This window comes from Thiomonas sp., from assembly GCF_054608695.1.
Map to the genome: position 1 here is coordinate 1 of NZ_JBTRXV010000029.1, position 44,144 is coordinate 44,144.

Annotated in this window: 41 protein-coding genes, 1 tRNA gene and 1 pseudogene; 11 read left to right on the forward strand and 32 right to left on the reverse strand. The window is 65.2% G+C overall.

What is annotated here, in order from left to right:
- Positions 1-433: 433 nt before the first annotated feature.
- Positions 434-2,032 carry an isochorismatase family protein gene (locus ACYCUK_RS11200; protein WP_461594849.1) on the reverse strand — a complete coding sequence of 533 codons (1,599 nt, stop codon included), beginning with the start codon at positions 2,030-2,032 and terminating at the stop codon, positions 434-436.
- Between the two features lie 192 nt (positions 2,033-2,224).
- On the opposite strand from ACYCUK_RS11200, the gene ACYCUK_RS11205 reads away from it, so the two are divergent.
- Both ACYCUK_RS11205 and ACYCUK_RS11210 read left to right on the forward strand, forming a co-directional pair.
- Positions 2,225-2,470, forward strand: coding sequence for a hypothetical protein (locus ACYCUK_RS11205; protein WP_461594850.1), 246 nt, complete (start codon positions 2,225-2,227; stop codon positions 2,468-2,470).
- An 11-nt stretch (positions 2,471-2,481) separates the two neighbouring features.
- Complete coding sequence (locus ACYCUK_RS11210) at positions 2,482-2,664, forward strand: hypothetical protein (RefSeq protein WP_461594851.1); 183 nt, start codon at positions 2,482-2,484, stop codon at positions 2,662-2,664.
- A gap of 7 nt (positions 2,665-2,671) precedes the next feature.
- Here the strand turns inward: ACYCUK_RS11210 and trhA are convergent, their stop codons facing one another.
- The 3 genes from trhA to ACYCUK_RS11225 are packed head-to-tail and all read right to left on the reverse strand — an operon-like array spanning position 2,672 to position 4,518.
- Complete coding sequence (gene trhA, locus ACYCUK_RS11215; RefSeq protein ID WP_461594852.1) at positions 2,672-3,334, reverse strand: PAQR family membrane homeostasis protein TrhA; 663 nt, start codon at positions 3,332-3,334, stop codon at positions 2,672-2,674.
- Positions 3,335-3,391: 57 nt separating this feature from the next.
- A complete protein-coding gene (locus ACYCUK_RS11220; protein WP_461594853.1) occupies positions 3,392-3,709 on the reverse strand; it encodes an antibiotic biosynthesis monooxygenase family protein in 318 nt (105 codons plus the stop codon).
- A gap of 29 nt (positions 3,710-3,738) precedes the next feature.
- Entirely contained in the window at positions 3,739-4,518 is a 780-nt protein-coding gene (locus ACYCUK_RS11225; RefSeq protein WP_461594854.1) for an SDR family oxidoreductase, read from the reverse strand.
- A gap of 181 nt (positions 4,519-4,699) precedes the next feature.
- Between ACYCUK_RS11225 and ACYCUK_RS11230 the strand changes: the two genes are divergently transcribed.
- Positions 4,700-5,401, forward strand: coding sequence for an SDR family NAD(P)-dependent oxidoreductase (locus ACYCUK_RS11230; RefSeq protein ID WP_461594855.1), 702 nt, complete (start codon positions 4,700-4,702; stop codon positions 5,399-5,401).
- A 74-nt stretch (positions 5,402-5,475) separates the two neighbouring features.
- A complete protein-coding gene (locus ACYCUK_RS11235) occupies positions 5,476-5,979 on the forward strand; it encodes a GNAT family N-acetyltransferase (protein ID WP_461594856.1) in 504 nt (167 codons plus the stop codon).
- Positions 5,980-6,045: 66 nt separating this feature from the next.
- Here the strand turns inward: ACYCUK_RS11235 and ACYCUK_RS11240 are convergent, their stop codons facing one another.
- The 3 genes from ACYCUK_RS11240 to aptA form a co-directional block, all read right to left on the reverse strand.
- The gene (locus ACYCUK_RS11240; protein WP_461594857.1) at positions 6,046-6,753 is read right to left on the reverse strand and encodes a UPF0149 family protein; all 708 of its coding nucleotides are present in this window, start codon (positions 6,751-6,753) and stop codon (positions 6,046-6,048) included.
- A gap of 120 nt (positions 6,754-6,873) precedes the next feature.
- Entirely contained in the window at positions 6,874-7,383 is a 510-nt protein-coding gene (locus ACYCUK_RS11245; protein WP_461594858.1) for a DUF1269 domain-containing protein, read from the reverse strand.
- Between the two features lie 154 nt (positions 7,384-7,537).
- Complete coding sequence (aptA, locus tag ACYCUK_RS11250; RefSeq protein ID WP_461594859.1) at positions 7,538-8,902, reverse strand: omega-aminotransferase AptA; 1,365 nt, start codon at positions 8,900-8,902, stop codon at positions 7,538-7,540.
- A 158-nt stretch (positions 8,903-9,060) separates the two neighbouring features.
- On the opposite strand from aptA, the gene ACYCUK_RS11255 reads away from it, so the two are divergent.
- The 6 genes from ACYCUK_RS11255 to ntrC all read left to right on the forward strand — a co-directional run bounded on the left by ACYCUK_RS11255 (position 9,061) and on the right by ntrC (position 15,954).
- A complete protein-coding gene (locus ACYCUK_RS11255) occupies positions 9,061-9,861 on the forward strand; it encodes an EI24 domain-containing protein (protein WP_461594860.1) in 801 nt (266 codons plus the stop codon).
- Positions 9,862-9,957: 96 nt separating this feature from the next.
- Complete coding sequence (locus ACYCUK_RS11260) at positions 9,958-10,743, forward strand: competence/damage-inducible protein A (RefSeq protein WP_461594861.1); 786 nt, start codon at positions 9,958-9,960, stop codon at positions 10,741-10,743.
- A 224-nt stretch (positions 10,744-10,967) separates the two neighbouring features.
- The gene (gene glnA / locus ACYCUK_RS11265) at positions 10,968-12,383 is read left to right on the forward strand and encodes a type I glutamate--ammonia ligase (protein ID WP_112487218.1); all 1,416 of its coding nucleotides are present in this window, start codon (positions 10,968-10,970) and stop codon (positions 12,381-12,383) included.
- 227 nt (positions 12,384-12,610) lie between these two features.
- Positions 12,611-13,153: a hypothetical protein gene (locus tag ACYCUK_RS11270; RefSeq protein WP_461594862.1), complete on the forward strand. Its 543-nt coding sequence runs from the start codon at positions 12,611-12,613 to the stop codon at positions 13,151-13,153.
- A gap of 85 nt (positions 13,154-13,238) precedes the next feature.
- The gene (gene glnL / locus ACYCUK_RS11275) at positions 13,239-14,309 is read left to right on the forward strand and encodes a nitrogen regulation protein NR(II) (protein ID WP_461594863.1); all 1,071 of its coding nucleotides are present in this window, start codon (positions 13,239-13,241) and stop codon (positions 14,307-14,309) included.
- A 55-nt stretch (positions 14,310-14,364) separates the two neighbouring features.
- Positions 14,365-15,954, forward strand: a complete 1,590-nt coding sequence (ntrC, locus tag ACYCUK_RS11280; RefSeq protein WP_461594864.1) for a nitrogen regulation protein NR(I) — start codon at positions 14,365-14,367, stop codon at positions 15,952-15,954.
- 33 nt (positions 15,955-15,987) lie between these two features.
- Here the strand turns inward: ntrC and ACYCUK_RS11285 are convergent, their stop codons facing one another.
- From ACYCUK_RS11285 to ACYCUK_RS11300, 4 genes are all read right to left on the reverse strand, one after another.
- Positions 15,988-16,764 carry an exodeoxyribonuclease III gene (locus ACYCUK_RS11285; RefSeq protein WP_461594865.1) on the reverse strand — a complete coding sequence of 259 codons (777 nt, stop codon included), beginning with the start codon at positions 16,762-16,764 and terminating at the stop codon, positions 15,988-15,990.
- A complete protein-coding gene (gene murI, locus ACYCUK_RS11290; RefSeq protein WP_461594866.1) occupies positions 16,761-17,861 on the reverse strand; it encodes a glutamate racemase in 1,101 nt (366 codons plus the stop codon). The genes ACYCUK_RS11285 and murI overlap by 4 nt, the downstream gene beginning before the upstream one ends.
- Before the next feature lie 2 nt (positions 17,862-17,863).
- On the reverse strand, positions 17,864-19,393 hold the full coding sequence (locus ACYCUK_RS11295; RefSeq protein WP_461594867.1) for a fumarate hydratase: 1,530 nt from the start codon (positions 19,391-19,393) through the stop codon (positions 17,864-17,866).
- Between the two features lie 75 nt (positions 19,394-19,468).
- Positions 19,469-20,128, reverse strand: coding sequence for a YqhA family protein (locus ACYCUK_RS11300; RefSeq protein ID WP_112487212.1), 660 nt, complete (start codon positions 20,126-20,128; stop codon positions 19,469-19,471).
- A gap of 215 nt (positions 20,129-20,343) precedes the next feature.
- Here ACYCUK_RS11300 and acs point away from each other — a divergent pair, with 215 nt between their 5' ends.
- On the forward strand, positions 20,344-22,326 hold the full coding sequence (gene acs / locus ACYCUK_RS11305; protein WP_461594868.1) for an acetate--CoA ligase: 1,983 nt from the start codon (positions 20,344-20,346) through the stop codon (positions 22,324-22,326).
- Positions 22,327-22,494: 168 nt separating this feature from the next.
- Here the strand turns inward: acs and ACYCUK_RS11310 are convergent, their stop codons facing one another.
- The 21 genes and pseudogenes from ACYCUK_RS11310 to ACYCUK_RS11410 form a co-directional block, all read right to left on the reverse strand.
- Positions 22,495-22,959 (reverse strand): CBS domain-containing protein, encoded by a 465-nt coding sequence (locus tag ACYCUK_RS11310; protein WP_461594869.1) that lies wholly within the window; start codon positions 22,957-22,959, stop codon positions 22,495-22,497.
- Positions 22,960-23,056: 97 nt separating this feature from the next.
- Entirely contained in the window at positions 23,057-23,722 is a 666-nt protein-coding gene (locus ACYCUK_RS11315) for a dienelactone hydrolase family protein (RefSeq protein ID WP_461594870.1), read from the reverse strand.
- A 21-nt stretch (positions 23,723-23,743) separates the two neighbouring features.
- Complete coding sequence (locus ACYCUK_RS11320) at positions 23,744-25,063, reverse strand: erythromycin esterase family protein (protein ID WP_461594871.1); 1,320 nt, start codon at positions 25,061-25,063, stop codon at positions 23,744-23,746.
- Positions 25,060-25,713, reverse strand: coding sequence for a phosphoribosyltransferase (locus ACYCUK_RS11325; protein ID WP_461594872.1), 654 nt, complete (start codon positions 25,711-25,713; stop codon positions 25,060-25,062). Before ACYCUK_RS11325 ends, ACYCUK_RS11320 begins: the two co-directional genes overlap by 4 nt.
- A gap of 128 nt (positions 25,714-25,841) precedes the next feature.
- Positions 25,842-26,444 (reverse strand): YcbK family protein, encoded by a 603-nt coding sequence (locus tag ACYCUK_RS11330; protein WP_461594873.1) that lies wholly within the window; start codon positions 26,442-26,444, stop codon positions 25,842-25,844.
- Positions 26,445-26,458: 14 nt separating this feature from the next.
- The gene (locus ACYCUK_RS11335; protein WP_461594874.1) at positions 26,459-27,502 is read right to left on the reverse strand and encodes a L,D-transpeptidase family protein; all 1,044 of its coding nucleotides are present in this window, start codon (positions 27,500-27,502) and stop codon (positions 26,459-26,461) included.
- The gene (locus ACYCUK_RS11340) at positions 27,502-28,401 is read right to left on the reverse strand and encodes a polysaccharide deacetylase family protein (protein WP_461594875.1); all 900 of its coding nucleotides are present in this window, start codon (positions 28,399-28,401) and stop codon (positions 27,502-27,504) included. The genes ACYCUK_RS11335 and ACYCUK_RS11340 overlap by 1 nt, the downstream gene beginning before the upstream one ends.
- 31 nt (positions 28,402-28,432) lie before the next feature.
- Positions 28,433-29,488, reverse strand: coding sequence for a bifunctional UDP-4-keto-pentose/UDP-xylose synthase (locus tag ACYCUK_RS11345; protein ID WP_461594876.1), 1,056 nt, complete (start codon positions 29,486-29,488; stop codon positions 28,433-28,435).
- A complete protein-coding gene (locus ACYCUK_RS11350; RefSeq protein WP_461594877.1) occupies positions 29,485-30,414 on the reverse strand; it encodes a formyltransferase in 930 nt (309 codons plus the stop codon). The genes ACYCUK_RS11345 and ACYCUK_RS11350 overlap by 4 nt, the downstream gene beginning before the upstream one ends.
- 7 nt (positions 30,415-30,421) lie before the next feature.
- Complete coding sequence (locus ACYCUK_RS11355; RefSeq protein ID WP_461594878.1) at positions 30,422-31,447, reverse strand: glycosyltransferase; 1,026 nt, start codon at positions 31,445-31,447, stop codon at positions 30,422-30,424.
- A complete protein-coding gene (locus ACYCUK_RS11360; protein ID WP_461594879.1) occupies positions 31,444-32,580 on the reverse strand; it encodes a DegT/DnrJ/EryC1/StrS family aminotransferase in 1,137 nt (378 codons plus the stop codon). Before ACYCUK_RS11360 ends, ACYCUK_RS11355 begins: the two co-directional genes overlap by 4 nt.
- 11 nt (positions 32,581-32,591) lie before the next feature.
- Positions 32,592-32,963: an EamA family transporter gene (locus ACYCUK_RS11365; RefSeq protein WP_461594880.1), complete on the reverse strand. Its 372-nt coding sequence runs from the start codon at positions 32,961-32,963 to the stop codon at positions 32,592-32,594.
- Complete coding sequence (locus ACYCUK_RS11370) at positions 32,960-34,750, reverse strand: phospholipid carrier-dependent glycosyltransferase (RefSeq protein ID WP_461594881.1); 1,791 nt, start codon at positions 34,748-34,750, stop codon at positions 32,960-32,962. The genes ACYCUK_RS11365 and ACYCUK_RS11370 overlap by 4 nt, the downstream gene beginning before the upstream one ends.
- Before the next feature lie 108 nt (positions 34,751-34,858).
- Positions 34,859-34,934, reverse strand: a tRNA-Thr gene (locus ACYCUK_RS11375).
- A gap of 81 nt (positions 34,935-35,015) precedes the next feature.
- Complete coding sequence (locus ACYCUK_RS11380) at positions 35,016-36,029, reverse strand: class 1 fructose-bisphosphatase (RefSeq protein WP_461594882.1); 1,014 nt, start codon at positions 36,027-36,029, stop codon at positions 35,016-35,018.
- Between the two features lie 49 nt (positions 36,030-36,078).
- Complete coding sequence (pepN, locus tag ACYCUK_RS11385) at positions 36,079-38,727, reverse strand: aminopeptidase N (protein ID WP_461594883.1); 2,649 nt, start codon at positions 38,725-38,727, stop codon at positions 36,079-36,081.
- Between the two features lie 64 nt (positions 38,728-38,791).
- A protein-coding gene (prfB, locus tag ACYCUK_RS11390) for a peptide chain release factor 2 (RefSeq protein ID WP_461594884.1) occupies positions 38,792-39,896 on the reverse strand; the annotation gives its coding sequence in 2 pieces (ribosomal slippage) (positions 38,792-39,814 and positions 39,816-39,896; 1,104 coding nt in all).
- Between the two features lie 64 nt (positions 39,897-39,960).
- Complete coding sequence (gene dnaJ, locus ACYCUK_RS11395; protein WP_461594885.1) at positions 39,961-41,085, reverse strand: molecular chaperone DnaJ; 1,125 nt, start codon at positions 41,083-41,085, stop codon at positions 39,961-39,963.
- 100 nt (positions 41,086-41,185) lie between these two features.
- On the reverse strand, positions 41,186-43,117 hold the full coding sequence (dnaK, locus tag ACYCUK_RS11400; RefSeq protein ID WP_461594886.1) for a molecular chaperone DnaK: 1,932 nt from the start codon (positions 43,115-43,117) through the stop codon (positions 41,186-41,188).
- A gap of 109 nt (positions 43,118-43,226) precedes the next feature.
- Positions 43,227-43,799, reverse strand: a complete 573-nt coding sequence (gene grpE / locus ACYCUK_RS11405; RefSeq protein WP_461594887.1) for a nucleotide exchange factor GrpE — start codon at positions 43,797-43,799, stop codon at positions 43,227-43,229.
- Positions 43,800-43,877: 78 nt separating this feature from the next.
- Positions 43,878-44,144: pseudogene (locus tag ACYCUK_RS11410) on the reverse strand (hypothetical protein); the annotation flags it as partial.

A 44,144-nucleotide genomic window follows, 5' to 3' on the forward strand; every position in this document is an offset into this window, starting at 1 on the left:
CGCTCGGGCAAGATCATGCGCCGCCTGTTGCGCACCCTGGCCAAGGGCGAAGCCATCACCCAGGACACCTCGACGCTGGAGAACCCGGCGATCCTGGAGCAGCTGGCGCGCAATCACTGAAAATGATCTGGCCGGGATGCCGGTGAATGTGAGGCCGGTGGGTAGCCCGAGTTCGACTACTCACGGCCTATGGCCTATAAGCGACGCCTCCGTATCCGTGACAGAGACACGACCATGAGGTCACGACGGTTGGCTATGGTGGGAGAAAAAGTGGCGGAAAATGCGCTCACCCATCCCACAATGCGCTCAGCGCACATCCGTAAGCTGTTGATGTTTCAGTGGAAGGTGTGGGTGCGCAGTGCGCACATCGCGCTCGAAATCCGGTGTACGGTTCTTCCGTACCGTGGGTTCGAATCCCACCCTTTCCGCCAAGTCATGAAATCAAGCCGTCTCGTGCGGCTTGATTCTGGCCCGTAAGTTGTTGAATGAACGGCAATTTATGGGGTTTCTCGTCTCGCAGGGCTCCAGTGCGTTTCACAGAGCCTCGGCTTTGACGTGTATAGCGGGCTGTATGGCATTGGGCACTGTCTTCACAACTCGCGTCGTGGCTGTACGCGAACCCTAATCTCCATTCCAGAAAGGTTGCACATACCGTCGTGAGAGTTGGTCCGCCGATTCGCATGACGATGTTCAGCGCGGTGGTGGCCATCGGGAGGTCTTCCCGCACGACAGAGGCATACGCAGCCGAGATCGAAGGAACGCCGACGGCGCTCAGGCCCATGCCTCGGATGAACAGGGCGCATGCGAGTATGGCGATGACAAGCCCGTGACTCGCCAGATAGATCAAGGGCAAGGTTCCTGCGAGTGCCAACGCTGCTCCTCCGGCCGATACCTTGCGTATGCCGAACCGCTTGGTCAACGCTCCCATGAATGGATAGCCGCTCGTGTGACCCACTGAATCGCCGCAAGGCTGCTGTGCAACCTTACGGCGAGACTTGAAAGGGAAACATTGACAACTGTGGCGTCCAGTCTCGCCCAAACGCGGGAAGACTTTGGTGAGGCTATGGGTGTGAGCGTCAAGGCTCAGGTCCGTCATGGCGTCGATGGCGAGCGTGACGTGAAACCCGCACTCATAGGCCTGGCGTGTCGTGGATTCGACCCCGCTGCTGGTCGAGATGCCTGCGAGCACAACCTGCGTGACCCCCATGCCTCGAAGATGCTCCTCGAGGGCCGTCTTCGTGAACGCCCCGGGCGTGTACTTCGTGATCGTGTGATCGGTCGGCTGCTGGTTCAACTCGGGGATGAGATCCGTCCATCCCGCGGGGAAATCCAGGCTGCGTCGAGCCTGCTCCGTTCGCCCCGGCGCCATCATGCCGCCACATTCACCAGCACGACCGGCAGCTTGTGGCTGCGGAATGCGTCCGCCAGCGCGCTGGCGTTCTACACCACAGCTGCGATTGGATGCACAGCGGGAAGCGACACGATGCCCTTCTGCAAATCGATGAGGATCAGAGCTGTCCTGGAATCGAGGGGGCTGAGTGCCATGGTGCTCTTCTTGAAAGGGCCGGGTTAGAAGCCGGCGAGGCGTTTCAGTAATTCCACCGCGGCCGCGAGCTGCTCTTGCTCGCGCGGCGCGAGTTGCGCCTGCAGGGCACGAAACAGCCAGTCCTCCCGCGCCGCTCGACTGGTCTTGAGGATCCTCCCGACAGGCGGGGGCCAGGGAGAAGATGGTTTGCCGGCCATCGGTCTGGTCGGGCTCACCGCCCACCAGACCCGCCGCCTCCAGGCTGGAAACCGTGACCCGCATGGACTGCGGGCGGACGCTCTCGGCTCTCGCCAGCATGGACACCGTTGCGGGCCCATCACGCTCCAACCGATGGAGGGCTGATTTCTGCGCCGAGGTGAAATCCCCGGGATCCCCGGGATGCGCCTGCTCTCGCAGCCGTCGGTTCAGTTTGCCAATCGAAACACGGAACTCACCCGCCAGAGCTGACAGTCGTGAAACCTCTGATGTGCCTGAATGCTTGACCATGCACAAACTGCATCACATATGCAGTTGAACTGTACAGTTTTACTGCTTAATTTTTACTGTGCATGTGCGGCGGCGTGCTGAGCGCCAGCGGCCAGGCGACCGCCTCAATGGTTGAGGCCTGTGCCTGCTGGAACGTGCGGCATGGCCGTCGCTTGCGTACAGTTGCGCAAACGAACTTTTTCCACCTGACACATGATCATCCGACCTCGCCTGCACTGGTTTCGCATGCTCTTCATCCTGCATGGCTCCGTGCTTCCCAAGATCTGGATGCAATTGCTCATCATCACGGCCATGGCATCAGCCATCACGATGAGCGGAGGCGGCATCCTGGGTTGGAAGGTCGGCCTAACTTTTGTGCCGTTCACGCTCATCGGCATTGCCTTGGCCATCTTCCTGGGTTTTCGAAACAGCGCCAGCTATGAGCGCTACTGGGATTGATTGTGACGTTCGTGGCCTACACCTTCTTGGCGCTGGATTCACTGAACGAGGAATTGGAAGAGCCCTTCGGCGTGCTGCCCAATGATCTGCCACTGGAGCACCTATCGATGGGCATTGAAATCACGCTGCGGGAAATGCTGGGGGAGACGCACCTGCCACAGCAATTGCCTCCGAAAAACTATGTGCTGACGTGAGTGCCGATTACGCCGCGTACAGCAGCACCGCGAAGAAATGGAACACGGTACCGGCGAGCACGAACAGGTGCCAGACGAAATGCGTGTAGGGCACTTTGTCGTCGAGCACGAAAAACACCACGCCAAGCGTGTAGGACACGCCACCCGCCAGCAGCAGCGCCAGGCCTGGGGTGGGCATGTGGAGCCAGAGCGGGCGTATGGCGATCAGCACCACCCAGCCCATGGCCAGGTAGAGGAATGTGGAAAGACGGGGATAACGCGTGCCACCCATGACTTTGAAAAACAGGCCTGCCAGGGCGAGGGCCCAGATCAGGCCGAACAGGGTCCAGCCCCAGGCGCCGTGCAGCACGCCCAGGGTGAAGGGTGTGTAGGTGCCGGCAATGAACAGGTAGATGGCGACATGATCGACGACCTGCAACACGCCTTTGACGCGTTGGTGGGGCAGGGCGTGGTAAAGCGTGGAGACGAGGTAGAGCAGGATGGCGCTGCTGCCGAAGATGATGTCGCCGACGAGGGTGGCCGCACTTCCTTGCTCGGCGGAATGAACGACGAGGATGGGAAGCGCAGCGATGGCCAGCGCCAAGCCCAGGCCGTGGCTCAGGCTGTTGGCGATCTCCTCGCCGAGGGTTTGGGCACGCGAGACCGCAGGAATCGAGTGATTTTGTGCCATGCAATAAATGATAGGTTCATCACCCTCAAATTGCCATGGGCCGCTGGATGATGGCGATCAGTGGCCCGCAGTTTCGGCCGACTTGGCGAGCAGGGTGTAGTGCTCGACCTGCGGCGCCGCGGCGAAGAACGGGCCGACGATGCCACGCCACGCAGCGAAGGCTTCCGACTGGCGAAAGCCCAACACGTGGTCTTCCAGCGTGGCCCAGAAAATCATCAGCAGGTAGCGCTCGGGGCTCTCCACCCCCTTGTTGATCTTGTAGCCGCAAAAACCCTTGGCATGGGCAATGACGGTTTCGACGCCGCGCACGATGGCGGCGTCGAATTCGGCCTGGCGGCCTGGCTGGATGCGGATGTCGGCAAGTTCGAGAATCATGGGGGCTTTCCTTGGGTTGGAGCGAACGGTCAGCGTTCCTGGTCGGTCGGCCGCATCAGGATTTCGTTGATGTTCACATGCGCTGGCTGGCCGGCGCAGAACACGATGGTGCGGGCGATGTCCGCGCTTTGCAACTGGCGCATGCCATCCGCCCAGGCGTTGAGGGCGGCTTGCGTCGGACCGTGGGCGATGTGCTCGCGCAACTCGGTTTCCACCACGCCGGGCTCGATCACCGTCACGCGGATATTGTCCTTGTAGGTTTCGCGCCGCAGCGACTCGCTGAAGCCCACCACGCCCCATTTCGTCGCCGAGTAGCCGCCCGCGTTCGGGTTGGCCTGGCGCCCTGCGGTGGAGGCGATGTTGATGATGTGTCCATCCTTGCGTGCGCGCATGCCGGGCAGCGCCGCTTGGCAGGTCGCGATGAGGCCCAGCACGTTGAGCTGCGTCATGTGTTGCCAGCGTGCCAGATCGGCCGTGTCGATCGGCTCCAGATACATCACTCCGGCGTTGTTCACCAGGAGGTCGAGCCGGCCGAAGTGGGCCTCGGTGTCGCGCACGACTTGTTGCGCGGCTTGCAGGTCCGCGAGATCGGCGGGCAGCACCAGCACCTCGGCGGCCAGGGCGCGGAGCTTGGCGGCAAGCGCCTCGAGCCGGTCGGCGCGGCGGGCGCAGATGGCAATGCGCGCACCGGCCTGCGCCAACAGCAGGGCGGTGGCTTCGCCGATACCGGACGAGGCGCCGGTGACCAGGGCGACGCGGCCGGAAACGCCGGCCGGGGCCAGATTGGGGGGAATGGATTGCGCAGACATGCTGAACTCCGTGTCGGATGAAAGTAGCCCTTGATTGTCGATCGATACGCCGCGGGCTGCAGGCGGCGTGCGCTGAACCTTGGCTCGCCAGGCATGTCCCCATGCACCTGTGCGGCTCGCCGATGCATCGGCTAAAGTCAAAGACCCTCACAAACCGAGCGCACACCGCGTTGCCCCGACCATGCATGCGAAACCAAGTGCCCTGATCGTGGGTGCTGGCGATGGCCTCAGCGCCTCGCTGGCCCGCGTCCTCAGCCGCGACGGCGGTTATCGCGTGGCCTTGGCCGCACGCCACCCGAACAAACTGGCGCCGCTGGTCCAGGAACTGGACGCGCTGGCGCTGGCCTGCGATGCGAGCGACCCGGCCCAGGTCGATGCCCTGTTCGTGCAGTTGGACCGAGCCTTCCAGGCCCCGCCCGATGTCGTCATCTACAACCCCGCCGCCAGGGTCCGCGGGCCGATCACCGAGGTCGATGCCCAGGCGGTGGCGCAGGCGCTGGCGGTCACCGCCTACGGCGGCTTCCTCGTTGCGCAGCAGGCGGCGCGGCGCATGTTGCCGCGCGGGCAGGGCGCCTTGCTGTTCACCGGCGCTTCGGCCAGCGTCAAGGGCTATGCCCACTCAGCAGCCTTTGCCATGGGCAAGTTCGCGCTGCGCGGCCTGGCGCAAAGCCTGGCGCGCGAACTCGCGCCGCAAGGCATTCATGTCGCGCATGTCGTGATCGATGGCTCCATCCGCAATCCGGGGCGGGTGGAGCCTGCCGGCGCGCCCGACTCCATGCTCGACCCCGATGCCATCGCTCGCAACTACCTGCAACTGCTGCAACAAGATCGCAGCGCCTGGTCTTGGGAGCTTGAACTGCGGCCGTGGGTGGAGCGGTTTTGAGCAGTGGAACCCCCAGCAGCACCCCCTTGCAGCGGCTCCAAAGCCTTGAACCGGGCAACCCCCACGAGTCCACGATGATCGAAATCTGCGCCGTCGATTGGTCCAACCCCTGCCATGCCGCAGGCGCGCTCGCCATGATCCGGGCCTACGCCCTGGAGGCGACGGGTGGCAAGGGTCTGGAGCACGAAGCCGAGGCCCGCTTGATTCCGGCGCTGCGCGAGCGCCATGACTACGTTGGCGTGCTCGCCCTGGCGCCAGGGCAGGCGGTGGGCCTGGTGAATGCCTTCGAAGGCTTCTCCACCTTCATGGCGCGCCCACTGCTCAACGTGCACGACGTGTATGTGGCGCCAACTCGGCGCGGGCAAGGCTTGGCAGCGCGCATGCTGGAGAGCTTGGAGGCGCTGGCCTTGGCGCGCGGCTGCGGCAAACTCACACTGGAAGTGCTGGAACACAACCTGCCGGCCATCGCCAGTTATCGCAAATTCGGCTTCCAGCCCTATGCCCTCGACCCGGCGCAGGGCCATGCCACGTTCTGGGAAAAACGTCTACCGCTGCGCGCCGACGAAGCCGCAGCTTGAAGCACTAGGCATTTTCGTGGCCGCTTGCAAGGCTGTGGTGTTGCCATTGCGGCACACCGTGGTGACTCAGGGCTCATTGGCTGCCGCCGCGCCGTGGCACAGCTTGTACTTCTTGCCCGAGCCGCAAGGGCAGGGATCGTTGCGCCCGACCTTGGCCGCATTGCGGATGGGCGGCGCCTTGGCCTGGCGCCAGTAGTCGTAGATGGCGATGGCGCAGTCGGCCAGCGCGTCGGCGGCAGCGCGGTGATAGTCGTCGTCGAGCTGTTGATCGCCGAGTTGCGCCCAGCCTTCCTCGGTGCCGTAGAGCATGATGAGGCTGAGTTCGTCGGACGGTTCCTCCAGCATCGGCGCCCAGCCTTGCGGGTCTTGCGCCAGACCCAGCACATAGCCGCTGCACCATTCCTCGATGATGCTTTCCTGTTCGTCGCCTTCGCCGTTCAAATAGATGAGCGGGGCGTAATCGTCCGGATGCTCGCTCAGGGTCGTGGCCAGCATGTTCCAGTAGCGCATCAGCAGGCCCAGAAACTCCTCGGCCTGTTGTTGGTCCTTGAATCGGGGCTGGGCCTTGCCTTCCTCGCTGTCCCAGATCCACGGTAGCGCCTGGGTTGGAGGCAGCAGTTTGGGGCCCGAGAGCAGGGCGGTGAAGAACCCGTCCAGCATGGAAATATCCATGGCGGTTTCGGGCATGTCGTCGCTGTCGAGCAGTTGCTCCAGGCGGTCGAGTTCGGTGTCCGAGAGGGGAGTGTCAGGTCCAGGTGCAGGTGTTTGGGGCATGTTCAGGCAGCCGAGGCAAGAAGAAGGCCGAGTGTAGAGCCTCCTCGGCTCTGGCCAGCGCCAGGCCTGAACAGGGCCGGTGCGCAGAAATGGCGTGAACAGGCCCTTGCTGCCGGGGTTTCAAGGAAACGCTGGTATGGCCGGTTCGACGCCCTCCGGGCTGGCATCGGGGTGGTGCTGACGGATCAGGGCGTGAATTTCATCCACGCGTGCCACCGGCACGTCCAGCATCATCAGGAATTGGCCAGACTGAATGGCTTGTTCATATTGCTTCAAGCGCGGGCTTTCGATGCTGATGCCAATCATGCTGCTCACCCAGGCGCCGAGCACGGTGCCGGCCACGGCCAGCGCCACCACCAGGGCCCCCGCCGAAATCACCGCCACCCCGGGTATGGAAATGGCGACCAAGCCGGCAATGGTTCCGGTGGCGCCTCCGTATCCGAGGCCACGCTCGATGGCGGGGATGAGGTCGGTCTTCTGGGCCAGGCCGGCTTCAGGCAGATTGCCCAGGGGCGTGCCGTCACGGGCGACGATATGGATGTGCTTCTCGGCAATGCGCGCCACCAGCAGTTCATCAACGATGGTGTGGGCCGTGGCGGCATCGGGGACCAGGAAATAAAGGCGTCGCATGGCAGGCTCCTCGCTCAAAGGGTGCGGAGCCGGTTCAGCAGGCATCCGGCTTCGCTGATGCTTTGATCATAGGCGCTGAACATCAAAAAAACACCCCGTAAGCACCAATCTCGGGGTGTTTCAGCGTCGCTTCAGTTTCCATCGGCTGGCCCCTTCAGGCCAGTGTGTGCAGGGCCCGGCGCAAGGTGTCGACGAGTTGATCGATCTGTCCCTGCTCGATGATGAGCGGCGGCGACAACGCGATGGTTTCGCCGGTGTAGCGCACCAGCACGCCGAACTCGAAGCATTTGAGGAAGGTTTGAAAGGCGCGCTTGCCCACGCCATCCGCATGGGAGTGCAACTCGATGCCCGCCACCAGACCGAGGTTGCGGATGTCCTTGACATGAGGTGCGTCGCGCAGGCCATGCACGGCGTTTTCCCAGTACATGTCCAGCCCCTCGCGCTGCACACGGGTGAGCAGGCCTTCGCTGGCGTACAGCTTTTGCGCGGCCACCGCAGCGGCGGCCGCCAGCGGATGTCCCGAGTAGGTGTAGCCGTGGAAAAACTCCACCACCCCTTCGGCCGCGCCGTTGACCACGGCGTCGTAAATGCCCTCGCGCACGAACACCGCGCCCAGCGGCACCGCGGCGTTGTTCACCGCCTTGGCGCTGGTGATGATGTCGGGCGTGACGTTGAAATACTGCGCCGCGAACGGAGTGCCGAGGCGGCCGTAGCCGGTGATGACCTCGTCGAAAATGAGCAGGATGCCGTGTTTGCTGCAGATGGCGCGCAGCTTTTCCAGATAGCCCTTGGGCGGCGCCAGAACCCCGGTGGAGCCAGCCAGGGGTTCGACGATGACGGCAGCGATATTGCTGGCGTCGTGCAACTGCACGATGCGCTCCAGATCGTCGGCCAGATGCGCGCCCCACGCCGGCTGGCCGCGCGAAAAGGCCTGGTGTTCGGGCGCATAGGTGTGGGGGAGGTGGTCCACATTGGGCAGCAGGCTGCCGCGAAACACCTTGCGGTTGGCCACCATGCCGCCCACCGAAATGCCGCCGAAGCCGACGCCGTGGTAACCCCGCTCGCGGCCGATGAACAGGGTGCGCGTGCCCTCGCCACGGGCGCGGTGATAGGCCAGAGCGATTTTCAGCGCCGTATCCACCGACTCCGAGCCTGAGTTGGTGAAAAACACCTTGGTGAGATCGGGCGGGGCGATCTTGGCCAGCAGATCGGCAGCCTCGAATTGCGCCGGGTGGCCCATCTGGAAGGGCGGTGCGTAGTCCATTTCGCTCGCCTGCCGCGCAATGGCCGCGGTGATTTCCTCGCGCCCGTGGCCCGCGTTCACGCACCACAGCCCGGCCACGCCGTCGAGAATCTCGCGCCCGTCATGGCTGCGGTAATGCATGCCGCGGGCGCCGACCAGCATGCGCGGCGCCGTCTTGAACTGGCGGTTGGCGGTGAATGGCATCCATAGCGCATCCAGATTCGGCAGATTCATCGCACCCTGCTGCCCTGCGCGCGTCAGTTCGGTCTGGTCCATCGTGCATCTCCATTGTGTTCGACTCGATCCATGGCATTGTGCTTGCGCTTGCGGCTCTGTCCAAGTACCACAAACTCCACGCCCCATGGAGCCATGCCAGGGTCATGGTGGCCGATTGGCATCGAACGCATGCTCATCTTTTTCGATACTCTCCCACGATGAACCGCCTCCTCCAATCCGCCTGGCGAGCCCTGCTGGATACCCTGCGTCCGAGCATGCTGGCCCTGTCGCTGCTGCCGCTGGCAGCCACCGCAGTCTTGGGACTGGTCGCCCATGCCCTGTTCTGGGAAGGGTGGCTTGCGTCCATGCAAGCTTGGCTGCAGACCCAGACTTGGTTGCTGGACCTGTTGCGGGCGGTGGGTTGGACGCAGCCGGTGCAAGGCCTGAGCATGGCACTGCTCATGGTCTGCAGCATCCTGGCGCTGCTGCTGTCGAGCCTGCTCTTGGTCGCGGCCTTGGTCATGCCAGTGGCGGGTCCTGTGGTCGCGCGGGCCCGTTACGCGCAACTGCAGCAGCGCGGCCGTGGCCGGCTGCTGCAGTCGCTTCTCTGGTCGCTGTGGATCACGCTGGCGGGTTTGGCGGCGTTGCTGTTGAGCCTGCCGCTGTGGTTCATTCCAGTTGTCGGCTGGCTCATTGCGCCGCTGATCTGGGGCTGGATGACGGCGCAGATGTTCGCCTTCGACGCCGTCGTTCAGTTCGCCAGCGTGCCCGAGCGCAGGCAACTCCTGCGCGACCATCGCTGGTCCCTCTTGCTCATGGGCGTGAGCTGCGGTTACCTCAGCGTTTTGCCGACCTTGTTGTTCGGCCTGGGCTGGCTGGTGCTGGCTTTGTTGCCGGTGTTCACGCTGCTGGCGCTGTGGCTGTATGTTCTCAGCTTCGTGTTCACCGCTCTGTGGTTCGTGCATTATTTGCTGGCAGCCTTGGCCGCTGGGCGCGAGCAACTCGTGATCACGGCGTGATCCAGGACGCTGGCTGCAGGGCCGCGGCACCGGCCGACATGCCGTGCGCAGCACCTCCCCCTGCAGTTTCCCTTCCACCTCATCTCGCGTTCCATCATGGCGATCGGCCTCTACATCATCGGCGACGAAATCCTGTCTGGCAAAAGGCGGGACAAGCATTTCGCGCAAGTCCAGGAACTGCTGGCAGCGCGGGGCATGCAACTGCACTGGGCGCAGTATCTGAGTGACGACCCCGTCTTGCTGCAAATGGCCCTGCGCGCAAGCTTTGCCCGGGGTGATGTGGTGTTGAGTTGCGGCGGCATTGGCGCCACGCCCGACGACCACACGCGCCAGAGCGCGGCGGCGGCCCTGGATGTGCCGCTTGAACTCCATCCCGAGGCCAAGCGCCTGATTCAGCAACGCATCGCCACGGCAGCGCTTGGGCCGCCCGATTCGCCAGCCAATGTGCAGCGTTTGCAGATGGGCATGTTCCCGCAAGGCAGCGCCATCATCGCCAACCCCTACAACCAGATTCCCGGGTTTTCGATCCGCCAGCATTTCTTCGTGCCGGGTTTCCCGGTCATGGCTTGGCCCATGTTGGCCTGGGTGCTCGACGGGCCGCTGCAGCATCTGCACCGCATCGGCAGTTATCTCGAGCGTGCCGTCATCGTTCAAGGGGCGATGGAGTCGGACCTGACACCGCTCATGGAGCGCATCGAGCACGAGCATGCCGGCGTCAAGGTGTTCAGCCTGCCGAGTGTGGACCACCCGGAATGGGGCCGGCATATCGAACTGGGCGTCAAAGGCGAGCCTCAAAATGTGGAAGGCGCGTTTGATGCACTCAAACAGGGACTCGATGGCCTGAGAGCACGTATTTGCACAGAAGTTGTGCGAAAACTCTAGCGAGCACGCTCTTGGTGCGCCCGGGCTCTCGGGCAATCATCCATGCCCATCGACTTTCACGACGCTTCCACGGGGATGGCTGTTTGCCATGGCGTGGCATGGTTTCTGCTAGATTTTCGGCATCGTCGACAACACGATCAGTGTGCTCATGAACAGCCTCTTGCAGGTCCATGCCCCAGCGCCAAGTCCCTTTCCCAACCCACTCCCATGACTGGAGAATTTGCATGACCAAACACGTTGCTGATGTGATGAATATGGTGAAGGAACACGACGTCAAGTTCGTGGATTTCCGCTTCACCGACACCCGCGGCAAGGAACAGCACGTGACCGTGCCGATTTCCGCTTTCAACGATGAAAAGTTCACCCAGGGCCACGCTTTCGACGGCTCGTCCATCGCCGGCTGGAAAGGCATCGAGGCGTCGGACATGCTGCTCATGCCCGACCCGAACACCGCCAATGTCGACCCCTTCATGGAAGAGACCACGCTGCTGCTGAGCTGCGACGTGCTCGAGCCGGGCGACGGCAAGCCCTATGACCGCGATCCCCGCTCCATCGCCAAGAAAGCCGAGGCCTACCTCAAGGCATCCGGCCTGGGCGACACTGCCTTCTTCGGCCCGGAGCCCGAGTTTTTCATTTTCGACCAGGTGCGCTGGAACGTCGACATGTCCGGCTGCTTCGTCAAGATCGATTCCGACGAAGCCTCCTGGATGTCGGGCGAGAAGATGGAAGGCGGCAACATGGCTCACCGTCCGTCGGTCAAGGGTGGCTACTTCCCCGTGCCCCCGGTGGACAGCCTGCAGGACATTCGCTCGGAAATGTGCCTGTTGCTGGAGCAGATGGGTGTGCCCGTCGAAGTGCACCACCACGAAGTGGCTGGTGCCGGCCAGTGCGAAATCGGCACCAAGTTCTCCACCCTGGTGCAGCGCGCCGACTGGACGCAGATTCTGAAGTACGTGGTGCAAAACGTGGCCCACAGCTACGGCAAGACCGCCACCTTCATGCCCAAACCCGTGGTGGGCGACAACGGCTCGGGCATGCACGTGCACCAGTCGGTATGGAAAGAAGGCAAGAACCTGTTCGCCGGCAATGGTTATGCCGGGCTGTCCGAGTTCGCGCTGTACTACATCGGCGGCATCATCAAGCACGCGCGCGCCCTCAACGCCATCACCAACCCGGGCACCAACTCGTACAAGCGTCTGGTGCCGGGCTTCGAGGCTCCGGTGAAGCTGGCCTACTCGGCCCGCAACCGTTCCGCCTCCATCCGCGTGCCCTATGTGCCCAGCGACAAGGCGCGCCGCATCGAGGTGCGTTTCCCCGATCCCACCTGCAATCCCTACCTGGCCTTCTCGGCCATGTTGATGGCTGGTCTCGACGGCGTGGAAAACAAGATCCACCCGGGCGAAGCCGCCAGCAAGAACCTGTACGACCTGCCGCCGGAAGAAGACGCAAAAATCCCGACCGTGTGTTCCAGCCTCGACCAGGCGCTGGACTATCTGCACAAGGATCGTGCCTTCCTGACCAAGGGTGGTGTGTTCAGCGAAGATTTCATCGACGCCTACATCGACCTGAAGATGGAAGAAGTCACCCGCTTCCGTATGACCACCCACCCGGTGGAGTTCGATATGTACTACTCGCTGTAATCGTGACCCGTCGGCGTGCGTTGAACCAGCACAGCGCGCCGTTCTGCAAACGACAAGGGGACGGTCCGCCGTCCCCTTGTCGTTTTTTCGTCCGGTGATGACTTTCCGGAAAGGCCGGGCACTGCAGAGCGCGTTCTGGGTCTTACACTGATACAAGCAGCTGAAGCGCGTCCGTTCTGCAGCCTGATTTTCACCAAGCCGGCTCAACTTTCACTGACAGGTCATCGATGTTCCGACTCCCGACTCCCCGCCGCAATCTTGCACTTGGACTGGTGTGGTCGGGGCTGGCCTTGGTGCCACTGGCGCCCCCGCTGGCCCATGCCCAGGAAACCGACCCGAACCGGGTCTACCGCTGCCCGGACAACTCGTACACCAATATGTTGAGCGTGGTGAAGGCGAAGAACTGCAAGCCGGTGGACAACGCCAATGTCAGTGTGATGTCCCCGCCCACACCGTCGAAAAGGCCTGCTGCCGCGCCACGGAGTTCTTCCAGCGCCGACCGCGTCAGCCCGTCCACCCAAACCGAACGCGACGCCGAGGCCCGGCGCATTCTCGATGCCGAATTGCAGAGCCAGCAGCTCAAGCTGCAGGAACTGCTCAAGGCCTACAACAATGGCCACCCCGGCTACCTGGGCAACGAGCACAACGTCGGCGGCGGCATCAACCAGCAGAAATATCTCGACCGTGTGGCGGCGATGAAGAACCAGATCACCCTGACCGAGGCCAATATCCAGGCCTTGCAGCGTGAACTGCAACGCTATGGGCAGTGAGTCCCAGGATCCGGCCGAATTCTTGTCTCCCGAGGAGGCAACGAATCCATCCCAGGATGACTTGACCCCCTTTGCCGGTGTCGCGATGTCACGTGCTGCTTCCGCCGGCGCCCAGGCTGCACTCGACTGGCTGGCCACGATGGCCGCCCTGGTCGACCCGCAAGGACGGATGCTGCATGCCAACCCGGCGATGGAAGCCGGGCTCGGGCTGTCGCGCAGGCATTTGCTGGGGCGCGATCTGGCGCAATGGCTGACGCGGCAAAGCCTGTGGCACGAAGCCTTGCAGCAGGTGCAGGCCAATGAGTTCAGCAGCAAGCGTTTCGACTGCACGGTGATGGCGCGCACCGCGGCCGATCCGCTGCAGGTGCAACTCATCGTGGCGCGCACCGAGCTGCCCGACACGCTGCTGGTGGAACTCGTGGAGCTTGGCCAGCAGACGCGGCAGGAGCGCGAGGAGCAGTGGCTCAACCAGGCTCAGGCCAACAAAGACCTGATCCGCAACCTGGCGCACGAAATCAAGAACCCGCTGGGCGGCATTCGCGGCGCGGCCCAGTTGCTGCAGATGGATCTGGAAAGCCGCGAGTTGCAGGAGTACACCCGCATCATCATTCATGAGGTGGACCGCCTGCAGACCTTGGTGGACAGCCTGCTGGCGCCGCACCGCCGTCCGCATGTGGTGGGCGAGATGAACATCCACGAGGTGCTCGAGCGCGTGCGCTCGGTCATTCTGGCCGAGTTTCCCCAGGGTCTGAGCGTGGAGCGCGATTACGACGCCAGCATCCCGGAATTTCGCGGCGATCGTGAGCAGCTCATCCAGGCCATTCTCAATATCGTGCACAACGCGGCCCTGGTCCTGAGCGAGCGCATGCGCGCGGGCGATGCGCGCATCGTGCTCAAGACCCGCATCGCGCGGCAGGTGACTCTGGCCAAGCAGCGCCATCGCCTGGCACTGCTCTTGCATATCACCGACAACGGCCCTGGCGTGCCGGCGGATATCAAGGACCGTATGTTCTTTCCGCTGGTGTCGGGGCGGGAGGGTGGCAGTGGCCTGGGACTCACCCTGGCCCAGACCTTCATCCAACAACATCAGGGAACCATCGAGTGCGACAGCCAGCCTGGCCTGACCGATTTCCGCATCCTCATGCCGCTGCCGTGAGGTTGACAGGCCGGAGCTCGCGCGCGCGCTGTACTCCTGCGGAGAGATGTCCACCATGAAACCCATCTGGATCGTCGACGACGATCAATCCATCCGTTTCGTCCTGGAAAAGGCGCTGGAGAAAGCCGGCTTGCCGGTTCGCAGCTTCTCCAATACCCGCGAGGTGCAAGCCGCGCTGAGCGACGAGGCTCCACAGGTTCTGGTCTCCGACATCCGCATGCCCGGCGGTAGCGGCATCGAGTTGCTGCAGGAGGTCAAGCGTACCCAGCCGCAGTTGCCGGTCATCATCATGACGGCCTACTCCGACCTGGACAGCGCGGTTTCCGCCTTCCAGAGCGGTGCCTTCGAATACCTCAGCAAGCCCTTCGACCTGGAAAAGGCGGTCGACCTGATTCGGCGCGCGGTGGACGAGAGCATGCGCGAACAAGACAGCGAGGAGGCGCGCATCGACGCCCCCGAACTGCTGGGCCAAGCCCCGGCGATGCAGGACGTGTTCCGCGCCATCGGGCGTTTGTCGCCGTCGCAGGTCACCGTGCTCATCACCGGCGAGTCCGGCAGCGGCAAGGAGTTGGTGGCGCAGGCGCTGCATCGCCACAGTCCGCGCTCCAACGGGCCGTTCGTCGCCATCAACACCGCGGCCATCCCGCGCGACCTGCTGGAGAGCGAACTGTTCGGCCATGAGCGCGGTGCCTTCACCGGGGCGCAAACCTCGCGGCGCGGGCGCTTCGAGCAGGCCGAGGGCGGCACCTTGTTTCTCGACGAAATTGGCGACATGCCCTATGAGTTGCAAACCCGCCTGCTGCGGGTGTTGTCCGACGGGCATTTCTACCGTGTGGGCGGGCACAGCCCCATGAAGGCGCATGTGCGGGTGATTGCCGCCACGCACCAGAACCTCGAAAACCGGGTGCGCGACGGGCTGTTCCGCGAAGACCTGTTCCACCGCCTCAACGTCATCCGCCTGCGCCTGCCGGCGCTGCGCGAGCGCCGTGAAGACATCGTCCTGCTGGTGCGGCATTTCCTGCTGAAAAGCGCGAAGGACCTGGGGGTCGATGCCAAGCGCTTGTCGGACGAAGCTCTGGCCGCGCTGCAGAACTACCCCTTTCCCGGCAATGTGCGCGAGCTGGAAAACGTGTGCCACTGGCTCACCGTCATGGCGCCCGGCCTCACGGTCGACGTGAAGGACTTGCCGCCCGAGCTGCAGCAGTCCAGCCGCGCGGCACAGGCAGCTTCGTCGACGCCTGCGCCGGCCCCCCAGGGTGCGGCGCCAAGCGCGCGCGAGCCGGTGAGCGAGCCACGCAAGGAAGACGGCATGCCGACCACCGTGCCGGGCATGCCCGCAAGCCCAAGCTCAAGCCATGCGACCACAGCGCCACCATCGCTTGAGGCAACTCCGCCGATGGCCGAATCGTCCGCGCCGGCTGCACCAGCCGAGGGCTGGGAGGCGATCGTGGCGCGCACCACGCGCGAACTGCTGCACAGCGGCCAGCCGGAGGTCATGGATTGGCTCACTCAGCGCTTCGAGCGCGCGGTGATCCAGGCCGCGCTGGAGTTCACGCATGGGCGCCGCATCGAGGCGGCGGTCAAGCTCGGCATTGGTCGCAACACCATCACCCGCAAGATCCAGGACCTGGGCCTGGACGATTGAAGCCGCGGCGGCTGCTCTCTGTGGCGTCGCCGCTCAGCTGCCGGGGGCGTTCAATTCAGCGATCACCGGCGCGTGGTCGCTGGGGCGCTCGTTCTTGCGCGGGGCCTTGTCGATGGCGCAGCTTGCAACGCTCGCCCTCAGCGCGGCGCTCACCAGAATGTGGTCGATGCGCAGGCCCTGGTTGCGGCGAAAGGCCAGGTTGCGGTAATCCCACCAGCTCCAGCTTTTCGGCGGCTGCTCGAACAGGCGGAAGGCATCGGCCAGCCCCAAGTCCAGCAGGGCGCGGAAATGCCCGCGCTCCTCGTCGGTGCAGTGAATCTTGCCGCGCCAGGCCTCGGGGTCATAGACGTCGCGGTCCTCCGGGGCAATGTTGTAGTCGCCCATCAGCACCAGTTGCGGGTGGCGCGCCAATTCCTCGCGCAGCCAGGCCTCGAGCGCCTCCAGCCAAGCCATTTTGTAAGCGAACTTCTCGCTGCCCGGCTCCTGGCCGTTGGGGAAGTAGGCGCCGACCACGCGCACGCCTTGCACGGTGCCGGCAATCACCCGCGCCTGGGCATCGTCCAGCCCGGGAATATTGCGCACCACGTCGGCAGCCGCCGCGCGCGACAACAGTGCGACGCCGTTGTAGGTGCGCTGGCCGAAGCTCTGCGCCTGCCAGCCGGCCGCAAGCAATTCGGCATGCGGAAACTTGTCGTCGGGCTGCTTGGTTTCCTGCAGCACCAGCACATCGGGCTGCTGCGCTTGCAGCCAGTCCAGCACTTGAGGCAGGCGCACGGACAGGGAATTGACATTCCAGGTGGCGATTTTCATGGGGGGCTGCGGTGGGCCTGGACGGATGGCGCGATGTGATGCAGCGCGGGTGAAAGTTGGTGGATGGCGCGTCCGTCCAGGCCGCAAGCCTGAGCAATGCGAAGCAGGGTTGCGGGCTCGCCATTGGTCCAGAAGTCGATCTGGCCTCGCACATTGCTGAACTGGCCTGTCGCCGGCAGGCTGGCGGCGATACGTGCGGTCTGGGCGGCGACGGCATCGGCCGGATCGAGCAGCGTCGCCTCGGCGGGGGATCGACCGAGCGCTTCGCGCAGGGCTGGTGCGACCAGCGGGTAGTGGGTGCAACCGAGCACCACGGTGGTGCAACCGGCAGCGCGCAGCGGGGTGCAGAAACGCTCGACCAGGGCCAAGGTTTCGGCAGCTTCGGGGCCCCGGTTTTCAATGGCTTCGGCAAGACCGGGGCAGGGCTGCAGCAGCAGATCGGCGTCGCTGGATTGAGCTTGCAGCAGGGCCTGGAACTTGGGCGAGGCCAAAGTGCCGGGTGTGGCCAGCACGCCGACCGGCTTGCCCCGCGCCGCAGCCAGCGCCGGTTTGATGGCCGGCTCGATGCCGACGAACGGGATGGACGGCCATTGCTGGCGCAACGCCGCAATCGCCAGCGCGGTGGCGGTGTTGCAGGCGACGACGATGAGTTCGCAGCCCTGGGCCAGCAGGAAAGCACTGAGCCAGCGGCTGCGCCCGAGCACGTAGCTGGCGTCGCGTTCGCCATAGGGGGCGAAGGCCGAGTCGGCGGCATAGGTGAAATGTGCCTGGGGCAGGCGACGGTGCAGTGCGGCCAGCACGGTGAGGCCGCCCACGCCCGAGTCGAACACGCCGATGCGTCTGGCCGCAGCGGCTTGCGCTCGCGTCGAGTTGGACATGTCGTCGGCGGATGCACCGACCAGGTTGGCGCAGGACGGGCAGAGGCAGGCCTGGCCACGCATCGCAGGTGGAATGCGCGCCAGTGCGGCATCGCTGATGGTCACGTCCCTGCACCAACAGGCTGCCTCGAAGCTGCCGCTGGCCGCAGGCACACAGCCGTTGGCCTGGCTGCACACCGGGCAAAGCGGCGCAGTGCGCGGTGTTGCGGCCGGCGCCATGTTCAGACCACGGCCACCGGGATCTTGCCGATGCGCGCGCGCCACTCGGCCGGGCCGGTGTTGTGCACCGAAGTGCCCAAGGCATCCACGGCCACGGTCACCGGCATGTCTTGCACCGTGAACTCGTAGATGGCCTCCATGCCCAGGTCTTCGAAGGCGAGCAGGCGCGAAGCCTTGATGGCCTTGGACACGAGGTAGGCGGCGCCGCCCACGGCCATGAGATAGGCGCTCTTGTGCTTGCGAATGGCCTCGATGGCCGCCGGGCCGCGCTCGGCCTTGCCAATCATGGCGATGAGCCCGGTCTGTGCCAACATGGTTTCGGTGAACTTGTCCATGCGCGTGGCCGTGGTGGGGCCGGCCGGGCCGACCACTTCGCCCTGCACCGGGTCCACCGGGCCGACGTAGTAAATCACGCGGTTGGTGAAGTCCACCGGCAGCTTCTCGCCCTTGGCCAGCATGCCGGCAATGCGCTTGTGCGCAGCGTCGCGTCCGGTCAACATCTTGCCCGTCAGCAACAGGGTTTCGCCTGGCTTGAAGCTGGCCACCTCGGCCGGGGTCAAGGTGTCGAGGTTGACGCGGCGGCTGCGTTCGTAATCCGGCGCCCAATGGACGTCGGGCCACAGGTCCAGGCTGGGCGGCTCCAGGTAGACGGGGCCCTGGCCGTCCATCACGAAGTGCGCGTGGCGGGTGGCGGCGCAGTTGGGAATCATCGCCACCGGCAGGTTGGCGGCGTGGCAAGGCCAATGCTTGATTTTCACGTCCAGCACCGTGGTCAGCCCGCCCAGGCCCTGCGCGCCGATGCCCAGGGCATTGACCTTTTCATACAGCTCGATGCGCAAGGCCTCGTACTTGTCGCGCGGCCCCCGCGTGAGCAATTCGCTCATGTCGATGTCTTCCATCAAGGCCTGCTTGGCCATCAGCATGGCGTGCTCCGCAGTGCCGCCGATGCCGATGCCCAGCATGCCCGGCGGGCACCAGCCCGCGCCCATGGTCGGCAGGGTTTGCAGCACCCAGTCGACCACGCTGTCGCTGGGGTTGAGCATGGCGAACTTGGACTTGGCCTCCGAACCGCCGCCTTTGGCCGCCGCGGTCACGTCCAGGCGATTGCCCGGCACCAGTTCCACATGCAGCACCGCGGGGGTGTTGTCGCCGGTGTTCTTGCGCTCGAACAGCGGGTCGGCCAGGACCGAAGCGCGCAGCTTGTTGTCGGCGTCGAGATAGCCACGGCGCACGCCCGCGTCCACCGCGTCCTGCAGGCTGCCGCTGAGGCCTTCGAAGCGCACGTCCATGCCGACCTTGAGGAAGACGTTGACGATGCCGGTGTCCTGGCAGATGGGCCGACGTCCTTCAGCGCACATGCGGCTATTGGTCAGGATTTGCGCGATGGCGTCTTTCGCCGCGGGGCTTTGCTCGCGGGTGTAGGCCCGCGCCAGATGCGCGATGTAGTCGGCCGGGTGGTAGTAGCTGATGAATTGCAGCGCCGCAGCGATGCTCTCGACCAGGTCGTCCTGGCGAATGATGGTGGTGGACAAGGGAGTCTCCGTGGGTTGCCGAATCAGTGGTCAGGTTCTCCACGAATGTTAAGACCGCTCCCCGGCGCCTGTCGCTCAGTGGCCGCCTCCCGGGTTGTTGGCGGGTGCGTAATCGTGGATGGTGCGGGTCATCATGCGGTCGGTGTAGGCAATGGCCATGGCCGAGAGCAGGAATGTGAGATGGATGGCAGTCTGCGCGATCAGCGCCTTGGTGCTGTAGGCGTCGGCATTGATGAAGGTGCGCAGCAGGTGGATCGACGAAATGCCGATGATGGCCAGCGCCAGCTTCACCTTGAGCACCGAGGCGTTGACGTGCGACAGCCATTCGGGATGATCCGGGTGGCCTTCGAGGTACATGCGCGAAACGAAGGTCTCGTAACCACCGACGATGACCATGATCAGCAAGTTGGCGATCATCACCACGTCGATGAGACTGAGCACCACCAGCATGATGGTGGTCTCCGTCAGCTTCGGCAAGCTGGCGTGCACGGCGGCAGCGATGCCGCCTTCGGGCGGAATGGGGTTGCGCACGGCCACGGCTTCGAGCAGGTGCTGCAAGGAAGTCTGGTTGCCCATGGCGGCACCCACCAGATCCACCAGTTCGACCCAGAAGTGGAAGACATAAACGCCCAGCGCGAGGATCAGCCCGACGTAGAGTGGCAGCTGCAGCCAGCGGCTGAAAAACAGCAGGCGGGGAACGAGTGGCAACTGGGCGGTAGGTTGGGGTTTGGCCATGGGGGATGCGGTGGATACCGGGAAATCACGCGGAACCTGATTCTAAGGATGCAATGTGTTGCGATTGCAGCGGCTGCGCCCACAGCACGTCAGGGGGGTGTAAGAGCGGGTGGTTCACAATGAAAAGCAAACACAATACAGTCGAAGTCATGCGGTGGCCTCATGCACCATGATTGGCATGCTTCGACATAATCGCAATCCATCTGGAGACAACCATGGCCGAACAACAAGCCCCCGAGCATCACGTCCTGAAGACCTACTACCCCTCGTCCGAGGCGGTGAGGCGTGCGCGCATTTCCGGCATGGAGGCGTACCGCAAGCTGGTGGCCGAAGCCGAGGGCGATTTCGAAGGGTTCTGGGCCCGCCTGGCGCGTGAGCACCTGGCATGGCACAAGCCGTTCACGCAAACCCTGGACGCCAGCGGCGCGCCGTTCTACAAATGGTTCGCCGACGGCAGGCTCAACGTGTCGTACAACTGCCTGGACCGGCACGTCGAAGCCGGCAAGGGCGACAAGACCGCCATCGTGTTCGAGGCCGACGACGGCAGCGTCACCCGCGTGAGCTACCGCGAGTTGCTCGAGCGCACCGCCAAGTTTGCCAACGCGCTGAAGGGGCTGGGCGTGAACAAGGGCGACCGCGTCGTCATCTACATGCCCATGTCGGTGGAGGGCGTGGTGGCGATGCAGGCGTGCGCGCGCATCGGCGCGACGCATTCGGTGGTGTTCGGCGGCTTCTCCGCGCAGTCGCTGCGCGACCGCATCCAGGATGCCGGCGCCGTGCTGGTGCTCACGGCCGATGAGCAGCGCCGCGGCGGCAAGCCCTTGCCGTTGAAGGCCATCGTCGACGAGGCGCTGGGCCTGGGCGGCTGCGACACCGTGCGCAACGTGGTGGTGTACCGGCGCACTGGCGGCGAGGTGGCCTTCAAGCCGCCGCGCGATCTCTGGATGCACGAACTCGTCGCCCAGCAAAGCGCCGACTGCCCGCCGGAATGGGTGGAGTCCGAGCACCCGCTGTTCCTGCTTTACACCTCCGGTTCCACCGGCAAGCCCAAGGGCGTGCAGCATTCCACCGCCGGCTATCTGCTGTGGGCGCAACTCACCATGCTGTGGACCTTCGACATCCAGCCCGACGATCTGTTCTGGTGCACCGCCGACATCGGCTGGGTCACGGGCCATACCTATATCGCCTACGGCCCGCTGGCCTGCGGCGCCACGGAGGTCGTGTTCGAGGGCGTGCCCACCTTCCCCGACGCCGGCCGGTTCTGGAAAATGATCCAGGACCACAAGGTGAATGTGTTCTACACCGCGCCGACCGCCATCCGCTCGCTGATCAAGGCCGCCGAGACCAACGCCGCGGTGCACCCGCGCAACTACAAGCTCGACTCGCTGCGCATTCTCGGCACCGTGGGCGAGCCGATCAACCCCGCCGCCTGGGAGTGGTACTACGAGCATATCGGCGGTGGCCGCTGCCCCGTCGTCGACACCTGGTGGCAGACCGAAACCGGTGGCCACATGCTGAGCCCGCTGCCTGGCGCCACGCCGATGGTGCCCGGCTCCTGCACCCTGCCGCTGCCGGGCATCTTCGCCGAGGTGGTGGACGAAGCCGGGCACGAACTGCCCTGGGGCACGGGCGGCATCCTGGTGATCAAGAAGCCCTGGCCGGCGATGATCCGCACCATCTACGGCGACCCCGAGCGCTTCAAGAAGAGTTACTACCCCGAGGAACTCAAGGGCTTCTACCTGGCCGGAGACGGCGCCATCCGCGACCCGCACACCGGCTACTTCACCATCACCGGGCGCATCGACGACGTCTTGAAGGTCTCGGGACATCGCATGGGGACGATGGAAATCGAGTCGGCCCTGGTGTCGCATCCACTCGTGGCCGAGGCGGCGGTCGTCGGCAGGCCGGACCAACTCACCGGCGAAGCCATCTGCGCCTTCGTCGTGCTCAAGCGCTCGGTGCCGACCGGCGAGGAAGCGCTGCGGATCGCCCAGGAACTGCGCAACCACGTCGCCGGGGAGGTCGGGCCCATTGCCAAGCCCAGGGACATTCGCTTCGGCGACAACCTGCCGAAGACGCGCTCGGGCAAGATCATGCGCCGCCTGTTGCGCACCCTGGCCAAGGGCGAAGCCATCACCCAGGACACCTCGACGCTGGAGAACCCGGCGATCCTGGAGCAGCTGGCGCGCAATCACTGAGGCGGGCGATCGGGGGTTGCCGAGTTTAGGCGAAGCCAAAATCCGGCGCTCCTGGATCAGCTGGCGCGTAACCATTGAGCGCAAACCGGATCATGGCTACGCCATGATCCGGTTCAACCGTGAAGGGCGGGTCGCGGCGCGGCCGGAATCGACACCAGCCCGGCCTTCTCAGGGGTGCAGGGGCGATTGCACGCTTCCGGTTCGTTCCCGCTGCTGCTCGCTGCGCACGATGCTGGCGAGCTGCGACAGGTCGTGGCTCATGGCCTGGATCACATCATCCAGGGACAGCATGCCGACCACCCCGCCTTCGTGATCGGTCACGGCGAGCCTGCGTATGCCGTGGCTGAACATGGTCTGCATCGCATCGCTGACATCGGCGGATTGAGGGGTGGTCATCACGCCGCCCGTCATCACGTCGCCAACCGTCGTGGCGACCGGGTTTGCGCCTTTGGCGAGCGCCTTGACCACCATGTCCCGGTCGGTGACGACCCCGGCGATGTGATTGTTCACCGCGCCATCCGTGACGACCAGAGCTCCGATATGCTGGTCACGCATCTGGATGGCGGCTTCCTGCAGATTGCGCGATCGCGGGATGTGCACCGTGCCGCGCGTGTAAATCTCCTTGACCTTCATGCTGTGCTCCATCGATATGGGCAATGTCGGGCTGTCCATACGTCTGGAAAGGCAACCCGGCGGATGGCTTCCCGGTCGGGAAGCTCTAGCGTGCGCCTCAGCTGTTCGTCGCCGAGAGGTGCGTTGCAAACCAGGCGGCGGCCAGCCTGGAGACTTGTTCCAATTTGCCCGGCTCCTCGAAGAGATGGGTCGCGTTCGGGACGATGGCGGTGCGGTGCGCGCAGGTGAGTTGGCGCGCCGCCAGTGCATTCAGGGCGATGACCTCAGGATCCCAGCCGCCGACGATGAGCAGTGTGGGGGCCTGCACCTTGCCGAGCGCATCGCCGGCCAGATCGGGACGCCCGCCGCGGGAGACGATGGCGTCCACACGCTGCGGGCGCTCGGCCGCGGTGATCAGAGCCGCCGCCGCCCCGGTACTGGCGCCGAACAGGCCGATGTGCAGCGCGCGGGTCGCAGCCTCCTGGCCCAGCCAGTCGACCGTATCGGTCAGGCGCCGCGCAAGCAGCGCAATGTCGAAGCGATGCTCGGCCGTCATCCTGTCGCGCGCGTTTTCCTCGGCGCTGAGCAGATCGAACAACAGGGTGGCCAGACCTGCCGCCTGGAGCGCCTCGGCGACGTCCCGGTTGCGCCGGCTGAACCGGCTGCTGCCGCTGCCGTGGGCGAAGACGACGATACCGCGTGCTCCGCCGACAAGCGCGAGGATGCCATCCAGCACGACGTCGTGCGTGGGGATCTGGACATCGATCGTGGCGGGTCGCTGCATGACGTTGGCTCTGCATGCGGCCTAGACGCCCGGCAGCACGGCCTCGGGCCGGTGCCAGTGATGCGGCGCATCCAGCGGTTCAAGCGCGGCGGTTTCGTCCAGATGGAACACGGCGTCGAACTGCCGCGCCAGCGCGGCATCGAAATAATGGCTCGCGCGCTCCGTCTGCGGCACGTAGATCACGCCGATGGCGCGCTCCAGCATGGGCTCACGCAGGGGTTCGGCCGCGGCGTCGGTCAAGGGCAGGAAGAACCGATCCAGCCCCGTGCTGTGGAACAGGTGCTCGTAGCTGCCGCGCAGCGCCGGCCTCACCCACTTGTGCTCGACGTCGCCGTCCCACTGCGAAGCCGCGGAGACGTGGCCTGTATAGGTTGTGAAACCCACCAGCAGGGCCTGGTCGCCCACATCCTGCCGGACCAACTGGCCGAGATTCCATTCGCCCCGCGCATGCGACTCGGTGGCACGCGCGTCGCCGAGGTGCGAGTTGTGAGCCCAGACCACCACCCGTCCCGTGCCGCCCCGCCGGACCCGGTAGTCAGCCAGTGCGAGCAGGGTGTCGCGCATATGGGCGTCGCGCAGATTCCAGGTGTTGACGCGCCGGCCGAACATGGCCCGGTAGTAGGCCTCGGCATGCACCACCACGGTGGCGTTGCGCTCGGCGAAGAAATGTGCATCCAACGCCGCGAGACCATTGCGCTCGATATGAGCCTGCGCATCGGCGCGCAACTGCAGCAATTGCGCAATGACGCCTTCGCGGGCGTCGGGGCGCTGGCCGAAGGCGGCCTGATAGCCGTAGACCTGGGGCTCGCGCACATGGTCGAGGGCCGCGTAGCGCTTGCGGCCGAGTTCCGCCTGCTCCGGGTCGATCCGGTCGAGATAGCGGATCACCGCATCGGCCGAACGGTAGAGGCTGTAGAGGTCGAGGCCATAAAACCCCACGCGCTCCGCCTGGGGTTTGGCGGTGTTGTGCGCGCGCAGCCAGCCGACGAAATCGAGGACTTCCCGGTTGCGCCACATCCAGGCGGGAAAACGTTCGAAATCGTCCAGCGCGGAGGTGGCGTCGTCGTGGCCTTCGCCATGCACGTAATGGTTGACGCGCCAGGCATCCGGCCAATCGCCTTCGATGGCCACGGCATCGAACCCTTGTTCCGCAATGAGCCTGCGGGTGATGTCGGCGCGCATGCGGTAGAAATCCTGCGTCCCGTGGGTGGCCTCGCCGAGCAGTACGAAGCGCCGACCCGCGGCCATCGCCAGCAGCGCGTCGTCATCGGTGGCGTTGCCGGCGAGCCGCTGGGCAAGGTCCCGCACGGCGAGAAAGGGGGTCAGCGCCGGGTGCGTCATGCTGCCTCTCCGCGCGACCGTGCGAGCAGCCTGCGCACTTCTGCGTCGCTGGTCTGGTCGAAGGTCTCGTAGAACTGGCCGACGGCATAAAACGGATGCGGGCTGAGCACGCAGACGAAATCGTCGGTGATGTCCTCCAGGCGCTGCCGCGCTCCTGGCGGGGCGACCGGCACGGCGACCACGATGCGGGCCGGATGCCGGGAACGCAGCGCCATGACCGCCGCGCGCATGGAGGCGCCCGTGGCGATGCCGTCATCGACGACGATGACGGTGCGGCCTTCGACGCTGGCTGCCGGGCGCGTCCCACGGTAGAGCGTTTCGCGGCGTTGCAGTTCGCGGCGCTCATCGGCGAGCACGGCTTCGATGTCGTGCTGGGAGACCCCGGCCATGTCGACGACCTCGGGATTGAGGTACAAGGCTCCGCCCGATGCGATGGCCCCCATGGCGAGTTCCGGATGCCCCGGCAAGCCGAGCTTGCGCGCGATGAGCACATCAAGCTCGGCGCCGAGGGATTGGGCCACCTCGTATCCCACCGGAACGCCGCCGCGCGGCACCGCCAGGACAAGCACATCATGACGGCCTGCATAGACTTGCAGGGACCGGGCCAGCCTGCGCCCGGCGGCGAAACGGTCCTGGAAGCGATCATCCATGACGCCACCTCACACTGACGAGTGCTGTCAGGTTAGGCGGGCTCGCGTGGTGCGCGATTGATCGAGATCAAGTTGCCGAATGGTGGAGCCGGGAAGTCCCGTGCCGAAGTCCTCGGACGCCGTCGTGCTCAGACGCCTTGCCAGCGGCGCACCCGGCCGATATCGACATGGACGAAATCCGAGCGCGGATACAAGCCGACGCCGCCGGCCTGCAACGACAGCGCAACCCGGTGCAGCTGCGCCAGGTCATGCCCAGGCGCACGGATGTCCGCGGCCATGCCGTCCATGTGCAGGCTGTGCTTGGCCACGCCCGAGCTGCGGGCGTGCAGCATGGCGTTGGTGCTGGGCGAGCGGTATCCGGAAACGAGCTGGATGGATTGGGTCGCGCCGAGCCGTTCCGCGATGGCGTGCAGCAGGTCGAGCAGCGACGGGGCGATGGCCTTGGTCTCGTTGTTGCGGAAATCGCGCAGCAGGTGGTCGACCTCGGCGAGCGATTCGGGAAGGTACACACCCTGCGCCCAATAGATGGTGCGCAGGGTTTCGCCGGTGTGCAGGTTGTGGACGGAGAGCGCGCGCTCCGCGCTGGAGGCGCGTGTTTGGGCGAAGGCCGGTTGGGCGGCAACACCAGCGCCCGCAGCCAAAATGCCGGCCGCGGCCGAGAGGAAACGGCGGCGCTCGTGGCTGGCCACTGCGTGTGGGCGAGAAGGCGTGTGCAGGCGTGTACGCGACATGATGGCTTTCTTGCTTACGGTGCCGGGGCCTGGACTTCGGCTTGGCGGTCGATCCGCCTCGCCAGCCCCTCCTGCTGCTTGACGACTCGCCGGGCTTTCTGCCAGTCGATGCGGTCGGTCAGGCCATTTTGCGCCGCCAGCCTCACCAGCGTGTCCCAGGGGTCGGGCTGCTTGCGGTAGATGTCCGGGTTGACCTCGAGTTCGATATGCCCATCGGGCAGTTCGGCCAGCAGCAGCGGCGCGTAGATGATCTTGCCCGTGGTGCCGATCTGCATGTCGGCGAACAGGGATTCCACGTCGTCGGGGTGCAGCCGGATGCAGCCATGGCTCTGGAAATGATAGACACTGGGCGGCGCGCTGGTGCCGTGGATGCCGTAGCCGGCCATGCTCAGCCCGATCCAGTACCTGCCCAAAGGATTGTCCGGCCCCGGCGCCACACGGGTCAGTACGGCCTTGCCTTCGCGCCGCATTTCCTCCTGGATCGAAAGCGGGACATGCCAGGTCGGATCCTTGCGCAACGCCACGACCTTGAAATTCCCGGCGGGTGTCGGCCAGCTCGGCTTGCCCAGACCCACGGGGTAGGCACCGGAGAGTTTGCCGTCACGGAAGAAAAACAGCATGCGCTGCGGCAGGTTGATCAGCACGCCGTCGTCCAGTGTTTCGGGGACGATGTGGCGATTGTCGATCTGGATGCGCTGCCCAGGTTGGAGGGCATGCCGGGGTTCGAGCCCGTTGCGCCGCGCGATGTCGGCGACCGACTCGCCGAAGCGCGCCCCGATCGCGGTCAGCGAGTCGCCCTTGCGGACGACATATTCCGAGCTTCCGCCGACCACCTCGTGCGCCAGGCCTGGCTCGGCATGCGCGGGGGAATGGCTCGCGGCAGCCCATGCCAGAAACGGAGCGAGCAGCAAGCGGGCGGCCTTGCTCGCTGTCCATGCCGGCATGGGCAGGCGGCGGCTCTTTGTGCGGAAGCGGTGGCAAACGGGCTGACTGCTGGGCACTGCGGGCTCCAAGGGGCGGATCGGCACATCACGCTTGGCCGAGCCGACCTTGGTCATCAGGTTGGGGAAACCGGCACCGCCAGCATACCGCTGCGTCCGGGCACGGTACCCATGCCCACGCCCTTCAGCGGCAATGCGTCCAGGGTCAGCGTCGCGGCGTAGTCGGTCATGCTGCCGAGACGCAGACCCGCATGGCTCCAGCCGGCCAGCAGCGCCTCGAACACCGGCGCGAGCTGGCCGCCTTCGAGTTCGGCATGCAGGGTATAGACATGGTCGCGGCCATCGAGCGACAGCTTGAGCAGATGCTCGGCCACGTTCTCGGGCGTGATGCCGTCCACGCCGATGAGCTCGTCCAGCGTCGGCAGGGTGGTTGGCAGCTGCGGCACGCCGAGCGCGCGGCCGCCCACCACCGGGCGGAACGGCGCATCGCCGCGGCCGTCCGAGGCAAGGGTGAATCCGAGTTCTTCCTCCAGCGCGTAGGCGGCGTCGTTCATCTGCCAGCCCGCGGCGCCATGCACCTTGGGGGCGCGGCCGAAGATCTCGCCAAAGCGGTCCACGGCCAGCCGCATCTGGCGCCGCGTCCACGTGGGGTCCTTGCCCGCGACATGGTCTTGCCAGAGGATGTGGTCCCAGGTGTGGACGCCGACCTCATGCCCGGCGCGATAGGCCGCGCGCATCGGCTCGGCCGCCAGGCGGCCGATGTCCGGCCCGGGCAGCAGGGTGCCGTAGAGCAGGGTCTTGATGCCGTAGTGGCTGGTGACGGACGTGCGCCGCACCTTGGCCAGGAAGCCGGGCCGGAACACGCGCTTGAGGGCGCGGCCGGTGTGGTCGGGCCCGAGGCTGAAGAGAAAGGTGGCGGATACTTGGTGGCGATCGAGCAGGCGCAGCAAGGTGGGTATGCCTTCGCGTGTGCCGCGCAGGGTATCGACGTCGATCTTGAGGGCGAGAAAAGGCATGGCGCGGGCGTCGTGCGGGCTGCAGCGGCGATCAGTTCCCGGCCTCGTCCATCAGCGCGCGGGCCTGGGCGATGTGGCCGCGGTAGGCGTCGAAAATCTTGCGCAGCGCGGTATCCATATCGGCCCTGGGCGCCCAGTTCAGGTCGTGCATGGTGTTGGTGATCTTGGGCACGCGGTTTTGCACGTCCTGGTAGCCCTTGCCGTAATACGCGCCCGAGCTGGTTTCCACCAGCTTCACCTGCTTGGCCGCTTCGGCGTACTCCGGCGTTTCGGCGGCGATGCGCAGCATGTGGTCGGCCAACTCGCGGATGGAGTGGTTGTTGGCCGGATTGCCGATGTTGTAGATCTCGCCGCTGGCCACGCCGTCCTTGTTGTCGATGATCTTCATCAGCGCGTCGATGCCGTCGTCGATGTCGGTGAAGGCGCGTTTTTGCCGACCCCCATCGACCAGGCTGATGTTCTCGCCGCGCACGATGTGGCCGAGGAATTGCGTCACCACGCGCGAGCTGCCTTCCTTGGCGGAGAAGATGGTGTCCAGCCCCGCGCCAATCCAGTTGAACGGGCGGAACAGGGTGTAGTTCAGCCCTTCCTGCTGGCCGTAGCCGGCAATCACCCGGTCCATCAGCTGTTTGGAGCAGGCGTAGATCCAGCGCGGCTTGTTGATCGGGCCGTAGGTGAGGGGCGAGTTCTCGGGGTCGAACTCGGCATCGGCGCTCATGCCATAGACCTCGGAGGTGGAGGGGAACACCAGATGCTTTTTGTGCTTGACCGCGGCGCGCACGATGGGCAGGTTGGCTTCGAAGTCGAGCTCGAACACGCGCAGCGGCGCTTTCACATAGGTGGCGGGCGTGGCGATGGCCACCAGCGGCAGGATGACGTCGCACTTGCGCACGTGGTACTCGATCCACTCCTTGTTGATGGTGATGTCGCCCTCGAAGAACTTGAATCGCGGACTTCCCAGCAGGTCGTCGATGCGGTCGGTGTTCATGTCCATGCCGTACACCTGCCAGTCGGTGGTCGACAGGATGCGCTTGGACAGGTGGTGGCCGATGAAGCCATTGACGCCGAGGATGAGGATTTTTTTCATGGTTGATGTCCTGCGAGTTCCGAAAGGTGTTGTGCGCTCAAGGGCTGGCCGGGGTGATCTGCCGCCCACAATTCGAGGATGTGAATCACCCCGCCGTCGTTGCCTTTGGCGAGGATCTGCTCTTGTGCAAGATGCAGTCCGGCGCTTGCCGAAGCGGGGAGCAGCGCCGCCACTTCAGGGCGCGCCAAGCGGGCGCGGGCAACGATGAAGCGCCGACCGTTCAGGTCGAAAAATGCGCCGGGGTAGGGTGGTGCGACGGCGCGCATGAGGTTGTAAATGGCCTGCGCGGGTTGCCGCCAGTCGATGCGGCCATCTTCCGGTTTGCGCCCGCCGAAGTAGCTGCCTTGCGCCAGATTATTGCTGCGGCGCGGCACTTCGCCCCGCAGCAACCGCGGCAGCACGCCCCATAAAGCGATTTCGGCGGCCACGGTGACTTTGTCGAACACGTCTTTGGCCGTATCGTCCGGCAGGATGGGCACGGCCTGCTGCGCGACGATGTCGCCCGCATCGGGCTTGGCTTCCATGACGTGCAGGGTTGCGCCTGTTTCAGCTTCGCCGTGAAGCACCGCCCAGTTCACCGGCACGCGGCCCCGGTATTGGGGCAGCAGCGAGCCGTGCATATTCAGCGCGGCGATGCGCGCCGCAGCCAGCAGTGACGCAGGCAGCATGCGGCGAAAGTAGAAGGAGAAGATGTAGTCCGGCGCCAGTCTCGCGATGCGTTCCAGCAAGGCATCGTCCACGGCCTGATCGACCAGCGCCACCGGGATGCCATGCTCGGCCGCAACCGCAGCCACGCTGTCGAACCAGATGGTCTCGCCGGGGTCGTCCGGGTGCGTGACCACGAGTTCCACCCGCATGCCGCCAGCCAGCAGCGTGCGCAGGCCGCGCGCGCCAACGTTGTGATAAGCGAAAACAACGGCGCGCATGCAGCGTTTAGCGGCTGGAGGAAGCCAGGCTGGGGGCCTTGGCTTCAGCCCCGGCTTCATGCAGGCCATGAGCTGGTTGGACGTCCGCAGTATCGTCCAGCACGGCCTGCACCACATAGCGTGGCCGGCCGCGCACCTGCTCGTAGATGCGGCCGATGTACTCCCCCAGCAGGCCCATGCTGAACAGCAGCACGCCGAGCAGGCAGAAGGTGATGGCGAACAGCGTGAACACGCCCTGGACCTGTGAGCCGAACAGCAGGCGCTGCAGCATGAGGTAGATGAACAGCGCCCCCGAGGCCAGCGCCAGGGCGATGCCGAGGAAGGACATGATCTGCAGCGGCATGAGCGAGAAGCCGGTGACCAGATCGAAATTCAGCCGGACGAGCTTGAACAGCGAGTACTTCGACTCGCCCGCGGCGCGCTCCTCGTGCGCCACTTCGATCTCGGTCGGGCGCAGCGAGAAGGTGTAGGCCAGCGCGGGCACGAAGGTGTTGACCTCGCTGCAGCGGTTGATGGTGTCGACGACGTCGCGGCCATAGGCGCGCAGCATGCAGCCCTGGTCGGTCATGCGGACATGGGTGATTTTTTCCCGCAGATTGTTCATCGCCACACTGGCGTTGCGGCGGAACCAGCTGTCTTGCCGCTGGCGGCGTATGGTGCCGACGTAATCGAAGCCCTCGCGCATCTTGGCCACCAGCTTGCCGATTTCCTCGGGCGGGTTCTGCAGGTCGGCGTCCAGCGTCACGACGATGTCGCCGCGGCTGTGCTCGAAGCCCGCGAGGATGGCCATGTGCTGGCCGTAATTGCCGTTGAACAGAATGGCGCGGGTGACGTCGGGGCGCAGGCGCTGCTGCGCTGCCAGCAGGGCTGCCGAGCGGTCCTTGCTGCCATCGTTGACGAAGATGATTTCATAGCGCTCGCCCAGGGCGTCGAGCGCGGGGTAAAGCCGGGCGAACAGCGCGGCCAGCCCGGCTTCCTCGTTGTAGACGGGAACGACGACCGAGACGGCGGGGGGAAGAACGAAGGTGCTCATACGCCGAATTCTCGCAGCACCGCGTCGAGCGCGCCGCAGACGCGGCCGATGTCGCCGTCGCGCATGGCGGGAAACAGCGGCAGGGTGAGAATGCCCGCGCCCACGCGCTCGGCATGGGGAAAGTCGCCAGGCTTGAAGCCCAGCTTGCGGTAGAGCGTGAACAAGTGGATGGGCGGGTAATGCACGCCGGTGCCGATGCCGCGGTTTTTCAACGCCTGCATCACGGCGGCACGCGAGACGGCCGATGGCAGCACGATCTGGAACATATGCCAGTTGCTGTCGGCGAAGTCGCGCACCGGCAGTTGCACGCCACGCTCGGCCAGTTTCATGGCGTCGAGCACCGCGAAATACGCCTTCGCCAACTCGGTGCGGCGGCGGTTGAAACCGTCCAGCCGCTGCATCTGCCCCCAGCCCACGCGCGCGGCCACGTCGGTGAGGTTGGCCTTGCAGCCCACCACGTCGACGTCCATGCCATCCAGCCCGGTGCGGCGCACGCCTTGCAGGCGCAGGCGCTCGGCCAGTTGCGGGTCGGCATCGGCGGGAAGGACCAGGCAGCCGCCTTCAAGGCTGGTGGCGTTCTTGTTGGGGTGGAAGCTGAAAGAGGCGAAGTCGCCGAAGCTGCCCACACGCCGGCCCCGCCAGGTGCTGCCGATGGCTTGGGCCGCATCTTCCAGCACCCGCAGCTTGTAGCGTGTGGCCAGGGCGCCAATGGCGTCCAGGTCGCAGGGCAGGCCGGCCAGATGCACCGGCAGGATGACCTTCGTGCGGGGGGTGATGGCTGCCTCGATGGCGCTGGTATCGAGGTTGCGCGTGACCGGGTCGATGTCGACGAACACCGGCCGCGCGCCCACCGCCAGCACCACATTGGCCGTGGCCACCCAGGACAGCGGCGTGGTGATGACTTCGTCGCCCGGGCCCACGCCCAGCATGCGCAGCGCCACTTCCATGGTGATCGTGCCGGAGTTGAAGGCGCGCACCGTGCGGCCGCCGAAAAATTCCGACAGCACCTGCTCGAACTTCGCATTCCACGGCCCGGTGGTGAGCCAGCCCGAGCGCAGCACCTCGACCACACCGGCGATGGTGGCCTCGTCGAGGTCGGGGCGGGTGAAAGGCAGGAAATCAGCATCGGTCATGACGGGCTCCCTCAGGAACGTGCAACCACAATCACACCGACGATGATGATGGCGATGCCGATGAGCTTCTGCGCCGTCAGCGCCTCGCCGAACAGCCACCAGGCGGCGAAGGCCGTGACCACATAGGCCAACGACAGCATGGGGTAGGCGATGGACACCTGTACCCGGGTCATCGCCAAAGTCCACACACCGACCGACAGCGCATAGAACATTAGCGCCAGCAGGATTTGCCACTGCAGTGCGAAATGCAAGCCTGCCCGCCAGATGTTGTCCAGGCTGAAGGAAAAGCGGCCGGCGGTCTCAGCTCCGGCCTTGAGCAGCAACTGTGCGGCGGCATTCAGCAGCACGCCGGTGAGAACCAGGGCGAACGTGACGGCGCTCATGGCTTGGCTCCGATGGGTGGGGTCGTGGTTGGGGCATCCCAGGCGGCGGGCAAGCGTGGGACAGCAGCTTGCGCGGCTGCCCCATAGTTCTGCCCCGGCTTGGCGATGACCACGTAGCGCGGCGTCTGCTCGATCACTTGCAGCGGCAGGTGCATGGCCCGCAGCGCGCCGAGCTGCCCGGCTGGCATGAAGGCCAGCGGCAGGCGGTCCTGCTGCCATCGCTGGGCGAAGTCGGCCAGGGTGGGGACCCACAATTGCGGTTGCTGCGTGATGCCGAAGTGCAGCTCGCCCTGGTACTCCACCACCGTCACGGTACGGCGCAAGTAGAACGGCAGGGTCTGGTCATAAGTACCCACGACGTAGAACGGCTGGCCGGCATGAAGCCACGGCCGGATGGCGGCGACCACGTCCTTGGTCGATGCCGTGCGCCCAAGAATCTGAAACCCCTGCGACGCCACCGTGAAGCCGAGAAACATGCTGATGGCCAGAGCCAACACGGCAGCGCTGCGGCGCCCGGCCGTCTCCCAGCGCCAGGCCAGTGCGCTGCCGACGATGCCCAGTAGCGCCGTGATTTCCAGCCACCAGCCGTATTGCTGATACAGCGCGCCTGGCGTCACCGCGTTGCCCGCGCGCCAAAGCTGGGTCAAGCCCGCGGCGGCGGCCAGCGAGATGAAGCCGTAGAGCGCGAACTGCCAGCGCAAGACTCCGCGCTGGGCATGGGCGAAATGGTTGCCGATCATCAGCGCCAGCGCCGGAAACACGGGCAGGATGTAGGACGGCAGCTTGGAATGCGAAGCGCTGAAAAAAGCGAAGATGAACACCGTCCAGATCAGCAGCGCCCAGTTGGGTTTGAAGCCGGGCCTGCCGGCAACGACTGCGCTCGATGCTTCCATGCCGCTCGGCTGCTTCCACGCATGCCGCAGCCCGCCGAACAAGCCGCCAACCCAGGGCAGCACGGCGAGCAACAGTATGGGGAAGAAATACCACCACGGCCCCGGCCGCGCCAACTCAGGCGTGAGAAAGCGGGTGAACTGCTGGTAGATGAAGTAGTAGTCGAAAAACTCGGGGTTGCGCAGTTGCACCAGCACATGCCAGGGCAGGCCGATGGCCAGAAAAATCAGCAGGCCGGTGACGATGTGCAGCCGCTTCCACAGGCCCCAGTCGCGCGTGAGCAGGGTGTAGAGCACCAGCGTCATGCCAGGAAAGGCCGGGCCGATGAGCCCTTTGGACAGCAGCGCCAGCGCCATGAAGGCCCAGCAGGCCCACATCCAGTTGCGGCTCTGCGCAGGCGTTGCACCGTCACGCTGCGCCAGCAAAAAACTCAGCAGGCTGCCGGCCAACATCGCCGACACGCCCATGTCCAGGGTGTTGATATGGCCCATCGCCACCCAGTACAGGCTGCTGGCCAGAATGGCTGCCGCGTACAGCCCGGTGCGCGCACCGAATACGCGCCAACCGGCATAGCCGGTGAGCAGGATGGTGAAGAAGCCCGTGAGCCCGGTCCACAGCCGTGCTTGCCATTGGCCGAGGCCGAACACCTCGTAAGCCACGGCCGTGGCCCAATATTGCAGCGGAGGTTTCTCGAAATATTTCAGGCCGTCCAGGCGCGGCGTGACCCAGTTGCCGCTGGCCACCATCTCACGTGGAATTTCGGCGTAGCGGCCCTCGTCCGTGGGCACCAGATCGCGGTAGCCCAACACCCCGAACCACAGGGCAGCCAGCATGATGGCCAGCACCCACAGCATGCTGCGTGAGGGGAGACGGTCTTGGGGCGGGGATGGAGTCACGGAACAGGTGCTAGAGATACAAGTGCCCCCAGCAGTCCGCGAGCGGACTCCCCCCGGAGGGGGCAAGGAAACTCGGGAGCAGCCCTTCGTTTCCAGGAGAGCCGTTCGTGGTGCCGGTGAAAGGAATCGAACCCTCGACCTTCTCATTACGAATGAGCTGCTCTACCAACTGAGCTACACCGGCGGCAAAACATGAAATCTTAACCGATCCAGCGCGCGAAACGGACGATCTGACCCTGCCGGGTTCGCGTCTGGTCGTCGGCATTTACTGTGCTTCTTGGTGATACTTCTGCAGCAGGGCAACCTCTTCGCTGCTGCCCAGCATGACCGCGGCGCGTTGGTGCAGGCTGGTCGGCTGGATGTCGAGGATGCGCTCAGTGCCGGCCATGGCCATGCCGCCGGCTTGTTCCACCAGCAGGGCCATGGGGTTGGCTTCGTACAGCAGGCGCAGCTTGCCGGCGCGGTCGGGTTCGCGCCGGTCCCAGGGGTAGAGGAAGACGCCGCCACGGGCGAGCACGCGGTGCACGTCGGCCACCATGCTGCCGACCCAGCGCATATTGAAGTCCTTGCCGCGCGGGCCGTCCTTGCCTTGCAGGCATTCGTCGATGTAGCGCTGCACGGGTGGTGCCCAGTGGCGCAGGTTCGACATATTGATGGAGAACTCGCGGGTGGACTCGGGGATGCGCAGGCCTTCCTGCGTCAGCACGAAACTGCCCTGGCCGCTGTCGAGGGTGAACACCGTTACGCCGTGGCCGAGCGTGAGCACCAGCGTGGTTTGCGGGCCGTAGGTGCAGTAGCCGGCGGCCACTTGCTGGCGCCCGGGCTGCAGGAAATGCTCGGGCCCGACTTCGCTGACGCCATCGGCCAGGTGCAGCACCGAGAAGATGGTGCCGATGGTGACGTTGACCTCGATATTGCTGGAGCCGTCGAGCGGGTCGAACATCAGCAGGTATTCGCCGCGCGGGTAGCGGTGGGGAATGACGTGGATGCGCTCCAATTCCTCCGAGGCCATGGCGGCCAGGTGGCCGCCCCATTCGTTGGCTTCCAGCAGCACGTCGTTGGCGATGACGTCGAGCTTTTTCTGCACCTCGCCCTGGATGTTCTCGCTGCCGGCGCTGCCCATGATGCCGGCGCTGGCCCCCTTGTTCACGGCGTGGCTGATGCGCTTGCAGGCGCGTGCCACTTGCTCGATGAGCAGGCGCAGCGAGCCGGGAATATGGCCGTGGGTGCGTTCTTGCTCGATGAGCCAGCGCGACAGGCTGATGGTGGTGTCGGACATCGGGGTTCCCTGAGTATTGGGGTGATGTGGAGCTGACCTGTGCGTGTGTTCAGGCCAGGGCCTTGCCCAGGATCTCGCGGGTGTCGGCCGATAGTCCTGGATGGGCCGCCAGGTCGCGCATGATGGGCTCGACCATCTGGGCGTACGACGGCGTGAGTTTGCGCCAGCGGTCCAGCGCGCGGGCGAGACGGGCGGCGACTTGCGGGTTGATGGCGTCGAGCGTGCGCACCTGCTCGGCCCAGAAGCTATAGCCAGCGCCGTCGGTGCGGTGGAAGGCGCCGGGGTTGCCCTGGCAGAACGTGGAAATGACGCTGCGCGCGCGATTGGGGTTGCGAATGCTGAAGTCGGGGCGCTGCATCAGCGTGCGGATGGCGCTGACCTCGACCCCCGGCGCGGCGGCCTGCAGCGCGAACCATTTGTCCATCACCAGCGGCTCATGCGCGAACTGCGCGGCAAAGCGTTCCAGCGCAGCCTGGGCCGGCTCGGCGCGGCTGCCCACCAGGGCAGCGAGGGCGTCGAAGCGGTCGGTCATATTGTCCGCATCCTTCACCAACTGGTAAGCGCGCCCTTGCCACACCGCGTCGCCCGTGAGGCTGAGGTAGGACAGGGCGAGGTTGCGCAAACCGCGCCGGCCGGCGCCGGCGAAGTCGGGGGTGTAGCCGCCCGTGGGCGCAAGGGCATGCCAAGTCTGCTCCCAGTCGGCTTGCAGTTGCTGCCCCAGGGCCAGGCGCATGGTCTGACGGGTTTGATGGATGCGGGCGGGATCGATCTGGCCGAGCTGCTCGGCGATGTAGCCTTCGCTGGGCAGCGTGAGCACGAGCTCCTTGAACGCGGGATCGAGCCCGGTGTCGTGCAACACGCCACGCAGGGCGTCGAGGTAGGCGGCGTCAAGCTTGAGGTCACCGTCCTGCGCGGCGGGCAGCAGGCGCGCCAGGGCCAGGCGCTGCGCCGCTTCCCAGCGGTTGAAGGGGTCGGTGTCGTGGGCCAGCAGCACCAGACGGTCAGCGTCGCTCAGGCCGTCGTCCAGCAGCACCGGAGCGGAGAAGCCGCGCAGCAGCGAAGGGATGGGCTCGGCATCCACCTCGTGCAGCACGAAGCTCTGCTGCGGCTGGGTGAGCACGAGCAGGGCATCGGTGCCGCGCGCGCCGGCTTCCACGCGGAAGCTCAGCGCCTCGCCACTGCGGGCCAAGAGGCCCAGGCGCAAGGGAATGATTTGCGCCTGCTTCTCAGGCTGGCCGGGTGTGGCGGGGCAGGCCTGCGTCAAGCCGAGGGTGTAGCTGCGGGCGGCGGCGTCATACTGGCCGGCGGCGCGCAGGCGCGGCGTGCCGGCCTGGGCGTACCACAGGCTGAACTGGGCACGGTGCGTCTCGAGCGCCGAGCCGGGGTTGGCGTCGGCCATGGCGGCGAGGAAATCGTCGCAGGTCACGGCCTGGCCGTCGTGGCGGGCGAAGTAGAGCTTCATGCCGGCAGCGAAGCCGGCGCGGCCCACGAGCGTTTGCATCATGCGCACGACTTCGGCCCCTTTTTCGTAGACCGTGGGGGTGTAGAAGTTGTCGATGGCGACATAGCTGTCGGGCCGCACCGGGTGGGCCATGGGGCCGGCGTCCTCGGGGAACTGCACCGCGCGCAGGCCACGCACGTCTTCGATGCGCTTGACCGCGCGTGCCGATTCGCCGCCGCTTTGCGCCGCCAGATCCTGGCTGAATTCCTGATCGCGGAACACGGTGAGGCCTTCCTTCAGGCTGAGCTGAAACCAGTCGCGGCAGGTGATGCGGTTGCCGGTCCAGTTGTGGAAATACTCGTGGCCGACCACCGACTCGATGTTCATGTAATCGACATCGGTGGCGGTGGCGGGGTTGGCCAGCACGTACTTGGTGTTGAAGACGTTGAGGCCCTTGTTCTCCATCGCGCCCATATTGAAGTCGCTCACGGCGACGATCATGAAGCGGTCGAGGTCCAGGCTCAGGCCGAAGCGCTGCTCGTCCCAGGCCACCGAATGCACCAGGGACTGCATGGCGTGCTCGGTCTTGTCCAGGTCGCCCTCGCGCACATACACCTGCAGCAGATGCTCGCGGCCATCGGCAGCCCGGATGCGCTGCTCGCGGCACACCAAGCGCCCGGCCACCAGCGCGAACAGATAGCTGGGCTTGGGAAAGGGGTCTTCCCACACCGCTTCCATGCGGCCATCGTCGAGCGGGCGCTGGCTCTTGAGGTTGCCGTTGGACAGCAGCACCGGGTACTTGGCCTTGTCGGCGCGCAGCACCACGGTGAAGCGGCTCATCACGTCCGGACGGTCGGGCCAGTAGGTGATGCGGCGAAAGCCCTCGGCCTCGCATTGGGTGAAGAAGGCGTCGCCCGACAGGTACAGGCCCGACAAGCGCGTATTGGCACGCGGGGAGCAGGCGGTGACGATGTCGAGCTGAAAGGCGTCTGGCAGCTTGTCCAGCCGGATGCCGCCGTCGGTTGCGGCGTAGACCCAGGCCTTGCCGTCCACGGTGAGCGATTGCAGCGTCAGGTCCTCGCCGTCCAGCAGCAGCGGCGCGTCGGCCGAGGCGTCGGCCAGGCGGCGCAGCTGCATGCGGTTTTTCACCCGGGTGCGATCGGGGTCGAGGTCGAATTCCAGCGTGACCTGGTCGATGGCATAGGCCGGTTTGGCGTACTGCAGGCGGGAGATCACGGGAGCTTGGTCGGTGCGCATGGCGGTCATCCGGTTGATGCTTTGGGACGCTGGGGCGAGGGCGGCTGAAAACGGCGCGACGGGCTCACAGCCCTTGTTTCAGGCTGGCGGAAATGAAGTCGTCGAGGTCGCCGTCGAGCACCTTCTGGGTGTTGGACATTTCCACCCCGGTGCGCAGGTCCTTGATGCGGCTCTGGTCCAGCACATAGCTGCGAATCTGGTGGCCCCAGCCGACGTCGCTCTTGCTGTCTTCCAGCTTTTGCTGTTCGGCCTGGCGCTTGCGCAGCTCGTGCTCGAACAGGCGCGAGCGCAGCATGGCCCAGGCCTCGGCGCGGTTCTTGTGCTGCGAGCGGTCGTTCTGGCATTGCACGACGATGCCGGTGGGCACATGGGTGATGCGCACCGCCGAATCGGTCTTGTTGATGTGCTGGCCGCCGGCGCCGCTGGCGCGGAAGGTGTCGATGCGGACATCGGCCGGGTTGATGTCGATCTCGATCGAGTCATCCACCTCGGGGTAGATGAACACGCTGGCGAAGCTGGTGTGGCGCCCGCCGGAGGAGTCGAACGGGCTTTTGCGCACCAGCCGGTGCACGCCGGTTTCGGTCCGCAACTTGCCGTAGGCGTAATCGCCTTCCACCTTGATGGAAGCGCTCTTCACCCCGGCAACGTCGCCGGCGGATTCTTCCAGCACCTCGACCCTGAAGCCCTGGCGCTCGCTGTAGCGCAGGTATTGGCGCAGCAGCATGGAAGCCCAGTCGCAGGCTTCGGTGCCGCCGGCGCCGGCCTGAATGTCGATGAAGCAGTTGCCGGGGTCCATCGGATTGGAGAACATGCGGCGGAATTCCATGTCTTCCACGCGCTTGGCGGTGGCTTGCACATCGGCTTCGATCGACAGCAGGGTTGCGTCGTCGCCCTCGTCGCGCGACAGCTCGAACAGCTCCTGCTCGTCCGCCAGTTCACGCTCGATGCGCTCGATCTCCAGCACCACGGCTTCCAGCCCGCGGTTTTCCTTGCCCAGCTCCTGCGCGCGCTTGGGGTCGTCCCAGACCTTGGGGTCTTCCAGCGCGGCGCTGACCTCCCTCAGACGGGCCGACTTGGCGTCGTAGTCAAAGATACCCCCGGAGCGAGCGCGTGCGCGCCGACAGGTCGCGCAGTTGGGCGCAGAGGGCGTTGAGTTGTTCGGCTTCCATGATGGCTTGTTGGACGTTGGATGGGAAGGGAAGGCGCGAATTGTCGCACCGGGGCGGCACGAACTTATTTGAAGAAGTCCCGGACCTTGTCGCCCCAGGTCTTGCCCCCGGGAGAGTGGCGGTCGCCGCCGCGCTTGAACGACTCGTCGAGCTGCTCCAGCATGCGGCGCTGTTCCTCGCTCAGTTTCACTGGTGTTTCCACCTGAATATGGCAGTACAGGTCGCCGGGGTGGCCGGCGTGGATGCCCTTGATTCCCTTGCCGCGCAGGCGCAGGGTCTTGCCCGACTGCGTGCCCTCGGGCAGGTCGATCTCGGCCGGGCCGGAGAGGGTGGGTACCTCGATGCGCGAACCCAGCGCGGCAGCGGTCATGCTGACTGGAATCTTGCAGTGCAGGTCGTCACCGTCGCGCTCGAAAATGCTGTGCGGCTTGATCTGGATTTCAACGTAGAGGTCGCCCGAAGGCCCGCCGTTCGCACCCGGTTCGCCGTTGCCGCTGGAGCGGATGCGCATGCCGGTGTCGATGCCGGCGGGAATTTGCACCTCCAGGGTTTTCTGCCGCTGGACGCGCCCCAGGCCGTGGCAGGTGGTGCAGGGCTCGGGGATGATCTTGCCGGTGCCGCCGCAGGTCGAGCAGGTGTGCTGCATGGCGAATGGGCCCATGCGCTGCGTGGTGGCGCCACTGCCCTTGCAGGTCGGGCAGGCCTTGGGCTTGGTGCCGGGCTTGGCGCCGCTGCCGCCGCAGGTGTCGCAGCTATCCCACGATGGGATGCGCAACGATTTGTTCACCCCGAGCGCGGCTTCTTCCAGGGACAGGCTGAGCGAGTAGCTGAGGTCCGAGCCGCGATACACCTGCTGCCCGCTACTGCGTTGCCGGCTGCCGGCGCCGCCGAAAATCTCCTCGAAAATGCTGCCGAAGTCGCCAAAACCGCCAGCCGCGCCACCGCCCATGCCACCGGCGGAAGGGTCCATCCCGGCATGGCCAAAGCGGTCGTAAGCGGCGCGCTTTTGCGGGTCGGTCAGGGTTTCGTAGGCCTGCTTGGCCTCCTTGAAATGCTCTTCGGCGGCCTTGTCACCCTCGTTGCGGTCCGGGTGGAATTTCATGGCCAGCTTGCGGTAGGCCTTCTTCAGGGTGTCTTCGTCCGCGTCGCGGGAGACGCCCAGAATGTCGTAAAAATCGCGTTTGGCCATGCTTGAAACGATCCCGTATGAAAAACGCAAAAGGGGAGGGTGACGACACCCTCCCCGCAATCAGCATGCAAACGGCATGCCTGTTCTCCAGCGCGGCGGCTCAGGCCTTGCCGTCTTTGACTTCCTTGAACTCGGCGTCCACGACCGTATCGTCGTCGGTGTGGCCCGAGGCGCCACCGGCCGAGGCGCCGCCAGCGGCCGCGGCCGCCGGATCCTGGGCATACATTTTCTCGCCCAATTTCTGGCTGGCGCTCATGAGGGCTTCTGTCTTGGATTCGATCGCAGCCTTGTCGTCACCCTTGATGGCGTCGTCCACGTCTTTCAAGGCGGCTTCGATGGCGGATTTTTCGCCCGCATCCAGCTTGCCGCCATGCTCGGCCAATGACTTGCGCACACCATGCGCGGCGGCGTCGGCCTGGTTGCGTGCATCCACCAGTTCACGCTTCTTGTGGTCTTCGGCGGCATTGACTTCGGCATCGCGCACCATGCGCTGCACCTCGTCCTCGCTCAGTCCCGAATTGGCCTTGATGGTGATCTTGTTCTCCTTGCCGGTGCCCTTGTCTTTGGCACTGACGTGCAGGATGCCGTTGGCGTCGATGTCGAACGTCACTTCGATCTGCGGCGTGCCGCGGGCGGCCGGCGGAATGCCTTCGAGGTTGAACTCGCCCAGCAGCTTGTTGCCGCTGGCCAGTTCGCGCTCGCCCTGGAACACCTTGATGGTCACGGCCGGCTGGTTGTCGTCGGCCGTGGAGTAGACCTGCGTGTGCTTGGTGGGGATGGTGGTGTTGCGCTTGATCATGGGCGTCATCACGCCGCCCAGGGTTTCGATGCCCAGGGTGAGCGGGGAGACGTCGAGCAGCAGCACGTCCTTGCGGTCGCCGGCCAGCACCGAGCCCTGGATGGCGGCACCCACCGCAACGGCTTCGTCCGGGTTCACGTCCTTGCGCGGGTCCTTGCCGAAGAACTCCTTCACCTTGTCCTGCACCTTGGGCATGCGCGTCATGCCGCCCACCAGGATGACGTCGGAAATGTCGCCGATCTTCACGCCCGCGTCCTTGATGGCCTTGCGGCAGGGCTCGATGGTGCGCTCGATCAGTTCTTCCACCAGGGCTTCGAGCTTGGCGCGCGTGAGCTTCAGGCTCAGGTGCTTGGGGCCGCTGGCATCGGCGGTGATGTAGGGCAGGTTGATCTCGGTCTGCTGGCTGCTGGACAGCTCGATCTTGGCCTTCTCGGCCGCGTCTTTCAGGCGCTGCAGCGCGAGCACGTCCTTGGACAGGTCGACGCCGGACTCCTTCTTGAACTCGGCGACGATGTAATCCATGATGCGCTGGTCGAAGTCCTCGCCGCCGAGGAAGGTGTCGCCGTTGGTGGACAGCACCTCGAACTGCTTCTCGCCGTCGACGTCGGCGATCTCGATGATGGAGATGTCGAAGGTGCCGCCGCCCAGGTCGTACACCGCAATCTTGCGGTCGCCCTTGCCGACCTTGTCCAGGCCGAAAGCCAGGGCCGCGGCGGTGGGCTCGTTGATGATGCGCTTCACGTCCAGCCCGGCAATGCGCCCGGCGTCCTTGGTGGCCTGGCGCTGGCTGTCGTTGAAATAGGCCGGCACGGTGATCACGGCTTCGGTCACTTCTTCGCCGAGGTAGTCTTCGGCGGTCTTTTTCATCTTGCGCAGCACTTCGGCCGAGATTTGCGGCGGCGCCAGCTTCTTGCTGCGCACGTCGATCCAGGCATCGCCGTTGTCGGCGCGCACGATGCTGTAGGGCATCATGCCGATGTCCTTCTGCACTTCCTTTTCCTCGAACTTGCGGCCGATCAGGCGCTTCACCGCATACAGCGTGTTGCGCGGATTGGTCACTGCCTGGCGCTTGGCCGGAGCGCCGACCAGGATTTCACCGTCTTCCATATAGGCGACGATGGACGGCGTGGTGCGCGCGCCTTCACTGTTTTCAATGACCTTCGGCGCACCGCCTTCCATCACTGCGACGCAGGAATTGGTGGTGCCAAGGTCGATGCCGATGATTTTTGCCATGTCGAACTCCGTGTTTGTCGTTGGTTTCTTGCCGGCCGTGGCGGCTCGTGGTGATGATTGGCTGCCGCCCGGCGCTCATGTGCATCAAATGCTGCCGTTTCCCCGGGATTCAAGCGCCCGGCTTGTCATTCATGTCTGCAGCCGGTCCTGCGGCCGCAGCGACCGTCACCATCGCCGGCCGCAGGGTGCGATCGGCCAGGGCATAGCCCTTTTGCAGCACGTTCACCACGGTGTTGGCGGCTTGTTGCGCCGGCACCGTGGCGATGGCCTGATGCCGGCTGGGGTCGAAGCGCTCGCCGGCGACCGGGGCCACTTCCTGAATGCGGCTGCGCTCGAAAGCCCCGCGCAACTGACTGAGGGTCAGTTCCACGCCTTTCTTCAGCGCCTCGATGCTGCCGCTGGTGTCGGCCAGCGCAGCTTCCAGGCTGTCTTTCACCGGCAGCAGTTCCTGCGCCATGGCTTCCACGGCGAATTTGCGCGCCTTCGCGGTTTCCTCTTCGGCACGACGCCGGGTGTTTTCGGCCTCGGCCTTGGCGCGCAGGAATTGGTCTTTCAGCGTATCGAGTTCGTCCTGGGCGATTTTCAGGGCTTGCTCGAGTGCGTCAGGCGCTTCGTCTTGAGGCGAGTCTGCGGCCTGGAGATCGACGGGCTGGGGTGCGGTGGGTTGTTCGGCTGACGACATGGAGATATGGGCAGGTGAGTTGGGCTTGGACCGAAAAAATGCAAATCTGCGCAGGATTTGAGGGCAAGCAGGCCGAATTCAAGGCAGAGGACTCGGATTTTCCGGCAGTGGCGCCGTGGAGTTGGCCTGTCTGGGGCTGTAGAACACCACACTGTTGCGGAAGTTCAAGCGCAGCAGGCCCTGAGCCAGGCCGGTGTGCAAGAAGCTGGGGAGTCGGCTGCGGGCCACCCACACCGCCACCGCCCGGCCCTGGGCGCGCGCCTGCCCCAGCGCCTGCGGCCCCACGCAGATCGAAGCCTGCAGCGCATGGCGGCAGCCGAACCACAGATCCGCGCTGGTGCTGTC

Excerpts from the sequence above, each read along its gene's own strand:
- ACYCUK_RS11220 (WP_461594853.1), bottom strand. The coding sequence starts at position 3,709 with ATGATTCTCGAACTTGCCGACATCCGCATCCAGCCAGGCCGCCAGGCC.
- ACYCUK_RS11310 (WP_461594869.1), bottom strand. The coding sequence starts at position 22,959 with ATGAAGGTCAAGGAGATTTACACGCGCGGCACGGTGCACATCCCGCGA.
- ACYCUK_RS11285 (WP_461594865.1), bottom strand. The coding sequence starts at position 16,764 with ATGAAAATCGCCACCTGGAATGTCAATTCCCTGTCCGTGCGCCTGCCT.
- acs (WP_461594868.1), top strand. The coding sequence starts at position 20,344 with ATGGCCGAACAACAAGCCCCCGAGCATCACGTCCTGAAGACCTACTAC.
- pepN (WP_461594883.1), bottom strand. The coding sequence starts at position 38,727 with ATGCGCACCGACCAAGCTCCCGTGATCTCCCGCCTGCAGTACGCCAAA.
- ACYCUK_RS11380 (WP_461594882.1), bottom strand. The coding sequence starts at position 36,029 with ATGTCCGACACCACCATCAGCCTGTCGCGCTGGCTCATCGAGCAAGAA.
- ACYCUK_RS11230 (WP_461594855.1), top strand. The coding sequence starts at position 4,700 with ATGCATGCGAAACCAAGTGCCCTGATCGTGGGTGCTGGCGATGGCCTC.
- ACYCUK_RS11360 (WP_461594879.1), bottom strand. The coding sequence starts at position 32,580 with ATGACCGATGCTGATTTCCTGCCTTTCACCCGCCCCGACCTCGACGAG.
- ACYCUK_RS11365 (WP_461594880.1), bottom strand. The coding sequence starts at position 32,963 with ATGAGCGCCGTCACGTTCGCCCTGGTTCTCACCGGCGTGCTGCTGAAT.
- ACYCUK_RS11300 (WP_112487212.1), bottom strand. The coding sequence starts at position 20,128 with ATGGCCAAACCCCAACCTACCGCCCAGTTGCCACTCGTTCCCCGCCTG.
- glnL (WP_461594863.1), top strand. The coding sequence starts at position 13,239 with ATGTCACGTGCTGCTTCCGCCGGCGCCCAGGCTGCACTCGACTGGCTG.
- dnaK (WP_461594886.1), bottom strand. The coding sequence starts at position 43,117 with ATGGCAAAAATCATCGGCATCGACCTTGGCACCACCAATTCCTGCGTC.
- ACYCUK_RS11235 (WP_461594856.1), top strand. The coding sequence starts at position 5,476 with ATGATCGAAATCTGCGCCGTCGATTGGTCCAACCCCTGCCATGCCGCA.
- ACYCUK_RS11350 (WP_461594877.1), bottom strand. The coding sequence starts at position 30,414 with ATGCGCGCCGTTGTTTTCGCTTATCACAACGTTGGCGCGCGCGGCCTG.
- ACYCUK_RS11245 (WP_461594858.1), bottom strand. The coding sequence starts at position 7,383 with ATGCGACGCCTTTATTTCCTGGTCCCCGATGCCGCCACGGCCCACACC.
- ACYCUK_RS11240 (WP_461594857.1), bottom strand. The coding sequence starts at position 6,753 with ATGCCCCAAACACCTGCACCTGGACCTGACACTCCCCTCTCGGACACC.
- dnaJ (WP_461594885.1), bottom strand. The coding sequence starts at position 41,085 with ATGGCCAAACGCGATTTTTACGACATTCTGGGCGTCTCCCGCGACGCG.
- ACYCUK_RS11205 (WP_461594850.1), top strand. The coding sequence starts at position 2,225 with ATGATCATCCGACCTCGCCTGCACTGGTTTCGCATGCTCTTCATCCTG.
- murI (WP_461594866.1), bottom strand. The coding sequence starts at position 17,861 with ATGGCGCCGGCCGCAACACCGCGCACTGCGCCGCTTTGCCCGGTGTGC.
- ntrC (WP_461594864.1), top strand. The coding sequence starts at position 14,365 with ATGAAACCCATCTGGATCGTCGACGACGATCAATCCATCCGTTTCGTC.
- grpE (WP_461594887.1), bottom strand. The coding sequence starts at position 43,799 with ATGTCGTCAGCCGAACAACCCACCGCACCCCAGCCCGTCGATCTCCAG.
- aptA (WP_461594859.1), bottom strand. The coding sequence starts at position 8,902 with ATGGACCAGACCGAACTGACGCGCGCAGGGCAGCAGGGTGCGATGAAT.
- ACYCUK_RS11355 (WP_461594878.1), bottom strand. The coding sequence starts at position 31,447 with ATGAGCACCTTCGTTCTTCCCCCCGCCGTCTCGGTCGTCGTTCCCGTC.
- ACYCUK_RS11335 (WP_461594874.1), bottom strand. The coding sequence starts at position 27,502 with ATGACCAAGGTCGGCTCGGCCAAGCGTGATGTGCCGATCCGCCCCTTG.
- ACYCUK_RS11270 (WP_461594862.1), top strand. The coding sequence starts at position 12,611 with ATGTTCCGACTCCCGACTCCCCGCCGCAATCTTGCACTTGGACTGGTG.
- ACYCUK_RS11260 (WP_461594861.1), top strand. The coding sequence starts at position 9,958 with ATGGCGATCGGCCTCTACATCATCGGCGACGAAATCCTGTCTGGCAAA.
- glnA (WP_112487218.1), top strand. The coding sequence starts at position 10,968 with ATGACCAAACACGTTGCTGATGTGATGAATATGGTGAAGGAACACGAC.
- ACYCUK_RS11315 (WP_461594870.1), bottom strand. The coding sequence starts at position 23,722 with ATGCAGCGACCCGCCACGATCGATGTCCAGATCCCCACGCACGACGTC.
- ACYCUK_RS11200 (WP_461594849.1), bottom strand. The coding sequence starts at position 2,032 with ATGGTCAAGCATTCAGGCACATCAGAGGTTTCACGACTGTCAGCTCTG.
- ACYCUK_RS11320 (WP_461594871.1), bottom strand. The coding sequence starts at position 25,063 with ATGACGCACCCGGCGCTGACCCCCTTTCTCGCCGTGCGGGACCTTGCC.
- ACYCUK_RS11345 (WP_461594876.1), bottom strand. The coding sequence starts at position 29,488 with ATGAAAAAAATCCTCATCCTCGGCGTCAATGGCTTCATCGGCCACCAC.
- ACYCUK_RS11330 (WP_461594873.1), bottom strand. The coding sequence starts at position 26,444 with ATGTCGCGTACACGCCTGCACACGCCTTCTCGCCCACACGCAGTGGCC.
- trhA (WP_461594852.1), bottom strand. The coding sequence starts at position 3,334 with ATGGCACAAAATCACTCGATTCCTGCGGTCTCGCGTGCCCAAACCCTC.
- ACYCUK_RS11255 (WP_461594860.1), top strand. The coding sequence starts at position 9,061 with ATGAACCGCCTCCTCCAATCCGCCTGGCGAGCCCTGCTGGATACCCTG.
- ACYCUK_RS11325 (WP_461594872.1), bottom strand. The coding sequence starts at position 25,713 with ATGGATGATCGCTTCCAGGACCGTTTCGCCGCCGGGCGCAGGCTGGCC.
- ACYCUK_RS11225 (WP_461594854.1), bottom strand. The coding sequence starts at position 4,518 with ATGTCTGCGCAATCCATTCCCCCCAATCTGGCCCCGGCCGGCGTTTCC.
- ACYCUK_RS11340 (WP_461594875.1), bottom strand. The coding sequence starts at position 28,401 with ATGCCTTTTCTCGCCCTCAAGATCGACGTCGATACCCTGCGCGGCACA.